37 protein-coding genes, 7 pseudogenes and 2 CRISPR repeat arrays are annotated in these 45926 nt (G+C 67.0%); of the genes and pseudogenes, 18 read left to right on the forward strand and 26 right to left on the reverse strand.

The features are described from left to right. Positions 1-205: 205 nt before the first annotated feature. From ACWC9R_RS28325 to ACWC9R_RS28340, 4 genes and pseudogenes are all read right to left on the reverse strand, one after another. Positions 206-394, reverse strand: a complete 189-nt coding sequence (locus ACWC9R_RS28325; protein ID WP_450735724.1) for a hypothetical protein — start codon at positions 392-394, stop codon at positions 206-208. A 228-nt stretch (positions 395-622) separates the two neighbouring features. After that, the gene (locus tag ACWC9R_RS28330; RefSeq protein ID WP_450735726.1) at positions 623-1063 is read right to left on the reverse strand and encodes a hypothetical protein; all 441 of its coding nucleotides are present in this window, start codon (positions 1061-1063) and stop codon (positions 623-625) included. 275 nt (positions 1064-1338) lie between these two features. Further along, complete coding sequence (locus tag ACWC9R_RS28335) at positions 1339-1863, reverse strand: hypothetical protein (protein ID WP_450735728.1); 525 nt, start codon at positions 1861-1863, stop codon at positions 1339-1341. A gap of 438 nt (positions 1864-2301) precedes the next feature. Beyond that, a pseudogene (locus ACWC9R_RS28340) lies at positions 2302-2454 on the reverse strand (Zn-dependent oxidoreductase); the annotation flags it as partial. A gap of 144 nt (positions 2455-2598) precedes the next feature. Here ACWC9R_RS28340 and ACWC9R_RS28345 point away from each other — a divergent pair. The 4 genes from ACWC9R_RS28345 (at position 2599) to ACWC9R_RS28360 (ending at position 6461) form a co-directional block, all read left to right on the forward strand. Continuing rightward, entirely contained in the window at positions 2599-3720 is a 1122-nt protein-coding gene (locus tag ACWC9R_RS28345; protein WP_450735730.1) for a hypothetical protein, read from the forward strand. 490 nt (positions 3721-4210) lie between these two features. Beyond that, entirely contained in the window at positions 4211-4375 is a 165-nt protein-coding gene (locus tag ACWC9R_RS28350; protein ID WP_167538004.1) for a hypothetical protein, read from the forward strand. A gap of 74 nt (positions 4376-4449) precedes the next feature. Continuing rightward, a complete protein-coding gene (locus ACWC9R_RS28355) occupies positions 4450-5664 on the forward strand; it encodes a JmjC domain-containing protein (RefSeq protein WP_450735732.1) in 1215 nt (404 codons plus the stop codon). Beyond that, positions 5598-6461 (forward strand): aldo/keto reductase, encoded by an 864-nt coding sequence (locus tag ACWC9R_RS28360; RefSeq protein ID WP_450735734.1) that lies wholly within the window; start codon positions 5598-5600, stop codon positions 6459-6461. The genes ACWC9R_RS28355 and ACWC9R_RS28360 overlap by 67 nt, the downstream gene beginning before the upstream one ends. Here ACWC9R_RS28360 and ACWC9R_RS28365 read toward each other — a convergent pair. Then, on the reverse strand, positions 6449-7306 hold the full coding sequence (locus ACWC9R_RS28365) for a hypothetical protein (protein ID WP_450735787.1): 858 nt from the start codon (positions 7304-7306) through the stop codon (positions 6449-6451). The two genes, ACWC9R_RS28360 and ACWC9R_RS28365, sit on opposite strands and share 13 nt — an antisense overlap. Positions 7307-7553: 247 nt before the next feature. Between ACWC9R_RS28365 and ACWC9R_RS28370 the strand changes: the two genes are divergently transcribed. The 3 genes from ACWC9R_RS28370 (at position 7554) to ACWC9R_RS28380 (ending at position 9538) form a co-directional block, all read left to right on the forward strand. Continuing rightward, complete coding sequence (locus ACWC9R_RS28370; RefSeq protein WP_450735736.1) at positions 7554-8048, forward strand: transposase; 495 nt, start codon at positions 7554-7556, stop codon at positions 8046-8048. A gap of 232 nt (positions 8049-8280) precedes the next feature. Beyond that, positions 8281-8514 (forward strand): DUF397 domain-containing protein, encoded by a 234-nt coding sequence (locus tag ACWC9R_RS28375; protein ID WP_450735737.1) that lies wholly within the window; start codon positions 8281-8283, stop codon positions 8512-8514. A 100-nt stretch (positions 8515-8614) separates the two neighbouring features. Next, on the forward strand, positions 8615-9538 hold the full coding sequence (locus tag ACWC9R_RS28380) for a helix-turn-helix domain-containing protein (RefSeq protein ID WP_450735739.1): 924 nt from the start codon (positions 8615-8617) through the stop codon (positions 9536-9538). A gap of 49 nt (positions 9539-9587) precedes the next feature. On the opposite strand, the gene ACWC9R_RS28385 is transcribed toward ACWC9R_RS28380, so the two are convergent. The 8 genes from ACWC9R_RS28385 to ACWC9R_RS28420 all read right to left on the reverse strand — a co-directional run bounded on the left by ACWC9R_RS28385 (position 9588) and on the right by ACWC9R_RS28420 (position 20461). Next, positions 9588-10409: an SAM-dependent methyltransferase gene (locus ACWC9R_RS28385; protein ID WP_450735741.1), complete on the reverse strand. Its 822-nt coding sequence runs from the start codon at positions 10407-10409 to the stop codon at positions 9588-9590. 192 nt (positions 10410-10601) lie between these two features. Then, positions 10602-11045 (reverse strand): hypothetical protein, encoded by a 444-nt coding sequence (locus tag ACWC9R_RS28390; RefSeq protein ID WP_450735743.1) that lies wholly within the window; start codon positions 11043-11045, stop codon positions 10602-10604. 650 nt (positions 11046-11695) lie between these two features. Then, positions 11696-11995, reverse strand: coding sequence for a hypothetical protein (locus ACWC9R_RS28395; RefSeq protein ID WP_450735745.1), 300 nt, complete (start codon positions 11993-11995; stop codon positions 11696-11698). 718 nt (positions 11996-12713) lie between these two features. Beyond that, positions 12714-14079: a CRISPR direct-repeat array (repeat unit 30 nt; unit sequence GTTGGTACCCCTCCCAGGGGCGATGAGGAC). 55 nt (positions 14080-14134) lie between these two features. Then, a complete protein-coding gene (gene cas3 / locus ACWC9R_RS28400) occupies positions 14135-16540 on the reverse strand; it encodes a CRISPR-associated helicase Cas3' (protein WP_450735747.1) in 2406 nt (801 codons plus the stop codon). Positions 16541-16567: 27 nt separating this feature from the next. Further along, a complete protein-coding gene (cas5, locus tag ACWC9R_RS28405; RefSeq protein ID WP_450735749.1) occupies positions 16568-17257 on the reverse strand; it encodes a CRISPR-associated protein Cas5 in 690 nt (229 codons plus the stop codon). Next, positions 17254-18279: a type I-B CRISPR-associated protein Cas7/Cst2/DevR gene (cas7i, locus tag ACWC9R_RS28410; RefSeq protein WP_380932719.1), complete on the reverse strand. Its 1026-nt coding sequence runs from the start codon at positions 18277-18279 to the stop codon at positions 17254-17256. The genes cas5 and cas7i overlap by 4 nt, the downstream gene beginning before the upstream one ends. Beyond that, positions 18276-19736 (reverse strand): hypothetical protein, encoded by a 1461-nt coding sequence (locus tag ACWC9R_RS28415; protein ID WP_450735751.1) that lies wholly within the window; start codon positions 19734-19736, stop codon positions 18276-18278. The genes cas7i and ACWC9R_RS28415 overlap by 4 nt, the downstream gene beginning before the upstream one ends. After that, a complete protein-coding gene (locus ACWC9R_RS28420; RefSeq protein ID WP_450735753.1) occupies positions 19733-20461 on the reverse strand; it encodes a CRISPR-associated endoribonuclease Cas6 in 729 nt (242 codons plus the stop codon). Before ACWC9R_RS28420 ends, ACWC9R_RS28415 begins: the two co-directional genes overlap by 4 nt. A 1612-nt stretch (positions 20462-22073) precedes the next feature. Between ACWC9R_RS28420 and ACWC9R_RS28425 the strand changes: the two genes are divergently transcribed. From ACWC9R_RS28425 to ACWC9R_RS28440, 4 genes and pseudogenes are all read left to right on the forward strand, one after another. After that, entirely contained in the window at positions 22074-23567 is a 1494-nt protein-coding gene (locus ACWC9R_RS28425; RefSeq protein WP_450735755.1) for a hypothetical protein, read from the forward strand. Continuing rightward, the gene (locus ACWC9R_RS28430; RefSeq protein ID WP_450735757.1) at positions 23564-24376 is read left to right on the forward strand and encodes a hypothetical protein; all 813 of its coding nucleotides are present in this window, start codon (positions 23564-23566) and stop codon (positions 24374-24376) included. Before ACWC9R_RS28425 ends, ACWC9R_RS28430 begins: the two co-directional genes overlap by 4 nt. Before the next feature lie 111 nt (positions 24377-24487). After that, a pseudogene (locus tag ACWC9R_RS28435) lies at positions 24488-24601 on the forward strand (ACR3 family arsenite efflux transporter); the annotation flags it as partial. Next, positions 24594-24674: pseudogene (locus ACWC9R_RS28440) on the forward strand (phosphotyrosine protein phosphatase); the annotation flags it as partial. The pseudogenes ACWC9R_RS28435 and ACWC9R_RS28440, both read left to right, overlap by 8 nt. 213 nt (positions 24675-24887) lie before the next feature. Here ACWC9R_RS28440 and ACWC9R_RS28445 read toward each other — a convergent pair. The 3 genes from ACWC9R_RS28445 to ACWC9R_RS28455 form a co-directional block, all read right to left on the reverse strand. Beyond that, complete coding sequence (locus tag ACWC9R_RS28445; protein WP_450735759.1) at positions 24888-25559, reverse strand: trypsin-like serine protease; 672 nt, start codon at positions 25557-25559, stop codon at positions 24888-24890. Positions 25560-25713: 154 nt separating this feature from the next. Next, positions 25714-25839, reverse strand: coding sequence for a hypothetical protein (locus ACWC9R_RS28450; RefSeq protein ID WP_450735761.1), 126 nt, complete (start codon positions 25837-25839; stop codon positions 25714-25716). Between the two features lie 55 nt (positions 25840-25894). Beyond that, on the reverse strand, positions 25895-26278 hold the full coding sequence (locus tag ACWC9R_RS28455; RefSeq protein ID WP_450735763.1) for a hypothetical protein: 384 nt from the start codon (positions 26276-26278) through the stop codon (positions 25895-25897). Between the two features lie 2310 nt (positions 26279-28588). On the opposite strand from ACWC9R_RS28455, the gene ACWC9R_RS28460 reads away from it, so the two are divergent. Next, complete coding sequence (locus ACWC9R_RS28460) at positions 28589-29494, forward strand: RICIN domain-containing protein (protein ID WP_450735765.1); 906 nt, start codon at positions 28589-28591, stop codon at positions 29492-29494. A gap of 468 nt (positions 29495-29962) precedes the next feature. On the opposite strand, the pseudogene ACWC9R_RS28465 reads toward ACWC9R_RS28460, so the two are convergent. Next, a pseudogene (locus ACWC9R_RS28465) lies at positions 29963-30148 on the reverse strand (IS110 family transposase); the annotation flags it as partial. Positions 30149-30608: 460 nt separating this feature from the next. Here ACWC9R_RS28465 and ACWC9R_RS28470 point away from each other — a divergent pair. Then, positions 30609-32975, forward strand: coding sequence for an ATP-binding protein (locus ACWC9R_RS28470; RefSeq protein WP_450735766.1), 2367 nt, complete (start codon positions 30609-30611; stop codon positions 32973-32975). A gap of 101 nt (positions 32976-33076) precedes the next feature. Here ACWC9R_RS28470 and ACWC9R_RS28475 read toward each other — a convergent pair whose 3' ends face one another. Then, positions 33077-33301 carry a hypothetical protein gene (locus ACWC9R_RS28475; protein WP_450735768.1) on the reverse strand — a complete coding sequence of 75 codons (225 nt, stop codon included), beginning with the start codon at positions 33299-33301 and terminating at the stop codon, positions 33077-33079. Between the two features lie 146 nt (positions 33302-33447). On the opposite strand from ACWC9R_RS28475, the pseudogene ACWC9R_RS28480 reads away from it, so the two are divergent. The 3 genes and pseudogenes from ACWC9R_RS28480 to ACWC9R_RS28490 all read left to right on the forward strand — a co-directional run. After that, positions 33448-34256, forward strand: a pseudogene (locus ACWC9R_RS28480) (transposase); the annotation flags it as partial. 160 nt (positions 34257-34416) lie between these two features. After that, complete coding sequence (locus tag ACWC9R_RS28485) at positions 34417-34638, forward strand: hypothetical protein (protein ID WP_450735770.1); 222 nt, start codon at positions 34417-34419, stop codon at positions 34636-34638. 717 nt (positions 34639-35355) lie between these two features. Further along, the gene (locus tag ACWC9R_RS28490) at positions 35356-36546 is read left to right on the forward strand and encodes a protein kinase domain-containing protein (protein ID WP_450735772.1); all 1191 of its coding nucleotides are present in this window, start codon (positions 35356-35358) and stop codon (positions 36544-36546) included. A 7-nt stretch (positions 36547-36553) separates the two neighbouring features. Here ACWC9R_RS28490 and ACWC9R_RS28495 read toward each other — a convergent pair whose 3' ends face one another. The 4 genes from ACWC9R_RS28495 to ACWC9R_RS28510 form a co-directional block, all read right to left on the reverse strand. After that, the gene (locus ACWC9R_RS28495) at positions 36554-37219 is read right to left on the reverse strand and encodes a hypothetical protein (RefSeq protein ID WP_450735774.1); all 666 of its coding nucleotides are present in this window, start codon (positions 37217-37219) and stop codon (positions 36554-36556) included. 833 nt (positions 37220-38052) lie between these two features. Then, positions 38053-38646 (reverse strand): hypothetical protein, encoded by a 594-nt coding sequence (locus ACWC9R_RS28500; protein ID WP_450735776.1) that lies wholly within the window; start codon positions 38644-38646, stop codon positions 38053-38055. 89 nt (positions 38647-38735) lie between these two features. Beyond that, positions 38736-39764, reverse strand: a complete 1029-nt coding sequence (locus ACWC9R_RS28505) for a NucA/NucB deoxyribonuclease domain-containing protein (RefSeq protein ID WP_450735778.1) — start codon at positions 39762-39764, stop codon at positions 38736-38738. 522 nt (positions 39765-40286) lie between these two features. Further along, positions 40287-40997 (reverse strand): HNH endonuclease family protein, encoded by a 711-nt coding sequence (locus ACWC9R_RS28510; protein WP_450735779.1) that lies wholly within the window; start codon positions 40995-40997, stop codon positions 40287-40289. Between the two features lie 214 nt (positions 40998-41211). On the opposite strand from ACWC9R_RS28510, the gene ACWC9R_RS28515 reads away from it, so the two are divergent. Continuing rightward, positions 41212-41424, forward strand: a complete 213-nt coding sequence (locus ACWC9R_RS28515; protein WP_450735789.1) for a DUF6207 family protein — start codon at positions 41212-41214, stop codon at positions 41422-41424. A 268-nt stretch (positions 41425-41692) separates the two neighbouring features. Continuing rightward, a CRISPR array of direct repeats spans positions 41693-42208; the repeat unit is 28 nt; unit sequence GTGCTCTCCGCGCGAGCGGAGGTGATCC. A gap of 268 nt (positions 42209-42476) precedes the next feature. On the opposite strand, the gene ACWC9R_RS28520 is transcribed toward ACWC9R_RS28515, so the two are convergent. Beyond that, a complete protein-coding gene (locus tag ACWC9R_RS28520) occupies positions 42477-42680 on the reverse strand; it encodes a hypothetical protein (RefSeq protein WP_450735781.1) in 204 nt (67 codons plus the stop codon). A gap of 443 nt (positions 42681-43123) precedes the next feature. Further along, positions 43124-43216: an Lsr2 family DNA-binding protein gene (locus ACWC9R_RS28525; protein WP_450735783.1), complete on the reverse strand. Its 93-nt coding sequence runs from the start codon at positions 43214-43216 to the stop codon at positions 43124-43126. Positions 43217-44530: 1314 nt separating this feature from the next. Between ACWC9R_RS28525 and ACWC9R_RS28530 the strand changes: the two are divergent. After that, positions 44531-44908 (forward strand): annotated as a pseudogene (locus ACWC9R_RS28530) (pentapeptide repeat-containing protein); the annotation flags it as partial. Between the two features lie 305 nt (positions 44909-45213). On the opposite strand, the gene ACWC9R_RS28535 reads toward ACWC9R_RS28530, so the two are convergent. Both ACWC9R_RS28535 and ACWC9R_RS28540 read right to left on the reverse strand, forming a co-directional pair. Continuing rightward, positions 45214-45609, reverse strand: coding sequence for a hypothetical protein (locus ACWC9R_RS28535; protein ID WP_450735785.1), 396 nt, complete (start codon positions 45607-45609; stop codon positions 45214-45216). Next, positions 45606-45926: pseudogene (locus tag ACWC9R_RS28540) on the reverse strand (hypothetical protein); the annotation flags it as partial. The pseudogene ACWC9R_RS28540 and the gene ACWC9R_RS28535, both read right to left, overlap by 4 nt.

Below are 45926 nucleotides of genomic sequence, written 5' to 3' on the forward strand. Positions count from 1 at the left end.
CCGAGGAAGACGACGTGGTCGCCGGCGTCGAGACGTTGGACGGTGCGGCACTGGAAGCGGGCGACCGCCAAAGCTTCACGAGCACAAGGCCTCCCACCCCAGGCGTGTGTTGCCGGATGCGGCCTGGTCGTGGTGCGCGGCCTGGGTCACCAGGCCGGTGAATTCCGTACCCACTTCGCGCGTCAGCGATCCGCTGACGCGCGCGTCAGGCGCCTCCCGCTGTCTGTGCGAGCAGCCATTCGAAGGCAGCAAGCCCGGCAGCCATGCCCGCCGGGAGGAGCGCCACCCCGAAGGGGACTGTGGCGCTGGCAACGCGTCGCGCGACGACAATGGCAAGCAGGGTCAGGACTGTCATTGCCGCTCCGACGGTCAAGATGGCCGACCAGGTGGGCATGGAGTGAGTTCCTCTGCGTCAGGGGGCGTGGTGAGTGCTCGGAGAGTGGGCGGTGGGTCCGGCCGCGCTCTTGGGTCCGGATGGCCGTCGACTCTCCACGGTAGGGCACACCGGTGACAGCTGAGCCAGCGGCGCGGAGCCGGTCGGCGCTGCCGGAGGTCCTGGCCGAACTTGCGGCAGCGCGGGCGGACGCGATGGACGCCGACACCGTCAACCGGGAACTGTCGGTCAGTCGCTCTTGACCACGCACACCGTGTCCAGGAACGGCTTGTCGGCCGGGCCCTTCGGGTAGTCCAGGACGGTGATGTCCTGGTGGGTGCACCCGCCGCTGCTGTGTGCGGCGGGGTTCATGCAGTGGTCGCGGGTGTGCTCGTGGGCCATCCACCGGCCCCGGTCGTAGCGGCGGGCTGGTCCTGCCCCGTCCGTCTCCCGGCGCGAGCGCGGCACCGACTCCTGCCGGCCGCGGATGGGCACCAGCCGCACCGTGCCTTCGTCGGTGATCCCCCGGCGCCGGTCCGCGCGGACCTTGACCGGCTTGCGCTTCTCCTGGGCGACGTCGACCACTCCCTTGCCCACCCGCTCCTGGGTGATCAGGTCCCAGCACGCGACGATCGCACGGGAGGCGAAGTCGGCCTCGCCCTCCTCGGCCTTGTCCTTCCTGGCGAGCACGTCCCCCGGCCGTCAGCCGCTCGATACCACCACCTCAACCATCCTGAAGTTATATGCGGTCAACAGATCTTCGCGGCGTAGGGGTGTGTGGTGCGGTATTGCTTGCCGCTCCCCTGAGTTGGCCACCGCCGCGTTCCCGGGCGATGCTTCACGCCGTGGTGCTACCAACGGATCTTGTTCGAGGCGACTGTCCGCGCCTCCTCCGCAGCCGCGGCCTTCGCGCTGCTGCCGCTGGCCACGGCACCCGCGCTCACGCCGCCAAGCCCCGAAAGCTTCTACATCCGCTGCAAAGCAGTTTGTGCGGTTTGAACAAAGCTCAAGACGGACTGCCAGAATGGCTCGTAGCACTTGTTGAACGTCTCGACGGCGCCCGGGCTTCCCTCGATCGCAGCCAAGAGCGCATCGTACGGAGGTGCGGTTGACCGTCGAAGCCCGTCCGCGGCGTCAGCTACTTCAATCGGCCCTTCCAACGTGACGATCCACACCGAGTGTCGCAATTTGCCGTACTCATTGCGAATCTGGAAGCGGAGGTCTCGCAGAGCGGGCATTTGCTCCTCCTGGCAGCCGGTCCGTTGAACATCGGACACCTGCCAGTACAGCTCGCCCATTCGCTGAGCGTGCTCGACGAGGTTGGCGTAAGCGGTGCGGCGCGTCTCGCGGAGCTTTTCGGTCCGCTGAGTATTCGCAGCGGAATCAGCTTGTATTCGGGCGGCCCGAGCCGTGCCTCGGCTTGTCACCCAACTGGCAAGAACGGCAGTGCCGCCGGTTAAGGACGCTATCCAGAGTGCGAGGTCAGCCATGTTCCTCAGTATCGTGGTTCACAAGGTACTGAGGAACATGGCAATGAAACTCCAGCCCGGTCGAAGCCTACGACCGATACAAGCAGGCAGGTCTGTTCCTGCGAAGCGGGGATGAGCCCCGTAAGGAACCGGGCGAGGTCGGCTGGGACATCTCGGTGGGCTCCACCATCGTGCGGCCCAACAACACGCGGCCAGCGCCCGGACCAAGCCTCCGTCGGCACCTGCATCAAAGGGGGCCGAGACGGCAGAACATCAGGGCGAAACGCCGTGCAGAGCCTGCTCACCCGGCAGGTGGAGGTGCAGGAGCTGGGGGACTGGGCCGCCCGCGGGGCGGTGCGTGCTGCGCCCATCGTCCCGGCCTGCCCTCGCAGGCCGGCGGCCCCTGAGTTGCAACCGAGCTCCATGGGCACGCCAGCCGGCCGTCCGTCCGTCACCGACGGCGATGACCCACCGGCCGCCTTCGCGTAGCAGCTGCAGACCCTCACTCACCAAGCCCCCGGCGACGACGTCGAGTGCGACGTCGGTGCCCCTCGGAGCGGTAGCGCGCATCTGTTCGGCGACGTCTCGTGCCCGATCGACGAGAACACCAGCAGGCCCTGGGGGGCGGCGCGTGCGTTCGGATGTCCGGTTGGTGGCCGACATCACGCGCTGGCTGTGCCGTGTACTCCTGGCCGGTGCAACCAGCTGCTCTCTCCTGGTGTGTTCCTCAAGTACCCAGGAGAGAGGACAACAGCCTTGACCACGCCCCCTGCCCCGGCCCCACCGACCGCCGCGCCGCGGCCCGGCTACCGAGACCGGTTACGGGCCCGCTATGCCACCGCCGCCGAGGAGCGCATCGACAAGGCGAGAGCCGCCGCTGTCGAACTCGGGCACACCGGCCCGGTGCCGTGGGACGACCTCCGCGCCGCCTACACTCGGCCGTCTCGTACCCCGTGGAAGTCATGCCGGATGCTCCTGGCCGGATCCTTCGGCGCGGCCCTGATGATGGCGCTCGTGGTGGGCTTTCTCGCCATGGTCACGCTGGCCCTGGAAGCCGAGCAGAAGAGGGAGGCCACCGCGGCAGCCAAGAAGGCACAGGTAGCGCCGTTGGCGAGCGAGGAGAAGAAGAAGGCCGACCGGGCCCTGGCAAAGGGTGGGGGGAAGGCCGCGGCGGTGGGGTTCGTTGTGACCTTCGCCTGTTCCTCCTGTCGCCGAATGTCGGAGAAGCGGGAGGGGCTGCGCAAGGGGTACGTCAAGGACGGCGATCAGGTGGTGACCGAAGCCCTGGACGCGCTCCCATCCCTTGCTGCTCTCGCCTCCGCTCCAGCGGGCCGTACGCGGACCGAAGCGTTGACCGACGTGCACGAGAAGGTCTCGGAACTGATGATTGCGGTGAGGAACAGCGCGGAAGCCGCTGCGGGGCTGCGGGCCAAATACGCGGCTGACCAAAGGCGTCTGCGTGAGCACGGGCAGAAGGTCCGCACCGCGTTCGCCGACAAGCTCAGCGAACTTGTCGAGGACCGGGAGCGGGCGGCCCGCGAGCTCGGCGCAATGGCGCTCACCGTGGCGGCCCGTCAGGCTCAAGCGGCATTCGGGGCGCTCCTCGATGCGGAGGCTCTGCCCGCCGAGCCGGGCCCGGAGGTAGAGGACGTGAAGGGGCTCGGCGGGGTGTTCGCAATCGCCGGTGTTGCAACTGCGGCCTCCCTCGTCATCGCGCCAGCAGCCGGGGCGGAGGGGGCAGGGCTGCTGTTCATCCCCCTCACGGTGTTCACTCTGGCCGCCTTCCTGTCGGCGGCCTACACGCGCAAGCTCCACCAGCTGGGACGGGTGGTCGCGTTGTTCAGCCGCAGGGGCCCCGGCGCCGGCGGGGCCTTGTAGCCCTGCGACGCAGCCGGCTGACGTACGAGCGCTGCGGCGGGCACGGTGCCCAGGACCGATGGCCGCCGCCTCGGACGCCTGTCGTCGGCTTCCCCCACGCGGACGGCAGCTCCCTCCGCCGCCACCATGGGCGGACTCCCGCACCAGGCCGCCCGAGGCCCTGGTCGGAGGTGGGCGGTCGCTCGTCCGCCCACTTCTGCAACCCCACAAGGGCGGTCCCCGCAGAGCCACGCGCCCTTGGCCACGCCCCCACGCCCCTCCCCTGCCGCCATCGACCAACTCGCCGCGCCGGGCGCCGTCGAGGCACGCCAGGCAGGGCCGCCGGACGTTCCTCAAAAGCTGGTCGGTCCCCGTGCTCTCGCCGGAACACCCACAGAGGCCACGGAGCCCACAACGGGTCTCCAGCGCCCGTGCTTGGCGTCTTTTTGCTCTTGCCTCCGTGAGGCATGGGCGGCCACTGTGTATGGCTCGCATCGGAGGGAGCGAACGCATGAGCAATCAGCGAAGGCTCGAAGGGCGCAGTGAACTGCTTGTGGCGGTCGAGGTGCTGTCCGGCGTCCACGATCGCAACGACGCGAGCATGTCCGACCCGCCACCGGACGCCACAGGCGACACCCAGCCCGACGGTGACGGCCTCAACCACCCCGCCGGTTAACCGCCCAGCCGCGGGCCGTTCGGCAACCGCCGCACGGCCCGTCGCTCGTGACCCGGCACACATAGAGGAGCGCTGTGGAGCACCGGCTTATCCGTGAGGTCGAGGAAGCGCTGGGGTGGAGCGGCCCCGAGCCGCTGGGCGAGCAGTTCGCCCGCGGGAGTATCGCTCACCCGGATGTGCTGGAGCGGTTGCTCACACCCAACCGGCTGCTCGACATGGTGATGCGCCGGAGCCTGACGAATCCGCAGTTCCGCTGTTTCCGCGGGGGTGAGGAACTGCATCCTCGCGCGTATTTCAGCCAGGACGTCAACCGCAGAGGCCAGAGCATCCGCATGGTCAACATGCGCCGCCTGGGGCACCTCCTGGCGGGCGGCGCCACGCTGGTACTCGACCAGGCAAACGTCTTCGACCCGACCATGGAGGTCGCCTGCCGGGCCATGCAGTGGTGGTCTCGCGAACGGGTCCAGGTCAACGTCTACCTCACTACCAATGACGCCTCGGGCTTCGACCTTCACTGGGATGACCACGACGTCCTGGTGATCCAGCTCGCCGGTGAAAAGGAGTGGGAGGTGCGCGGAGCCTCCCGGCCGGTGCCGATGTTCCGTGACGCCGCCCGCAACGACGAGCCCAGCCAGGAGAGCATCTGGGCCGGCATCATGAAGACCGGGGACGTCATGCACATCCCCCGCGGCTACTGGCACCAGGCCACCCGCAACGGACGCGGCACCGGCCAGAGCATGCACATGACGCTCGGGTTCGAGAAGCGGACCGGCGTCAACTGGCTGACCTGGCTGGCGGACTGGTCCCGCGAGGTCGAGGTCTTCCGCCGAGACCTCGACCGCTGGAGCGGCCGTCCCACCGACCAGCACGCCCAGCAGCAGGAGCTGGCCGAAGCCGCCCGTACCCTGATCGACTCCCGCGACCCCGCAGACTTCCTTGCGGCCCGCGAACACGCCGCCGCACCGGGCCGCCACGTTCCGTTTCTGGACATCTTCGGCCCACTACAGGCAGCGGTGTGCATCACCGAATTCCCGCCGCAGATCACCGAGCACGACGGGAGCGTCAACGTGCTGGCCGGCGGAAAGAAGCTCACCTTCACCGCCAAGGCCCTGCCCGCCCTCCGGCTCCTGCTGAGCGGTCATCCCGTACACCTGGCCCAGGCAGCCACTGCGGTCGGCGCCGAGGTCGAAGAACTGGCAACGATCTCGACGGATGAGGAGCTGTGCGCGCCCCTGACCACCGAAGTGTCCTCGGGCTACACCGATCTCGTCACAAATGCGGCCTGCTGACCGCCGCCCTCGACCTAGGCATCACCCGGATCGACACCAGCTTCAACTACCGGAATTTCACTTCCCATTCCGCCCTGTCGCGACTCGGCAACGGTCTCCTGGACCCGTATTCCCTCTCCACGAAGATCGGCTTCTTCCCCCGCCACGACGGCACCGCAGAACACTCGCTCGATGCCGCCCGCCTGCGGCAGGCGCTGGAGCAGACCAACCGGGATCTGCGCCGGGCTCCGGATCTGGTCTTCCTGCACAACCCCGAGCGCTCCCTCCCCGGCACCCCGAGGGACGCGCGGGAGAAGCTGGGGGCGGCGTGCGCCGTACTGGAGGACGCCGTGGCGCGGGGTCTGTGCGGGGCGTGGGGCATCGCGTCGTGGGATCCGGCGCCGCTGGCCGCCGTCGTGGACGGTGCGCTGCCCGCCCCGTCCGTCCTCATGGTCCCCGCCGGCCTGCTGGCCGGCATCGCCACACTGGATGCCGCGCAGACTCTGGCCGAGCGGTGGCAGTTGGGCATGGAGGCGCGATGGGGCATGAGCCCCTTCGGCGGCAGTACGGACAGTGCGGTGTGGGAGGCGGTGGACGCCCGTATGTTCCTGCAGCCTGAGCACCGCGGAGCCTCGCGGGTGCAGGCCGCGTTCCGCGCCGCCTACCTCCTGCCCCCTGTCGCCACGGTCGCGGTGGGCTCAGACGACGCAGAACACCTGCGTGAGCTGGTCGACGCACTGCACCTCAATGCCAACGAGGCGACCGTGCACCAGTACCGGAAGCTGCTGCGCGACCACTCGCGTCATCAACGGGCCTGAAGTTCGCCCACGATCCGTTCAGCCGCGATCCGGGCTGGCACAAGCTTGGGATCAGCCTCGTCGGCCCAGCGGCCAACGACCTTCGTGCAGTAGAACAGCGCCATCAGCAGCCCGTCCCTACTTTCCAAGTCCTCTCGGCGCTCCCGCCACACCCGCTCCGCAAGGCCCGGGGCCGCCAGAGAATTCCCCCACAGCGAGGCAGCGTCCAAGCCCCTGGGCGCCATGCCCCAGTCCTCCCAGTCAAACAGGCAAAACGTCGGGCCCGTCACGTTCGCCCAGTTCAGATCCGCGTGGGCCGGCCTCCAGTCCGCCAGAGTGGTGTCGAGGTCCCCGAAGGTCGAAGTGATCTCCTGTGTCACCCGGGCCTGCGTGATGGTGACCGTGTCCGGCGTCGCGATGCGGGTGGTGGTCTGCCTGGCCAGGGCATCCAGGGACCTGTTCAGCTGCCCCCACCAGGCGCCGGAAAGCTGCGGATCGACGGTGAGGGTTCCCCCGGGCTTTACCGGGGCACCGGGAAGCAGGGTCGTCTCATCCGCCCGCCACATAGCCTCGCCTGACGCGTCCCTCCACGCGACGCCGGCCAGCCACCGCGGTATAGCGACGCCCTCCAGCGCTGCCGCGGCCTCCGTGCCGTTCCACCCCTGGCCATCGATCCGCGCCAAGGGCCGGCGCTCCAACCGCACCCAGGTCCCGCGGTCCGTGCGCGCGCCGACCGAGCGACGCTTGCGCACCACACTCCCCCGCTCCAACCGAACATCCAAAGACCGCTCGACCCGGTCGAGCACCTCGTCGACCGGGTCGGCACGCAGATCGACAACAGAAGGGGAAGAAGCCATAGCCACAATGTGCCATGTTGCGGAGCGGAGCGGCCCCGGTTCCCGTGGAGGAGCGCGCCTAGCGTGCCCCGCGACAGATAGCGCGTCGAACGCGCTGCTCAGTCTTGAGGACTTGCCCTTCCGCAGTCATCTGGCCTTCGGCCTTCGCTTCGGGGACGCATGATGCGTTATCGGATCGCCCCCACGTCAGCGGAGGTGGGCCGGACACGATCCACGACCCCGACCTCATCTATCCGTACTCTCCGCGCGAGCGGAGGTGAACCGCGTCGTTACCGACACGAGGCGGGGTGATCTGACAGATGCCGAGTGGGAACGGCCGCGGCCGTTCCTGCCGGTCACTAACCGGCGTTGTGGACTGCGCCGGGATCACCGGCAGGTGATCGACCGGATTCTCCACCGGGTGGCAACTGGTGTGCAGTGGCGTGACCTGCCCGAACGGTTCGGCCCGTGGATCACGACCGTGGCCAACGTCAACGACGTCACCCAGACCCTCGCCCTGCTCGACGGCATCCCACCCAGCGGGGCTGCAGGCGTCCGGCCGGCGACGGATGCGACGGTCTCAAGGCCGAGGAGGTCGCTGCCGAAGTACCGCTGCCGCGCCAATGGGCCCTCGACTCGCGGCTGGCCGACTCCGCCGACCGACGGACATAAGGGTGGCTCCGCAGACGGGGGTTGCCGCGGAGCCACTCTCGCACCGTACCGTCCGTCTGCCCCCTCCACCGGGACCTTGCGCCGGACGACCATCCCCTGAGTGATCTCCAACGGCTGGTTCGGGCACTCGACGGTTCCGCAGTGCGATTGAGCAGCCTCACACCACCAGGCAATCAGTCATCTAATCGGAACCAGGGACGTGAACTGCACTCTTTCAGGGACATGTTCAGCCGGAGGCATCCACCTATTCTTGCACGAGCGATGCATGCGTTTCCCATATGGGAAACGCATGCACGCGTTCGATCAGCGCGACCAGCAAAGCGAGGGTGTCAATGTCGATCACCAACGGCGTCCCGGCGGAAGAGATCACAGGCGTTACCTGGCTGAAGGCACAAGCGAGCGTGGGGGCGGGTGAGTGCGTCGAAGTGGCAAGCCTGCCCGACGGCGATGTCGCCGTCCGGAACTCGCGACACCCCGAAGGGCCGGCGCTGATCTTCACCCGGGCAGAAATGCGGGCCTTCCTCGACGGCGCGAAGGGCTCGGAGTTCGACGAGCTGGCCGCCTAGAAGCAAAACTCACGGCCATGCTTTGGCCATAATTTGGAGCGGCGGGCACACGCACGGCATTCTGAGGGCCATTTTGTATGCCCTAAGATTCGGAGTGCGTATGCCCGCCGCTCGCAAGAACCAACCGGAGCCCAGCGCACCCGTCCTGCGCCTCCAGGCTTCTGACGAGCAGCGGCCCGCCGGAAGGCTGCTCGGCGACGAACTGCGGTTCCACCGCGAGCGCCTCGGCTACACCCTTGACGACGCCGCCCGCGTGATCAGGGGCTCCTCATCGAAGGTGAGCCGTGTGGAGCGCGGGGAGAGCCCAGCCAAACCCCGAGACGTCCACGACCTTGCGTTGTTCTACGGCCTCTCGCGGGAACAGCAGGGCCAGCTGGACCAGCTTCTGGCCCAGGCCGGGAACGGCGACCTCTACGCACGCTTCGCTGACGTGACGCCCAACTTCCTCAAACGCCTCATCCGACTGGAGCGAACCGCACAGAAGATCTTCGTCTTCGAACCGCGCGTTGTGCCGGGACTGCTGCAGACTGAGGCGTACGCACGGGCGCTCGTCCGCATGATGGAGATCGGCACCCCGGACTCTGACATCGAACGCATCATTGCCCTCCGGATGCAGCGGCAGGTCATGCTCGACCACGACGTCCCCACCTTGGCGGTCCTCATCTGCGAGGAAGTTCTCTACCGGCTATACGGCGACGCCGGCGTGATGGCCGAGCAGATAGGACTCCTCCTGAAGGCCACGCTGACGGATCGGGTCAACGTCCGTATCGTCCGCAAGGGTGCAATGGTGCCGCCGTATCCGATTTTCCACCTGACGTTCCCCGACGGCGACTCTCAGGAGTTGGCCTACGTGGAGCACCTCGATGGGGCGAACTACGTCACGCAAAAGCGCCAGCTCGACAAATACCGCAGGATCCTGGTCAACGTGCGGGATGATGCATACGAGCGCGTGCAGAGCACAGCGGCGCTGAAACGTGCCCTCCAGCACTGGGAGCAGCTGGCCGCCACGGAACAGTCGGACTGAGGACCCTGGGGCCAGGTCAGCCATTCCGTGGCGGCTTCGTACCGCAAGTTCATCTCGGGATTTTGCCGACCCCGCCCCATTCGACCCAGTCCGTGGCGCGCAGATGCGCCGGAGGCGGAGGTGAATCCGGGCGCCAGTCGATCACGTCGACCAACCCGGGGTCTTCGATCTCCAGCGGGGTGAAGTACCGGCGCACCTCGTGGGTTTCTCGGACTCGCCCCCAATTGCCGCCCGTGACCGTGGCCATCAGCTGGGTGACGTCCCGGCGCACCGTGGGATCGTCACTGACGAGCTGGCAGATGACCATGTAGCTGCCGGGTGCCAGCTGGTCCGCGAGAGCCCCGATGACGGCGGACGGGTCGTGCTGGTCATCGGTGTCGGGCAGGCAATGCAGCACGGAGACGAAAAGGACCGCGATGGGCTGACTCCAGTCGAGCAAAGCCTCAGAGGCCCGCCTGATGTCGTGTGTGTGTCTCATGTCGTAGTCGAGAACCATGGTGTTCTCGTTGTCGTCCAGGGATGTGCGGGCGTGGGCGAGGACCATGGGGTCGTTGTCGACGTAGACGACTTTGGCACCTGGGCGAGCCCGCTGCGCTACCTCGTGCACGTTGTCCTGTGTGGGCAGGCCGGAACCATGGTCGAGGAATTGGGTGATCCCCTTCTCGGCCAGAATTCGCACCACACGTCTAAGGAAGTCCCTGTTGGTGCGTGCAAGTTGCTGGGTGCTGGGCGCAATTTTCAGTAGGTCGCTGCATGCATCGCGGTCGACCTCATAGTTTTCCGTCCCCCCTAAGAGCCAGTCGTACATGCGTGCGGCACTGGCTTTGCTGGTGTCGATATGGCGAGTTTGGGGTTTCTCCCCGTTGGCCATGCGCACTCCCGTGAGCCCGGTTCGGGCTGGGCATCCTGGATGTAAGCGTTCATCCTAGGAGTACGCGCGTTGGTCGGCTAGTCGCTCAATCGGCCTTATAAGACACGCCGTTACCTTGCTCGGCGACTGCGATTGATCCGTTGGCGCACACCCGTTCACGCTGGTGTGCGCCAACTCGCGTCGGCTGCTGCCTCAGAGATTCAGCAGGCTGCCGAGGTCCCGCTCGGCACCACGCAACAGGGCGTGGGCATCGTGGTCCGTGAGGCCCATAAGGTTGGCGGCATGTCCGACGGGCAGTCTGAGGCGATGGTGCAGGAGCATGATGTCGGCCTGGTCATCACGTAAGACGGCGTGAAACTTCCCCTCTCGTCCTACTGCACCGGTCGTACGGTGATCAGTCTCGGCGCGCAGGTCCCTCCAGACCCGGGCAGCCGGGCATGCGCTGGCCAGAACGGCGATCCAGCTGGCTTCCAGGGCGGCCAGTACGGTGTTGACGCAGTGCATCGCTTCCGCCTGGTCCTCGATGCGGACCAAGGCGTACCGGAAGTAGGCGTCCCGGTTCGCGTCACAGAAGGCCACGTACTCCAGCCGGAAGACGGTTGGGTGGCGGCCAGCGCGTTGACTGTCCCTGATCACGTCCACTCCCCTTCCGCGGTGGCGGGGGCATGAGCAGAGCCGTCCGCCGTGTGTGCCGAGTCCTGCGGGTCGCACTCGGCGTCGGCCGGCGGCTTCGGGCCCTCGTACGTCAGCCGAGCTCGTGCGGACAGCAGGCGGGAGACACGCGCCCCACCCCACTGGGCCCGGACAGATGCTTCGCGCCGTCCCGTTTCTGACGCGACCTCCGCCCAGACCCACCCAGCCTGACGCGCAGCGTCAACCGCCAGGGCAGCCAGGCATTCCGCATCCTCACGAAGACGTTCAGTCACCTCCAGCACTGTCGCCAGCGGCAGTTGATCAGTGCCGGCAGCATGCAGCTGCTGGGCACGGACGTACAGGTCTCGGCTGATGACTCGCCAAGATGTCTGGGCCGGCCTCGATGCACGCCGTTCACGGTCACGCTGGCGCTGCGCCCGGCTCCGGCATGTGGAGTTGCAGTAGTCCCTTGGGCGTCCGCCGCTTTTCGATTGCTCGATACCCCTGCCGCAGAAGGCGCATCGCGTGGGTGATGGCACCGCCATCAGAGATTCCCTTCGCCAACCCCGGACGCGATCGTGGGCCTTCCGGGGGCTTCAACAGTCGCGGTGCTGGGTGGGCGCCGTCAGACGGCGCCCACCCAGCAGTGGGGCTCAGCGCCGGCGGAAGCGGACGATGCGGAGGTAACTGTGGCAGGACAGGCCCACCAGGCTCACCACCGCGCATACGACAAACGGCCAGGGGATGGGGAGCTTCACCACGGCAGGCCAGGCCCCAGGCAGCAGGACGATGGCGGCCACCAGGATGATGACGATCGGCAGGCTCGCGCACAGGCGCAGGTCGACCAGTGCGGCGCTTCGGGTTTCACCACCACTCAGGGCAGGGATAATCCCAGGAGGGAATTCCGGGGGAGCCATAGCCAGCTCCCGGTTTTCTCCGGAGGTCACGTTCAAGCCTTTCTTTGGTTGTCGATGGCCTGTCAGGTGGCCTCGGGGTGCATCCCGGGGCCATCGCCATTACAGCCCGCCATCGGTCGGCTGCATGCGGTCGCGCCACCATATCGTCAGATCAAGCCGTTGCATTGTGCGATCTACGACATTCCAATATGCAAGCCCCTCCGCCCTGCAAGTCCGCCAGGCGACGATCATTTTCCCAGTCCATTCCTGCACATTGCCGACCAGTTCTCTCTGTTCAACTTACGGATGCGATCAGAATTGACCATCAGGTCACCTTTTAAAGTTCGGATTTGACAAGCCACCTGGTGAGGCGGCAGGCCCGTCCGGCCCGCAGGCTCCCCACGGCGGCACGTAAGACGAATCGTCACACCCACCACCACGGGGTCTTGCAGATGGGAAAATTGCAAAGATGCAAATGCAATCGCACGCCCTGGGGCCGCAACATGGAGACCGAATCTTCCCGAAGAGTCCTGATGCGGGGAGGGGCACACGACTGCGGTATGCAAGGAAAGCGACTTCGCTTGGCAAAGATCCTGATTGCGCGATGAAAGGCGAACACTCAGGACTCAGCAGTGACGCGGCGCCCATTTCGGTCACTTGATCGACTCATAGCTCGACTGCAGGTCGTCGCACCAAGGGCTACCGCTTCCCCAGCGCGACCTGATCGTCCCCGCTGGCAAGCGCAAGGGGCAGAACCACCAGCCGCTCAGGTGCTGTTGATACCCCTCCCAGGGGCGATGAGGACTCCGGGGTGCTGGCCTGTCCGGTCTCGTCCACGATGAGTTGGTACCCCTCCCAGGGGCGATGAGGACGACCGCCGCCCAGGCCGGGTTCACGCTCACCATGCCGTTGGTATCCCTACCAGGGGCGATGAGGACCCCAGCTCGGCGGCGACATCACGCTCATGGCGATGGTGTTGGTGCCCCTCTCAGGGGCGATGAGGACCCGAGGCCCCGCAGCTCGGGGGGCAGCATCCCGGACTGTTGGTACCCCTCCCAGGGGCGATGAGGACCCGGACGCCGCCGCTCCCGGTGCGCGAGGACGTCCTGTTGGTACCCCTCCCAGGGGCGATGAGGACGGCTCGGGATCCAGCCTCGCTCAGCCCTGCGCTACATGTTGGTACCCCTCCCAGGGGCGATGAGGACCAGCGTCATCCCGGCCCGCGGCCACATCCAGTACGGGTTGGTACCCCTCCCAGGGGCGATGAGGACCGTACCGGCTGATCGGTGCCAACGCGGTGGCCGGCTGGTTGGTGCCCCTCCCAGGGGCGATGAGGACCTGGGTGGGGGGCTCTGTGCGCTCCACGCGGCTGATCGTGTTGGTACCCCTCCCAGGGGCGATGAGGACGGCCCGGTTCGTCTGGCCCAGACCGGACGAGCAACACGTTGGTACCCCTCCCAGGGGCGATGAGGACCAGCGACGGAGCCACGGTCACGCCCCCTGGTGCTGGTGTTGGTACCCCTCCCAGGGGCGATGAGGACCACACACCCGCCGCTGGCCGGACCGATCACCGGCATGTTGGTACCCCTCCCAGGGGCGATGAGGACCGGCGACGGTCGCCTCGTCGCCACAGATCCGTACGTCAGGTTGGTACCCCTCCCAGGGGCGATGAGGACCAGTCGGCTGGCTGCTGATTCGGGCTTCACCTTCGCGTTGGTACCCCTCCCAGGGGCGAAGAGGACAACTCGCCTCGGGCAGGACACAACTCCCACCCGCCTGTTGGTACCCCTCCCAGGGGCGATGAGGACGCGTCGGCATCATCATCGCCGCGCAGGCCGGCCACCTGTTGGTACCCCTCCCAGGGGCGATGAGGACGCCGGCCGCAAGCGTGGCGCCCAGCTGGTGCATGTAGTTGGTACCCCTCCCAGGGGCGATGAGGACCGCATACGGGTGCCGCCCAGGCGCAGGAACCGGTTGCGTTGGTACCCCTCCCAGGGGCGATGAGGACGTCCGAGGTGGCCAACCGGTTCGGCGTCGGCCTCACGTTGGTACCCCTCCCAGGGGCGATGAGGACGCGGCGTCCACGCGACGGCCGCCACCCTCATCCCCGCGTTGGTACCCCTCCCAGGGTCGATGAGGACCGGGGACAGTGGTGAAGGTACTTGATGTGGACGCCGCCGACGTCGGGTGCGGTGATCACAGGACCTCTCCGGGCTGGTAGGTCTGATGGGGTAATGCGCGGACGGCGAGAAGTCCGCGGTCGGAGGTGTAGTCGCCGTCGATGATCCGGACGTTGAGCCGGCGCTCGTAGGCAGTGAGGCGGCCGGCCCAGTGAGGCATGGGGATGAGGTAGTTGTCGGCGAGGAGGCGGCCTGCGGTGCCGGGGGCTTCGTCGAGTGCGGCTTCGTACTTTGCTTGGTCTGTGGCGAGGATGGCTTCGGTGCCGTCGAAGAGCTTGTCGAAGGTATCGGTGAGCCGGTCGCGGTCGTCGTAGGGGTGCTCGAAGCGCAGGAAGGCGCGCTCGAAGTCGTCACGGTGCTGGAGGACGTCTGATCGCCACTGGTCTCCCCAACCGCTGGCGTAGATGGTGTCGAGCCATCCGGTGGCGTCTGCTTCGTCGATGACGTGGCCATCGTGCTCGGTCAGGATCTGCCAGCCCGTCTCGACTGGTTCGCGGCGGTAGATGCCATCGGCGTACTCACCGCTCTGGCCGCGGCGGGTGGTCCAGGTGGGGGCATGGACGATGACGTCGGCAGGTGGGCGGGCCGCGATGCGGTTGATGCGGCCGAAGCGCTGTAGGAGGGCTTCGAGGGGGGCTGCGGCGGTGAACAGGACGTCGAAGTCCACGTCGAGGGAGACTTCCACGACCTGGGTGGCCACCACGAGGCCGGGGCAGCGTGCGGAGCGGGTGCCGAATCGTTCGGTGATCTTCTTTTCAATGGTCGTCCGGTCGCCCCGCTTGAAGCGGGAGTGCAGCAGCAGCGCGGCGTCGGGGCCGTGGAGATCGACGACGGCGGGGGCGAGTGCTTCGAAGAGTTCGAGGGCGTGGGCGACGTTGTTGGCAACGACGAGGACGCTGGCGCGCTCTTCGAGGCGCTGTCGGATCTCGGCAACGGCTTGGGGGGCGGTGAGGTGGTGGTGGCGGGTGCGCAGCCGGTGTCGGGCGGGGAGTTGCAAGTCGGGGCTGAGGATTTCGGTGTGGTTGGTGAGGCTGTCAGTGAACAGTCCGGCCAGGGCGGTGGGCAGGGTGGCGGAGAGTACGGCGATGCGGCCGCCGAGGCGTTCCCATAGGCGAGCGCTGGCCAGGAGGTAGCCCAGGCGCTGTTCGTCGTAGGCGTGGAGTTCGTCGAGGACGAAGACGGAGTTGGCGGCGTCGATGAGGATGCCGGAGTGGGCCGGCCCGGCGAGGGCCGCGCGCAGCAGTTGGTAGGGGGTGCCGACGCGGAGGGTTTCGCGGAAGAGTTTGGTGGCGGCGGCGCGGGAGACGGCCTTGGTGGCGGCGTCGGCCCGGCAGGGTGTGCCGTCGTGGTCCTGGTCGGGTCCGTCTTCGGGGGTGATGGCGCGAGCGAGGTGGTAGGAGGCGGCGCGGGAGTGCGCGACGCCGACCGCTTCCCGGTCTTCGAGCAGGTTTTCGAGGCGGGTGGTCATGGCGTTGATGGAGGCAAGGTAGGGCAGGGTGTAGAAGACGCGGGGCACTCCCCCGGTGCGCTCGGCCAGGTCGATGACTTGCCTTGCGGCCCATAGGAGGGAGGCTTCGGTCTTGCCGCTGCCGGTCGGGGCCCGCATCAGCAGGTGTCCTGCCACCTCGGCCGCCTCGGTCTGGTGCCGGCGCAGGATGCCGTTGCGCTCAGCTAGGTATTTCTCTACCCGTGGGCGGAAGGAGGCGTCCAGGGGTTGGGTACCGGCCAGTTGTTGGTGGGCTGAGGAGAGGTGGTCGGAGAGGGTGACGGCGCCTTGCAGCAGAACGGCCGCTAGTCCTTCGTCCGGCGGAGCCGCTCGGTATTCCCAGCGGTTGAAGAGCTGCCCCAGTAGCTGGTGGGTGGTCTGCAGGAGCACATCGACGGCCAGGTCGGCCCGGGTGGCGGAATGTTGGACGGGCAGGCCGTTGGCAGCTGCGGTGGTGCGCAACCATTCCAGGAGGGCGGGTGCCGCGGTCGGCAGGATGGGGGTGAAGCGACTGTGGATCTCGTCCGGGTCGCTGGGGCCATAGAGGGTTGCCAGGTCCCGGCCACTGTCGCCGGTCAGTGGGCGGTGATGGGTGGCAACGGCGCTGGCCACCCAGATCAGGAGGTCGGGGTGGTGGATGAGATGAGGGAGGAAGCCGAGGGAGAGGACTTCGTGGCGTTCGCCCCAGCTGCGGGTACGTCCGCGAAGCATGTTCTGGAAGCCGTCCGGGAGTTTGCCCGCGTCATGGGTGAGGGCAGCCAGGGCGGTGGCAGTCCAGAACTGTCCGTCCAGGACCGTCTCGGCAACTTCCAGGCGGCCCACCCGCCGCTGCAGTCCGCCGGTGGCGGCGAGCGTGGCGGACAGGTGGGCGGTCAGCAGTTCCGCCGGGCGTCTCTTGGAGGCGCTCTTCGCCAGGAATGCATTCAGAGGGTCCATGGCGACGGGCGCCTCTCTCGTACAGGGTCAGGTGGGCTGGGGACTGGGGAGGAGGGTGTCGGGGTGGGGAGAGTCGAGTGGTACGAGTGCTTGGCCGTTGGTGGTTGACCAGCTGCCTGGTACGGGTGCTTGCGCACGGCCGGTGGGATCGAAGCGGAAGGAGCCCCAGCGGGTTCGCTTCCGGTCCACGCTGATGGCGGCCGGCAGCCGCAGTGGTGTGCCGAACGCGCCCTTGGCAGGCTCGGGCACCAGGGCAGAGCCCTGGTGCCCGGGGCGTTCGAGGACCGGGACCTGCCGCAGGGTGATGCCGACCAGGTCCTGGCTGCGTCCCAGGCGAAGCGGCCAGCGAGGCCGGCGTAGCCGGGTCTGCCACTGTTCGAGGTCGGTGAAGAGCCACAGGCGCAAGGTGACGTCTGCGAGGAATTCCCGTTGGCGCGGGGCTAGGTTGGGTTTATTTTCGGTCGGGTCCAAAGGGTGGTAGGTCTCCAGGTCGGTGCCGTGGCCGCGGGCGTGGAAGGCCATGGCGAACGACAGGCCGGAATCTACGTGGTCCCAGCCGCCTGCGGCTGCGGCGAGCATTCCGCCGACCGTGGTCGGGGACGGGCAGGGCAGCGTGACCTGGATCCCGGAGTAGAGCGGGTTGCGGAAGGAGACGACCGGCGCGGTGACGGTCACCTCCAGCGCCTCTCGCTCCCCTGGGCTGTCATGGGTGGTCATGACTGCGGGTCCTCGAACCATCCGTCGCGGGTACCGGCTTCGATCTCCTTGGCCAACTCGGTCAGTACGTTGCGGGGGTGGCCCAGGATGACCTTGTCCGCCTTGATGAGATCCTCCACCTCACGGCACGCCCGTTCGCGCTGATCGCCGAGGAATCCGGGGGCCCATCCGACCCTAACCGGTCCGTCCAACTCGTCGCTCCACGCTTCGAGTTCCTCCCGCAGCACGTCGGTGGAGAACTCCGGCTTGCCGTCCCTGGCGGCGAGTACGCGGGTGAAGGGGTTGACTCCGCCCTTGAGCGGGGCCAGCAGGATCAGAGCCGGGGTGCGGTCGCCATAGTGGAGGGACTGCTTCGCGCCACCGCGCAGTGCTGCCAGCGTCCGCAGCAACAGGGCGATGCGGCGCCGGCGTTCGGCGAGCGGCAGCCGTACCGCCGTAGTCCCGCGGAAGTCGACCTGCTCGGCCCCCGCGGCCAGCGCCGCGTCGGCGGAAGCTTGGCTGAGGGCTACCCGCAAGCCGCTCCCGTCGGTCTCGAACACGCCCGCACGCGGCAGGTCCAGCAGGACATCGCCGGCCAGGACGGAGGAGTAGAGCTGGTGCTGGTGGATGACCGGATGCTCGCCGGCCGGGAAGTCACGGCTCATGGTGCCGAAGTCCAGCTCGGGGCGCTGCGGCACCACCGAGACCAGGGTGCCGGTGGCCAGCACCGTGTCACGCTGGTAGGACTCCTTCTTCACCGCCACCATGTAGCCGAACAAGTCGTCGTCCAGGTACTGATCGGGGCGGCCTGCGGTATACGCCTGCTGGCTCTGGCCCTTTCCCGAGCGGATCACCTGCGAGCGGGGCTCCGACGCCGGCAGCGAGTCGCGCAGCCAGCGGCGGAACGCCTGCGCGGAGACATAGGGGTAGGTGTCGCGGCCTACGCGCAGGGATTTGACCTTGCCGATGTTGTCCTCGCCTTCCCCGTTGTTCGGGGCCCCGGCCACGACGTCCTGCACGATCTTTCCGACCAGAAAGCTCACTGGCCCTCCTCCTCATCCTCGTTCAAGAACTTCCGGTCCGACGCGTCCAGTTCGGACAGGACCTCATCCGATGTCTTGCCGTCATCCGCGACCCAGCCCAGCCGGGACAGCTCCTCCAGCACCGTCACCAGCAGCAGATCCCGGTGCAGCCACGCCGGGTTGTCCGCACCCGGATCGAACAGCAGCACATAAGCCCGCTCACTGACCAGGAGCGGCCCCTGCCGGTCAGCCTGTTCACGGCCGGCCCAGGCCACGGCCTGTTTAGTCAGCCAGCTGCGCAGCTTCCGTGAGTCGCGCAGATAGCGCCGCAGATCACCCAGCGGGCTCCGGCTTCCCTGCTCGGCCACCTGGCTCGCGATCTTGTGCCCGGTGCTCCGGATCTCGGCCAGGTCCTTCTCGTTCACCTGCATCACCTCGGTTACGAATGTCTTCAGCAGTTCAGCCGTCTTGGCTGCTGCATCCAGGTCTGGATCCGGCCCCGTCATCAACGTGGCCAGGCCGCCCACGCCGGTCGACACGACGCGGGCCGGCTCACGAAAGGCATTCCGTGCCAGACCCACCAGCCCCGGCACGTTCGACGTCACATGCGCCCGCGCCACAACACTGAACCCAAGACGCAGGTCCGGCAGGCGACAGGTGCGGCGCAGCCACTCCGCCAGCGGCTGGGAGAGGCTGTAGGTGTCCAGGAGCTGGCCGCGGTTGTTGTTGTTGAAGACCAGCAGCTCCACCCCCTCGGGCAGACGTCCGCTGAAAGCGCGCAGCGCTCGCAGCGCCACCAGCTCGCGCGGCTCGGCCTGCTTCCGCGTTTCATCGCCCGTTTCCGCGAGGCGGCGATTGCGGTCGGTCTGCCGACCCACGACCTGCGCGAGGAACGGCTCGTTCCAGCTGTGCAGGGCCACCGACGAACCACCGGTGAGTTGGCACCCGTACGGCAACGCATAGAAACAGGCGAGGCACGGCCAGCACAAAGCCATTCCGTCGTGACCGCGGGGCGTGGTGTTCCGGTACGCCTCGCTCTCGGCCAGCACCACATCCCGCTTGCCGTAAAATCCGGCAGCCGCCCGCCCACACAGCACGCAGTCAGCCGACGGCCGGTCAGCTTCATCAGGCGCCCGCAGCCAGACCCGGACCGCTTCGCGGACATCCTCATCGGTCTTCGGACGACCGTCCACGGTCTTGCCCTTGCGGCGTCCGGGATGGTTCATCGGGGCGTTGGGGAAGTACGACAGACTCACCTTCTGCCAGAACCCGTCCACCGCCTTGCTGTCCCGCACAGCCGCCTGCGCCGAATGCCGGGCCAGATCCGACACCGCCCGCTCGAAGCCCTCCGGACCCAGCCGCTGCGGATCCCGCTCTCCGGCAAGGGCCGCGAGAGCGTACGCACCGACCCGCTGCAACGGATGCGGAGTCAGCACCACCCTCCACTGGCAGGCGAGTTCCTCCTCTTCGACCGTCATGCGCTCACCCATCCAAAGCCGGCGGAATTCGCCTGCCCCAGCCCCCAACTCCACAACGCCCGAAGCGTCTCCGGCGGACCCGACAACTCCACCTCCACCGCAGCACCGGGCTTCAACCCGCCCCCCACCGCGAAGGACCGCTTCGGCCCGACCCAGCTCACCGACTCCAGCTCCACACCCGGATCCAGCCCCAGCGTCTCGGCCTTCCGCCGCAAATTCCCCTGCATGTAGGCAGGCCACTCCGGCTCCGAAGGCAGCACCCACGCCTGCCGCGTAGTGCGCCTACCCTCCTCGTCGCGGCCAGAGCCCTTCATCACCACCGGCGTCTCCGTACGCCACCGCGCGCGTCCCCCGGCGAACTCCGGCTGCTCCACGGCCTTCACACCCGTGATGCGAAACGCCACACCGCCCCAGTCCAGCAGCTCCCGCTGCACAAGTCCGCGGGCCAGAGCTTCGACGACCTCGGGGAGGGGGCTGCCGAACTCCACCACCCCAGGCCCGCCAGCCGCGTACCGGCCTCGTCTGCGTCGTGTCGTAGGAAAGACCGGCGCCCCATGGCCGAACGGCACCAGCCCGTGAACACCCCAGCCCTTCTCGTGCAGTTGCTGCCCCAGCTCCGGAGCAGTACGGCCGAGCACGTCGTAGACCACCCCCCGCCCCGGCGACAACACACTCGCCCACGGCAGCTCCGACGCCGCCGTCGTCACCGCCACCTGTAGCCGCATCCCGCTCCTCCACCTCACAACTGAACGAATAACCGGCCGCCGCCGCTAGAAGGGCGAACCACACGGAACGCTAAGGGCCACCACTGACAACGCCCCCGGACAGCACAAACCGCCCAGCAGAAGCGGCAGTTAGCGCCCGACCCGGCCCGTGCCCCAAGCATTCGCCACGAGCATCCTGAGCGGGCGTGCCCCTGGCGCGATATCCAGCCAACAAGACAGCCACCCGCGAGCTCAGCGCCTGGCGCGCCCATCAGAGCCGATGAGAATGCGGCCATCAAGCTGTCAGCGAGTTCGTCGCCATCGCCCTCTGCCCTCCCCAGCTGCAGGAATGGCTCCACGCGGCATGCGCCCCCTCGGCAGCAACGCGAGCACCACCGCAGCGATGACCGAGGGCCTGTCCTAGCCACACATCGGAGGGCGACCACGGCTCTCAATACGCGCAATAGGAAATCAGCCTGACGGACACGCTCGGCCTCTCCTCAGCACATACACAATGGCGCCCGCTCACGCCACTGCCGCGTCCGCCGACAAACGGGCCGAGATTCGCCATCACCACACCGTCTGCAGACTGCATTGTCAGTGCCACGTGCCACCCTGGGCGCCACCCCGGCGAACGTGCCGTCTAGCCATGAACGCTTGAGCCGGCCTTCGGACAGTCTGAAGCGGCCCCACCAGGGAGCGCCCCGCCCCCTCCACCGGCCGTCACCAGCCGATGGCAGCTCCGCCAAGAAGCGATGAAGATGCCGCGCTAGGTGCTGCTGGCCTTGAGAGCGCGACCCTCCTCTCGGTCGGCGCCAGTTGGCACGTGAGAAGGACCTGCGCGAGTCACAGTTCTCGACCGGCGGGATGTGAGTTCGCTGCTTCCCCTCTCGACGCATGCCCCGCCTCACGGATGCGCTCAAGTCACTGGAGAGTGGCCGGGCCGCAGACTACGGGAGCGATGCGTGGGGGCGGGATCAATGCCAATGACGTCGATGCGGGGAGGATCTGATCGGCATTGCCACCTCGGAGAACGCCACGGATGACCCTGCAAGTTCAGCAGTATCCAGCCTCGTCGCCCGGCGGTTTCCGCCATTACTAATCGCTATCGACACCCTCGCTGGGAGCGGGTACGTCAATCGAGATGCGCACGTAAGCCCCTCCGTCAACGTGAGGCTTCTGTTGCGCCACCCCAGCACATCACCCTCAGCCATCGCGCCTCCGACCATATTTCCTGGTGCCCGAACCACCGGCACTGTCGCCTGGACCGGGCTGGAGGCCAACGAAGCCACAGCACCCACCAGCGAGTTCGAGCGAGGACAAAGTCGGCTGTGTCGGCATGACGAGCCGGCGCCGGGGGTTGGCACGGGAACCCCGCCGCTCTCGCATCGGGCCGAGCAGAACATCGACGAGGCATCGGAACATCGACTCCACCTGACACAAGCACGACCCCTCACTCGACGCAGCCCCACCGGAATCGGCCCTGCATTCGATTTCCTGATGTGTTGTCAGACCCGTCCCTTAACGTGAAATCACTAAGGCGTCATCGTCACTGGAGGGGAGCTAGTGAGTGGTATTTGAGGATCCTTCGGGGGTCTACGAGAGCGTGAACTTACGGATGAAGGCGTTAGCTGTGGCGCGTCCTTTGCTCGCGCTCGACAGCAGCAAGGCGAAGACGGAGAGGGGCTGGGGCGGCTACCTGTTGAGTGAGCTGGGCCTCGTGGCGATCGATGTGGTGATGCTGCGGACCGATATGCGGACCGCAGTGCGGCAGGAAGCCGTGGTAGATGAAGTCGCGGGCTGCGCCTCGCTGCAGGTTCCCGGCCGGCCACCTGGCGAGTACGAGGAGGTTGGGCGGTGGGTGGTCGAACGCCTGATCAACATCGAGCAGCGCGACCGGTCCTTCCGGCACGTGGTGGGCTCCATGGCGGAGAGCATTTTTGAGGCACGGGAGTTCCCTTTTCAGATCCTCAAGGAAGTTCCGGATGAGGCCGGGCAAGCGGCTCTGATCGTCACTGATGCCGCGATCAACGTGCTGGTGCATGCCATCGATGTGGACATCGCATCGGAACAGATCGCGGCCGAGGCGAAATTGGAAGCGTTGCTGAAACGCGCTCGGATCACCGATGCCGCTCGGGTCGCCCGGAATGCCCGAATCCAGAGCATCCGCTACGCAAAGGACATCAGGGACCGGATGGAGGCGATGAAGCGCAACGTTCGCGCCATCGACTGGGACGGTCAGCTCAAGGAGACGGTGGATACGGCCATCGCCCATGTGGCAGCCCGCTCCGAAGCGGAGGCCCAGATGCAGGGCCGCGTCAGCGATCTGCTGGAGGTCACCAACGATGAGCACAAACGACAACAGCTCGAAGAATTATACGTGTTGATCGGAGACTGTCAGCAGCGCCATTCGACCCTCGTCGAAATGCTCTTCAGGGTCGGCCCGGAGTTCCGTCTTCAGCAGGACCGGCAGGTCTTCGTGGCACCGGCCCTTCATGCTCGGGTCCATCTGGAAGACCAACTCCTGCTGCCGGTACTGGAACTACCTCGCGAGGAGGCACTGGTGCCTCTGGGCACGTTCACTCGCGCTGCGCTCGGACCGGTCCGCCCGCACGTGATGTACCTCCCTGACTTCTTCACGGCGCTGGCCAAGGTCACGGAGCAGCAGCAAATCGAGCCGGCTGCGGTGCAGACCGATCACGAGTGGGAGCAGCCTGAAGGGCCAACCCGCTTCTCTGCTGCCCAGCACACAGCGGTGCGCCTGCTGCTGAACTGCGCCTCGGAGCAGGGCATTCGGCTGTCCGAACTGCTCCGGCAGATCCGCATCCCCGGCGCGGGGGGCACCGGTCCGGGTACGGACGAGCTGCTGGTCCTACGTGTCCAGGATCTGTTCCGCCAGGTGCCCGTAGCGCAACTGGCCGCTGGAGAAGTAACCGTCGTTGCCATCGATGACGGTACTGAACTCGACGACGAGGTCTTTGGCGGATGCGACTTCCTGCTGCTGCGCACACAGTCAGGCCCCACGCCCGAACCGCCACCAGGGACTGAGCAACTGACGCCCTTCCCCGCACCTCGCCGGCCTGCCGACGGCGCCGCCGCCGAATCCATGGACCAGGAGAACTCGTGAACAGCTGCGAAGACATCGCTGAAGCTGCCCGGATGGTCGCCTTCGCCATGGGGCGCGGCAAGACACCGTCGCGCTCCGGTGACTACGCCAGGTACATCCAGCGCTTCGACACCGAAGCGGAGTTCGCCCAAATGGTGCGGATGGTCGCCAAGGGCTTCGATCTGACGGTCCTGGAGGTCGAACGGCGCGCGGGGCTGGTTCTGGGCACCACTCCGGAAACTGACTTCGCCGTGTCGGTGTCCGACCTTGCGCGCGATCCGGACGACCGGCCCTTGTACCTGCTAGCCCAGTTGACTATCGCGGCGCTGGCGTTTCCCCGTCCGGAAGACCTCGACGACGAGGAGTATGTGGGGCGGGTCTCGGTGGCCATGGTCGACGAGCAGGTGCGTGCGCACGCCAGCGACATCGAGCGTCGGATCGTCCAGACGGGCGAAGACATCGATCCTCCTGCCGGGCGGCCCGGGCTGGAGGCCCTTTGGAGGGCATACCTGCGACGCAACGCAACGGGGAAAACCAAGGGCGACAAGACCCCGCAGGCCGCGACTCGCCGCCTGGTCGACAAGGCACTCAGGCACCTGGCGGAGTACGGGTTCCTGCGCAAAATCAGCGACGAGGCCGACGGAACCTACGCGACACACGTGAAGTACCGCCTGCAGATCCGCGACCTTGCCGCCGGCGAAATGCTTCAGGAACTCGCCTCCATGGGCATCGCCGTCATGCCCAGAGACAGCTTCCCCTCCCAGCCCGACATCGCGGCCAAGGACAACGTGGTGTCTGACGCCACCTTGTCCGCAGACCAGACCCTCTGAACGTCGAAGAAGAGGACATCGAGCATGTACGAGCTGAACCGTATTCTGATGCGCAATTTCGGGCCGAGGGATGCCCGGTATGAGGACATCGAGTGATGACCGACGAGAGGCCCCGTCCTCATCGGCCTCGTGTACGTGATCTCCGCCGCCCGCCGCCACTTCCCCAACTCCCTTGCCCCGGCAGCCTCGCCAGCCGCCGCCCCAGAAGGCTCTGCCCGTGCCTGAAGCCGCCAAGAGCTCGGTCCTGTTCGTCTGCGCGCACAACGCCGGACGCTCCCAGATGGCCGCCGCCTTCCTCGCCCGCCCCTCTGACCTGCGCGGATACTGCGGTCCCACATGTTCCGGTGACCGCAGATACGGCATCAAGCCACATACCGCCCTCTGAAGGGCGTCCGTCATGGGCAGGCTCTCCGGTCCATGAGGTCTAGCAGAATCGCCATCTGATCGAGTTCGTCACGTCCACGGAGTTCAACAACGCCACCAAGCAATGGGACGAGCGCATCCTGAACCATCAGATCCCGGTCGTGTTCTTGATCCAGTCGCGGTTGAGAGCTCCATTGCCGGCAGTGCTCCAGAGGGTGGGGCCACCTGAGAAACACGTGATCGAGCCGCCTTCCGCAATGACGGTGCCACCACTCACGACGCCGATGAGCGTCAAAACGCCCTTGTCGTCTGAGCGGAGGACCGGTCCGCCCGCGTCGCCCACGAAAGCGACGGCTCCGCCGAGGGCAGATGCCGAACCAGTCATGCCGTAACTGCCGTCGGGCCCGTACGATGTGATGTGCTGTTCGGCGATTCCCCGCCCTCCGCTGCCGTAGCCCATGGCATACACGACGTCGCCGGCTTGAGGCCGCCGGTCGGTGCTGGCGGCCAGCGGAATGTATCCGCCACCGACAGCGCCCCATATCCGTGCTCCGCCCAGAGGCGCGGCAAGGTGAAGCAGCGCCATGTCGCCGACCGGAGCCCTGTACTGCTGGTCGACCCGGACTCTCTTCCCGTCACCCCGATCCACGCTGTACCCCGTGTCCCCAAGACAGTGGTTGGCGGTCAGTGCCCAGCGCGCGCCGATCAGGGTTCCCGAGAACGTGAAGCCATCGGCGGCTCCGATGGCGACGACAGAACAAGGGATGGTCAGCGAGTTAAGGCCACCGTCGAGCGCATGCGCAGTCTCGGCGGAAGCCATCGGGACGGCGTCGGCCCCTACCGCTGCCAGCGCAGTTCCTCGTGGCGCTCGTCTTGCTCTTCGTGCTGAGGGTGCCATGATCTGTTCCTTCCAACGTGCTCTCCCGCTCCTTGAGTCGAGCGGAACTGGCGGAGCTAGGGTGTGTCTTCAAATGTCATGCCCGCATCGGGAGCGATGCGAGGGTGCCGGCTGCTGCTTGGTAGGAGGTCTTGTGGTAGTGGGTGGCGATGCCACGCCACTGCTTGAGGCGGGGGAACATCAAGGCAGGACTGTCAGCCATCGCCTTGCGATCTCTGGTGGGGTCCTCGCCAGTTGGCCGTGGCAACACATCCCGTTCATCGTGGCCCGTGCAGAGTGGCGGCTTCCCTCAAGTGACGTACACCGCGCGATATCGCGCGGAGGGAGTCTTCTCCGCCCTCGGGTGCGGGGCGGGGAATACTTCGGAGTCGGGGAATGCGTCCGCCGCCCGGCGCAGACGCCCTGAGGGCGGGCGGCGCAGGGAGCGCGCGAGGGGCCAGCTCCATGCCCCACGTGGACTGGTAGTAGTGAGCCGCCTGGGTGGCGTTGCCGACGACGAACACGATCGCGTCCCACCCGTTCACGGGGAACATGTCGGTGCTCTCGTCGTACTCGACCAGGCCCATCAGCTGGTGGAACTGGTCAAGGTCGAGGTCGAGACCGGCCTGCTGCTCCTGGTCGGTCAGGGGGTCCCTGCTCATGGTGTTGACTACTCCGTTTCGAGAGGGGGTTGCGGATGTGCGGTGGGCGGGAGGTGGACAGCGGTTCGGCGAGCCACGAGGCGAGCCACACGACGCTGTCGCAGCGGGCTCATGTCACCCGCGCGACTGTCGCTGCAGTCGATGGTCAGGAGGCGTAACCCTCGCGCCTCACCCTGCTGGCTTCCCGACAACTCGGTCATGAGAGGTGCTCACTTTCTTGGTAGCTCGTGGGCGCCGCCGGGCGCTTACACAGAGTCCCGGGCTCCGGAGGCGGCTCAGTTGAGGGCAATGTCCTTCGTCTCCGGCATCCGTCCAGACAGCGAACGCGCAGATCAGCAGGAGGACGGTGCCGAATGCGAGGAAGGGCGCCCCATGACCGGAGGAGTTGAGCCAGGTCTGCAGATACGGGTGGTGCCGCCAAAGAGGGCTGCGGCGACGGCGGCCGGAAGTCCGGCCCCCGCGGTGGGTGCACGCCGACAAGGAATCTCCGCGTATACGACGGGGGAGACTGCCGCCCCGGGGCGATGAAGACCCTCGCCCTGATCAGGGCGAGGGCTAGGGTGTGTCTTCAAAAGTCACGCCCGTATCAGGAGCGATGCGAGGGCGACGGCTGCTTGGCAGGCGGTCTTGTCGCAGTGGGTGGCGATGCCACGCCACTGCTTGAGGCAAGGGAGCCTCAAGGCAGGACTGTCAGCCATACCCTTGCGGTGGTCACGGGAAGGAGCTCCTGTCGGACGTGGGACATGAGGACGCAGGCCGCTAAGGCCCCGGGGGGCGACGGACCCCTCCGTCGCGGGGGCGAATCGAGCCGTCCGGCCATACCCGATAGGGAGATGAACCCTGACGCCGTGTCGGTTCGGGCCAGTGGTCACCGGCCCCCTACCGGCACATCCAACTCATGGAGCGGGCCCGACCGGCTTCGGCACCTGTCCGGTGCTCCACGTCAGTCCACGGCTTCACCACAGACGCCCGCATGTGTGGTCCGCGACCGTCACGCGCCGCCTGTTCCGCGCGCAGTGCCGGATGTGCACCACCAAGAGTGCTCTACGCTCTGAGATCCGGGGAGCGTATGACTACTCGCTTCTGTACGCTTCTTGCGCCAGACCGTGGATCGGCGTTCTACAGCGCTTGAGGGAGCTGGGCCATGGCCCAGGTGGCGGCCTGTGTGCGGGGGGGGAGACGCCGAGTTTGGCCAGGGTGCTGTGGACGTGTCCTTCGGCGGTGCACGGGGAGATCTCCACCTTGGCGGCGATTTCCACGTCGGTCAGGCCGCGGGTGAGCAGAGCGGCGATTCGCACGCCCTCGCGCACAGCGGCGGTGCGCAGGCGGGAAGTGACGCGGGCCGTGTCCCGGTCGGCGCCGAGACGGGCGTGGACCTCCAGCGCTTGATCGAGCAGGCCACGGGACTCGGTCGGGCATCGATTGCGGTCCAAGCTGTCCGCAGCGTCGACACACGCACGTGCCTCGGCAGTTGGCCAAGGCGATTTGCCACTCGATCCGTTGGGCCGGGTGGCTTATTCCAGCGCGAACCGAGATGCCTGCCGCGCCAGTTCCAGCGCCTTGGTATCGGGAGATTTCAGGAGCCGCCTGGCCAGCAGGGGGCGTCGCCGACGCCGTATGCCTGGGCTGCGTGCCGGGAGATCGTCGCGACAGATCCGGCCTCCGGCAGCTCGCCCAGGTCGAACGGCACACCGGGCTGGATGAGAGATGCCCGATCGCTCGGTGCAGCTGCAGGTGGGGGCAGCGCCGTTCACCGGGGCAGACGAACTCCAGCGCCTTGTCAAGCAGGCGCAGGGCCGCCGTCGCTGCTCGCTCGGCAAGCTGCGGAGCGTAGCGGCCTCTGTGCTGTCGCACCGCACGGTGCTGCCTCAAGCTCTTCCATGCATGGCGCGTGAATGGTCGAGATCCATTTCCGTGCGGGGGAAGAGGTAGCAACCCAAGTAATTCTACGGTTGTGCGCGGAGCGCTGCAGCTCTACGTTTCCAGTCATCCGACCAGCGGAATTGTCGATGCCCGGAGATCCGGGAAAGACCCTACGCCCACCGGCGCAGCAGCACCTCCGCAGCGCCTAGGACGGAAATGTCTCAGTCGACTTCCGCATCAGCCCATTCTTCCACCTCACGAGACAGGGGATGGAACATGCCCGCACTCAGCCAACACAGCCTTCCGGCGCGTACAGCAGCCAGAATACTGGCCGCACTTGTCGCCGCTCTAGGGGTCGTCATCGCCCCGCTCCCTGCTACATCCGCTCACGCGGACAGTGGAACGAGTAAGCCCAATGCCATCATCAGCGCAAGGGACAATGGCGACTTGAGCTACGATCCCATGCATGGAGACTGGTCCAAGCTCGCCCCTACATGGATGATTAAGGATGAGCCGAATCTATCCATTGATTCGACCCCCGACGGATTGTTCAACTTGCGAAGCAAATTCGGCGGCTGTCTTGCCGAACAGTCTGATACGCACGTCTCCCTTCCCTCTACATGCCCCACGTCCGGAACATGGACTCTGCAGCCGGCGAACGACGGATCAAACTACTTCCTGATCCGCCACGCCGGAGACAACAAGTGCCTCACTCAATTCGACCTGAAAAACACGGGCGCGGTGGAACTGAGCACATGCGACGGTGGCAACACGAAGCAGCAATGGTCCATCACCACTTCTGACGGTTCCCCGCCGCCCGCGCCCAGCAATGGTGCTGCGATCAACTTGGGCGAAAACAAGATCCAGGTGTGCAACTGGGGAGGCTACTCCGCCAGGGCAACCATCGACTACAAGGTCAAGGCGGATGCTTCGAGCGACACAGAGACTTCGGGCCATTACGCCATCGAATCGTTCCCAGTCGATCAGTGCCGGACGGCGACACTGCCAGCGGGGAAGATCTCGGCAACGGTAACCCTCCGCCGACTCACGCTCTACAACAAGGCTGATTACAAGTTCGACGATTCCCTCGGTAGTTCATTTGCCGGCTCCGGTGATAACGACAAGATCACGGCAGTCTGGATCCTTGGCGGGCCACACGTGAACGCTAAGTATCACATGTACGGCACGACGTGTAATTCATCTTCGAGCTTCGAGCAGGAGAGTGACAGTCAGGTGTTTTCAACAAAGCAGAGCGACCAGCAGAGCTGCACATCCAACATCTCTGCCTCCGATGTGGGCACAATTGTCAGTACTGCTTGGACAGCCCTGACATCGCTCTTTCGATTCTTCTAGACGGAATGTGCACGCCCAGTACGCCCACGACGCGATCCCTGATATTCGGTAGCCTTCGACAGGGGATGCTTGGAGACCAGGAATTCCCTCGTGAGCCCGAAAGCTAGCCTGATCAAGCGAGGATTATTGGCCCGGCAGGACTCCCTGCCGGGCCTTTCCTGCACATCGGCTTGCCGATGGAGCCGGGCCGGTCCGTGCCTGGGGTGAAGCACAACGCGGGGGAGGTCTCCGAGAGCCCGTATCCCTCACCCCAGGTCGCCGCGAAGCGATGACGCTACGAGTCGGAAACTTCACCCTGCCCCACCTCTTCAGGCCGAAGGTCAGACCTGAGGATGACGGCCGGGATGCGGGTGCGACTAGCGGCAGGTCCGGTTATGGGTCTACCGGACGACGACTGGCCCGATCCGGCGCTTTAAGAATGAGTCGTATCTTCCGTCTCGTTCCCCGGGAGTCTCCATGACGAAGCCAAGCCGCCTGCGCGACCGGCGGGGCGGAGGTGAACGTCCTGCTGTCGCGCAGAAGCGCCCACAGAACGCCGGCCCGCCGACGGGCCGGGGAGAGAACGGCCTGGACATGCTTGCAGCCCTCGCCGCGCTTCTTGAGGTAGAAGTCCCGGTTCGGGCCCTCGCGGATGACACTGGTCCGGGCGGACATGGACACGCCTTGGGAGCCACTGAAGGCACGCACCCATAAGCCACCTCCGGTCCTCCCGAGCCACCCAACAAACTACGGAGTCCCATGTCACACGCGGCTGCCGCGCCGGAGCGGCCCGGCTCGCCCGCGGGCCCCAGTGCGTCCGACAGCCGCACCCGCCAGGACAACCGCACCCGCACCCACGCGTTCAGGGAGCACGCCGTCCATCGCCGCGCATGCGTCGCCGGCCGACGGACAGCGGTCCGGTTCTCCTTGACGGTCCCCAGCGGAATCGTGGCTCCGACACCCACCGCAACAGGGGAAGTAAGGAAAGCCCTCCGCAGGCTCGCTGGTCCCCGTACGCCGGCACTTGGCTGGGACTTACGCGGCGCGCTCCTGTCCGACGGCGGTGGTCCAGCGTGGAACTCGTCGTAAGTCCGATTGTCGCTACGAGTTCATTGAGGAAGACGGGGCGAGTCCCATGGCAGGTTCAAGACGGGATGCTGGATGGATACCAGCGGAAGTCAACACCTTCGTCGGGCGACAACGCGAGGTGTCGCAGGCACGGACATTGCTCACTCGAAGCAGACTGTTGACGTTGACGGGTGCGGGAGGAATCGGCAAGACCCGCCTGGCGCTACGGGTGGCTCGCGACGTTCGACGCTCCTTTCCCGACGGAGCATGGGTGGTGGACCTGGGGCCGGTGAAGGACGACGCACTGCTCGCACAGACGGTGCTGGCTGCGCTGGGCCTCGACCACAAATCGGCCTTGCCGGCAATCACGATGCTGGTCGACCACCTCGCGGACAAGCAGCTGCTGCTGGTGCTGGACAACTGCGAACACCTGCTCAACGCCAGTGCAGTCCTCGTCCGCACGCTGCTTGCCGCAGCGCCCGGCCTGAAGGTGCTGGTGACCAGCCGACAGTCACTCGGAATCGACGCTGAGTCCCTGCTGACCGTACCGCCGCTGTCGACACCGAATCCTGACCAGCCACCGCCGCCGAAGGCCATGATGCGGTATGCGGCGGTGCAGCTGTTCGTGGAGCGGGCCTCGGCCGTCCTCGGCGAATTCACACTCAGTGAGGACGATCGCCGGGCCGTCGCCGGTATCTGCCACCGCCTGGACGGCCTCCCGCTCGCCATCGAGCTGGCGGCAGCCCGGCTGCGGGTGCTGCGTCCTCAGCAGCTCCTCACCGTTCTGGGTGACCGTCTGGCCTTGCTGAACCAGGGAAGTCGTGCCGCCCCGGCGCGTCAGCAAACGCTGCGCGCGGCGATCGACTGCAGCTTCGACCTGTGCACCCCCCAAGAGCAGTGGGGGTGGGCACGCCTTTCCGTCTTCTGTGGCGGCTTCGACCTGGAAGCGGCCGAAGCGGTCTGTGCGGGCGAGGAGCTCGCCCGTGAGCAAGTCATCGGTGTCATTTCGGAGTTGCTGGACAAGTCAGTGCTGACCATGGAGATTCAGCCCGGCCTGGGGCGCTACCGGATGCTGGAGACGATCCGTGAATACGGCCGCGATCTCCTGCGACTGGGCGGGGAGGAGGCAGTCGTACAGCGTCGACACCGCGATCACTACCGGGAGTTCGCCGCCAGGGCGGAAGCCGACTGGTTCAGCGCACGCCAAGAGACCTGGTCCACCCGTCTGTACCTGGAGCGCGCCAACATCCGCGCGGCCCTGGAGTTCTGCCTGAACACACCGCACGAGGTGGACGCCGGGCTCGTCCTGGCCACTTCCTTGTGGGGCAACGCGCTGGGCGCGGGCAATCTGGATGAACAGCGCCGTTGGTTCGGCCAGGCCCTCGCACGGGATACCGAACCGACCCCGGCCAGAGCCAGAGCACTGTGGGTCGACGGCTGGCTGGCCCTACTGCTTGGCGATGTCTCCACCGCGCAGGCCCGGTTGGATGCATGCCAGGACCTTGCGGAACGGCTGGGCGATGCGGAATCCCTGGCCCACGCCGTGCAGTTCGCTGGACTGACAGCACTCTTCCGAGAAGACTTCCCCGCAGCGGTGCGCCTGCTGGAGGAGGCTTTCGACCGCCACCGCGCCACCGCGGACCTCTGGGCTGAGTGGACAGCCCTGTTCCTCCTCGCCATTGCCTGCTGGCTGACCGGCGACCCGCGCGCCTCCGCGATGGCGGAACAGTGCCTGGCCCTGTGCGACGCCCACGATGCGCGGTGGTCCCGCTCCAACGCGCTGTGGCTTCTCGGGCTCCAGCACTGGCTCTGTGGGGACACCCAGCGCGCGATCTCCCTGCTCCAGGACGGGCTGCGCATCGTCCGATCCGGCCGTAATCTCCTCGGCGCGGCCCAGTGCCTTGAGGCCCTGGCCTGGGCCACAGCGCAGGACGGACGTGGTGAACAGGCCGCTGCCCTCCTGGGTGCCGCCCAAACGGCCTGGCTGTCGGTCGGCATCGCACTGCCCGGCCTCGGCCGCCTCCTCCAGTACCACAGCGAATGCGAAGCCCGGCTGCGCGGCTCCCTCGGCGATACCGCCTATGCCGCCGCCGTGAAGAGGGGAACCAAGCTCACACTGGACCAGGCAACCGACTACGCACTCGGCGAGCCCCCCACCCCGCCGACCCCCCTGAGGCCCGAGCACCCACCAACGGCCCTGACCCGACGACAACGGCAGGTGATCGAGCTGCTTGCCCAAGGTATGACCGACAAGCAGATCGCCGCCAAGCTGGTGTTGTCCCCACGCACGGTGGAAGGACACGTCTATCGCCTGCTCGCCGTACTCGGCTTCAACTCACGCACCCAGATCGCCACCTGGGCAGTGGAGAACTTCGCACCGCGCCAGGCGGAGCATGATGAATCAGGCTCTGTCCGACCCGGCGCAGCATGGTGAAGGCGTAAGTCATGGTCAGACAGATCAGGCCCAGCAGCACGATCGGTATCGTGCCCGGAAGACTTCTTCTCGAAGCTCTGCCGACGTTCGGAGCTCCTCCGTCAGGTCCACGCGGCGGTGGCGATCACGAGCACTGCGGATCCGTAGGCCCATGCCTGGAGGGGGAATACGGGGAGGAGCCGGCCGGCCAGGTAGACGGCGGTGCCGGCGAGGGTGATGGTCAGCCACTCCCAACGGCCACCCATGACTACGAGGGCGACCAGGAGCAGGAAGTACCAGGGAGAATTCGGGGAGAACAGGAGCAGGGCCGCCCCAGTGAGCAGCAAGGCGCCGTGCCAGGGGCGTGCCGGGTCACCGCGCCACCACACGGACAGGACAGCCCGATCAGCGCGAGCAGTACGGCCGCGGGCACGCCGGCGGCGTCCGGCAGCACCAGTCGCAGCAGGGCGAAGCGGTGTACGTGCCCGGGTTCGTAGCCGCTGAACTGACCGTGCTGGTGGGCTTCGACCAGGACCTGGCGGCCGAGGCCACCCGCACCTCCAACCGGATACGCGGCCTGCTCACCCAGTTCCACCCCAGCCTGGAGCGCGTCCTCGGGCCGCGCCTGGACCACCAGGCCGTGACCTGGCTGCTGGAACGCTACGGATCTCCAGCCGCCCTGCGCCAAGCCGGACGCCGCAAACTCGTTGAGGTGATCCGGCCCAAGGCCCCGCGCATGGCCGCCCGGCTGATCGACGAGATCTTCGACGCGCTCGACGAGCAGACCGTCGTGGTCCCGGGAACCGGCACCCTCGACGTCGTGATCCTGTCCCTGGCCCGCTCGCTCGCCGCCGTCCACGAACAGCGACGAGCCCTGGAAGCACAGATCGGGCAGCTGCTGGAGGCCCACCCTCTTTCCCCGGTCCTGACCTCGATGCCGGGGTCGCGGTCAGGACCGCCGCAGTGCTGCTGGTCACCGTCGGCGACGGCACCAGCTTCCCCACCGCCGCCCACCTGGCCTCCTACGCCGGCCTCGCCCCGACGACGAAAACGTCGGGGACCTCGATCCACGGCGAACACGCACCCCGAGGCGGCAACCGGCAGCTCAAACGGGCGATGTTCCTGTCCGCGTTCGCCGCCCTCCACGATCCCCCCTCCCGCACCTACTACGACAAGTGCCAGGCCCGCGGGAAGACCCACACGCAGGCTCTTCTCCGCCTGGCCCGCCACCGCATCAGCGTCCTGTTCGCCATGCTCCGCGACAGCACCTTCTACCAACCCAGAACCCCACGCCTTGCTTGACGAAAGACATAGAGGCACCCCGGCGCCCCGGGGTGGATCACTCGGGCGGGCCGCCTTCGTCGTGGGCCCTGTGCCGAACGTTAGTGATCATTTAGTGATCCATTAGCGGGGCCGGGCAGCGTGGCGATCGTCCACGGAAATACTTCGGAAGAGCGAAAATATGCGCAAGAAGCTCAGCAAGGCAGCTGTCGTCCTGGCTGGTATAGCGGCGGCCACCACGATCAGCATGGGGGCGGCGCAGGCAGCGGATGAATACCGTGGCTTCCCCACCCAGAAGGCGTGCATGGACAAGGGGGCAGCGCTGACGGACAACGGTCACAAGGCCGGCTACATGTGCACCGAGGAGAGCGATGGCTGGCTGCTCGAGGTGGGCAACGACTGAAAGCGGCTCGTGATGAGTGCCCCTGCGCTCTTCTTGGAGCCCATCGGGCCCGAATGTTCCGCATCGCATTGCGGCGGGCTCTGAAGCGACACGAACATATTCCCCGGGCCGCCGCGGAGGCCCGGGGAATATGTTTTCGTCAGCCACTGCATGCCGGGTACCAAGACCCAAGTGGCGACACACCACGTGCGCAGCGTCCGGACGATCAGATGCGCACCGTCCGCAGCCGGGCCCCGACCAGGGCCTCGGAGCGTCAGCTCGCCGAGACCGACGGTGTCCCGCTCGGCGGGATCGCCGGCCAAGTCTCCTCGACCGCGGGGCCGTCCCAGACCGCCGCGCACTCGTCGCCCACCAGGAGGTCGCGCCGTCGCGCCGGGTGGACCCGGGTATCGCGGAGGCGGTGGAGCGGCAGAACCGTGCGATGCGGGAACTCAGCCGTCGCGCATTCCCGGAGACCGACGTCGTCGTGCCGGACGATGCGCCGACTCCGTTCGATGCCGCCCGGTCCGAGCGGCGCCGCCAGGCTGAGGTGTCCCGCCGCCGCGCTGCGCCGGGCCGGCAAGAGCGGGCGGCCCGGGGGTCGGGGACGGCGATGAGCGTCCCGAAGTCGGCTGGACTACGGACCACGGCCCGAGCCAACTGATAGATCAGATCCCGCTGTTACTGGTGGTTGTCCCGGCGTAGCGTTACGGGTACACGTCTGGTACACCGCGCGTTATGTCGCGCACCGAAGGGGGAGTCGTGCAGGCAGGGACCGTGCTGGACGGCCGCTACCGGCTGATCGAGCCAGTCGGTGCGGGCGGGTTCGGGCAGGTCTGGCAAGCACACGATCCGAAGGTCGACCGGCTGGTGGCGGTCAAGGTCCTCACCGGTGACGGCAGCGCCGACCACGACCGGCAGGCGGCCCGGTTCGCCCGCGAGGCTGCGGTCGCCGGCGGCCTGTCCCATCCCCGCATCGTCACCGTGCACGACTTCGGCTCCGCGATGCACCACGGACGGCCGTACGCCTACCTGGTGATGCAGCTGCTCCCCGGCAAGTCCCTCAGCGCCGTCCTGGAAGCCGGCCGACTGCCCCTGCCAAAGGCCCTGTACACGGCGTCCTGCGTCGCCGATGCCCTGGACGCCGCGCACGAGGCGGGCCTCACCCACCGGGACATCAAACCGTCCAACATCATGGTTCGGGACAACGGCGAGGCCACCGTCGTCGACTTCGGCATCACCAAGGGAAGCGACGCCCGGCACGACATCACCACCACCGGCGTCCTGATCGGCACCCCGGCCTACATGGCCCCCGAAGCGCTGTCCGGCACCTTCGACCACCGCTCCGACCTGTACTCGCTCGGCTGTGTGCTCTACGAGGCGGCCACCGGCCGCCGGCCCTTCACCGGCACCTCCTGGCACCTGATCAACCAGCACCTCAACGAACCACCCACCCCGCTGCGCACCCTGCGCCCGGACGCTCCGGTAGAGCTGGAGGAGCTGGTCGCCCGGCTCCTGGCCAAGGACCCCGCCCATCGGCCGGACAGCGCAGATGAGGTCTATGACCTCCTCGAAGAGATCAACGACCGCTACTTCGGTGACACCCCACCGCCCAGCCGCGGGGCCGACGTCACTTCCGAGGTCTGGCTCCACCCGGACGAAGCCACCGGCGGTGCGGTCATCCCGATGCGCATGACCGCCCACGAAAACTGCCCTGCGTGCGCCACCACGGGAGACGAGACGAGAGTGTTGGACTGCGCCATCTGCAGAGGGGAGGGCAGGGTCGCCAGCAAGCGGCGCACCTTCAAGATCCGCATTCCCGCTGGTGTCCGGAACGGGCAGAAAATCCGGCTCAGGGAATTCGGCGCACCGGGGAAACACGGCGGCGAGCCCGGAGACCTGTACGTCACCGTGCAGGTGACCGGTTGATCGTCACTCAGGCGCTGGTCTCCGGCCGCACGGTGTCGTTGTCGACCTCTGGCACGGCCTGGCCGTCGTCGGTGCCCCAGAGCGCGCGGCCGAGGAAGTACAGGGCGACCATCCCGGCGTAGATGAACGCCCCCCATCCGAAGACCAGCAGGAAGACGTTCGCGTCGCCGCGCGGGGCGCTGTAGGCGACGCCCTGCCCGGTGGTGAACAGCCACGGGAACCAGGCGGAGCGGACGAAGCCCGGGTCGGCGTACCGGCCGCCGCCCCGGCGCCACGACATCAGCGGGACCGACGCGAAGCCGACACTGGCCAGGCAGTACATGAAGGCGAAGAAATCGTTGTCGATGAACTCGCGGCCGTTGGCAATCCCGAGGTAGGCGACCCCGGGCAGGAAGAGCACGGCCGCCAGGCCGAAGCCCAGCACCTCGCCACGGTCTCGAACCTTCGCCACGCTCTCCCCCTTGCTGCTGTCGACGTCGTAGTGGGCACCGTACCGGCCGCGCCCGGCCGGACCGCTGCGGGCAGCACCTCGTCGACCGGGCCGTCCCAGACGCGGACCACGCTCCTGTGCTCCCACACCGCGATTGCCCGTGCGCGGCGCGAGCAGGTCGACGGTGTAGCTCTCGTCGAAGCCGTCGGTGACCCTGCCGTAGGCGCCCCAGCGCTCGCTCACGGCGACGTGCTGGACGATCGTTCCGTTGGAACACGCGGAGCTCCCGGGACGTGTCGACGCGGGCTTACGCGGCGGCGAGGAGTTTGCCGGCCGCGGTGACGAGCTCCTCGGCGGCGTTCCGTCCGCTCCGAATCCGCGCGGCGTTCCCGGGCTCGCCCTCGCTCATCCTCGGATTCGTGACCGCCAGGCCGTGTGGTCGAGGTGGCCAGGAGAAACTGAGCCAGGGTCAGAGCCCGGCCGGTTCCCGGGAGCCTGAGGCGGCGGCACGACCTGATGCGCTCTCACCAGTCGTCGGGCGCGCTGCCCACCCACGCGATCGGCTCTCCCTCGCTGTTGTGGCCCCAGATCCTGTCCTCTCCGCGCAGGCGGCCGTGCGCGGTCGCGTGGGCCGGTCAGTGCCTGCGAGAGGCCGTGCGCCCCCGGTAGATTCAGGCGGGTGCATGACCGGCATTCCTTGAATCACGAATCGGCAAAGCGCTCCTAACGCCGCAGGTCGCGAAGGGTGGTCTCCGCGCGAGCGGAGGTGAGCCGGCGCCGTTCATGCCGTGGTCGGCGAGCTTGAAGTGGTCTCCGCGCGAGCGGAGGTGAGCCCAGCGGGGGCCGGGGCCCCTGCTGGAGAGGGGCGTGGTCTCCGCGCGAGCGGAGGTGAGCCGGTCGTGCTTGCTAACGTGACGGTGCCCTGCTGGTGCTCTCCGTGCAGGCGGAGGTGAACTGCCATCCAGATCAATGCGCCAGTCGCTCGGGCAGGGTCCTCCTAGAGGACGTGCCGTTGGCGGTTGCCTGCAGTGGACGGCCGATTGGTCGTCCTGCCGAAGGGCGATATTGCTGTGGGTTCAGTCGTTCTGGCCCATGACCTCGTAGGGGTAGGTGGTGGTGTAGTCCTCTACGGGCATGGCGGCGTGCCTGGCGTAGTCGGCACGGTCGCGTTGGTGTGCTTCGGTGAGGGGCGGGTGCTGGGGCGGGCTCTGAGGCGCAGGCCAGAGCTGGATGAGGTGGCGCTCGCCCCGGTCACCGAGGCCAGGCTCGCGATTGTCTGTGTAGCAGTGCAGACGCAGACGTACCCAGGCGCCGCTGTCGGGGGCTGCCGTGATATGGAGGGGCGGCTGGTCGGCGGGCCAGGCGTCGAGGATGTCGCCAGCCTCAAGCGTCGACAGCTGCAGGGGCGAGGTCGTGGCCTGGAGGCTGAGTTCCTCAGCGGGGTCCCAAGCGGGATCGGTCTCGGGCGCCGGTGGTCCATCGTGCACCTGGAGAGCGATGCGGACGGGGCCGGTGTCGGTGGCGGTCAGGACGATCGCACTGCATTTGCCTGCGGGTCCGCAGTGCCAGCCATAGGGCATCTCGTCGGGGTAGTCGTCGTGCTCGGTGAAGCCGATGAGGTAGCCGCTCTCCCCCACCTCGAAGGTGAAGGACGCTTCACGGACCAGCATGGGTTTGACTCCTTCTTTGAGCAGGGTGTCTGCCGCCCGGCGACGGAGGGAGGCAGACACCCTGGTCTAGCGCAGCGCGGGGCCGGTCGTCAGGCGATCACGTAGAAGGGGTCGTGGTCCATGACGTGGAACTGACGCCGCCAGTTGGTGATGCCCGCGCCCTGAGCGTCGTTCTCGTTCTTCTTCACCCAGGTGATGGTGCGCTGGCTGGCAGCCAGGTGGGTGCCGCCTTCGTAGGTGGAGGCGAAGGGGTACTCGTCGCAGGAGGTCCGTCCGGCACGGCGCATGTCCGGGGGGACGGGGTGGTTGCAGACTGCCTGGCGGTTCTTGCGCTGCTGGGTGGCGTTGATCATCCAGTGCAGGGGTTTGCCGCCGTTGGGGTCGCCGTAGTGGCCCCCGTGGGAGCGGAGTTTGCGGATGCCTTCGGAAATGCGGGGCAGGGTGATCAGATTGATGGCGGTGGGGGCCTCGGTCATGGCGCAGCCGGTGGTGCCGTAGTAGTTGTCGCACCGGTAGACGGCGGAGGCGTAGGAGGTCTTGCCGGAGCTGTAGCCGGGCTTGGTGAAGGTGTAGCCGTAGGTGGTCTTCGCCTTGGGGTTGATCTTCTTCCTGGCGATGGTGCCCGTGGTGTAGTTGACGGTGCCGGAGGCGGCGCTGTCGAGGCTGTGGCCCTGTGGGAAGTGGATGCCGGCCTTGGTGCCGCCGCCGGAGGAGGCGGCGATGTTCAGGTGGACGCCCTTGCCGGCGCGGGTGGTTTTCGCTTTGGAGACGGTGAACTTCTCGCTCCAGTTCGCGGAGCTCGCCTTCAGGGTCATCTGGTGCTTGACGTTGAAGTCGGCGGTGCCTTCGATGACGGGTCGGCCGTTGATGACCTTGATGACGTCGACGTGGACGGCGACCCATTCGCACTCGCTGAACCGGTTGATCGTGATCCGGTTGATGGTGCACGAGGCGGCGGCGATGGCGCTGCGGCCCGCAGTGTCTGTCTGGTGGGTGGTCGGGCGGATGGTGACCCGCAGCTGGCCGGCCTTGGGCTGAGCAGCCGTGGCGGCAGGTGCAGCTGTTCCCAGCACGCTCAGGACCACGGCTCCCGTGGTGAGCAGCTTCGCCAGTTTCAAGTTGTACCCCCTGTGGTGGTCACGGCCGACCAAGGGACCACAGGTCAACTCCGCGTTCCCCCGATCGCGTTGACGGCATCAAAGCACAGCCTCGACACGCACTGCTCACCTTTTGGTGGACTTTGCTGGAAGGACACGAGAATCAGCCAAACTATCCGGTTCCCGCTGACTGTGCTCAGCTTCGACGCGCCCCGCATCGCATGGCTGAGTACGCGAACAGGCAACAAGCCCGAGCGGCAAGAGGAGCCTCAGGCAGCTCTGCGCGCCCGGGCCCTGGTGGCCGGATGGCGGGTCCGGTCCGACCAGCCCAGAGAGCCGCTCGGGCTCGGTCGCTGAGTGACGAGCCGGGACGATAGAGGGCGCCGGGCAGGAACGGTCCGGGGCGGATACCAAACGGGGCAGAACACGGATCGGCAGGCGACGGGCACAGCGTCTCGGGCCAGGCTGCCGACCGGAGGGGAGATCCTGTCACCGGCCCGCCCGGGGGCACGTCCGGAGGGAGCTGCCCGTGCCGCGCCGACCTCATGGGGCCGGCGCCAAGGTGGTGTTCGTACCTGGACAGCCAGCTGCCACCTTCTGCAATTTGGTCCGCTCGGCGCGGTCGACCGTCAGCTTCCAGCGGAGCTTCGCGGATACCCAGTCGGCGACGTAGGTGCACGTCGCATCCTCGGCCGGCGGCATCCATTCAGCCGGGTCCTTGTCTCCCTTGGTGCGGTTGGGCCCCAGGCTCACTGCGACGAGGCTGCGTTCGGCACCCAGGTCGTTGGCGTACTGTTCACGGCGCTGGGCGGTCCACTTCGAGGCGCCGGAGTCCCATGCCTCAGCCAGCGGCACCACGTGGTCGATGTCGAGTTTGCGGGCATCGGTGACGGTCTTGTCGTCGTAGTACGAGCGCCAGCTACCGCCGGTCAGCTTGCAGCCTTTTCCCTGGCGCGGCTTGGTTACTGCCTCGGCGAGGAGAACTTCCCTGCGGGTGTCACAGCCGTCCTGGTCCTCGTCGGTCCACAGCCGGAACTTGTCCCGCTCGTATCCGCTACGGGATTCGCGGGCCACCTTCAGCTGGCGTATCGCGTCCGACAGGCGCAGGGTGCTGTCCTTGTCGTCGGAGGAAGCACTCGGTTTCGCCGAGGTCGGCTTCGGGCCCTGGTGGGGTGTGCCGGGAGTGCACGCGGCTGCGGAGAGCGTCAGCAGCGGGCAGGCCAGGGCGGAGGCCAGGCGGCGCGCGGAGAACATAGGGCTCCCGGGTCAGGTGAGGTGGAGTCAGCGTCATGGGTCTACCCACCGCACCTGGTCACGTCAACCAATGGGCCAATGGTCGGGTGGCCCGCGTCCCGCCTCAGGCATCCGAGGAGCGGCGGGTGCCAGGTCCGGGTGACTTCCACGGTTGTAGCGAACTGTCCGGCGGGCGAAGGGCATCTGGCTGACCATAGAGACCTCCGAAGAGCACCTGTGCGAGCCGGGCCTGGTCGTTTGCGACATCACCGCAGTCGACGAAGCGACCGCTACCGAGGCCGCGACCGCGCTCGGCGGGCTGTGGCTCTCCTCGGGGCCCTCCACACCTTGGCGCACGCCAGGGGAACCCGGCGTAACGGTCCGCACCTACGCAGATCTTCGCCGCGGTCCTTTGCCCCGCGGCGGTCATGGCCCCGGCACCCGCTGAACACTCCGCCACCAGCCCTCAGCAACGGACGGCCACCACTTCGGCTCCGGCTTGACGCAGCTTGCGGGCCAGGCGCGTCACCTCGGGCAAGGCCCCGAGTGGGCGCGAGGTCGCCAAGTACCGGTTGCCCGGCCCAAGACGCGCAGACGGAGGTGCCCGCAGTGGGCATGCCCCTGGTGTGCCAGCGCAGTACATTCAAGGAATGCGCCACCAGCATTCACAGGATCACGAATTGGCAAAGGACTTCTAACGTTGCAGGTCGCGAAGGGTGCTCTCCGCGCGAGCGGAGGTGATCCGGGCGCCACCGACGAGCAGCTGGTCAAGTACACGTGCTCTCCGCGCGAGCGGAGGTGATCCGGTGCCGGGCAAGGCCACCGGCGGCGACACCGGGTGCTCTCCGCGCGAGCGGAGGTGATCCGTTTCGGGACGGCAGGACGAACGCGGTTCTCCCGTGCTCTCCGCGCGAGCGGAGGTGATCCAGGCGTTCGGCGTCGACGGGGCGGAACTCGCCCGTGCTCTCCGCGCGAGCGGAGGTGATCCGCCCGGTACAGAACACACCCAGGCATTCCTGATGTGCTCTCCGCGCGAGCGGAGGTGATCCGGACTTGCGCTGGGCACAGCTGCACCCGGTGCTGTGCTCTCCGCGCGAGCGGAGGTGATCCGGACTTGCGCTGGGCACAGCTGCACCCGGTGCTGTGCTCTCCGCGCGAGCGGAGGTGATCCATCATCTCGATGTGCGCCGGCTCCGACGACGTCGTGCTCTCCGCGCGAGCGGAGGTGATCCGCCATGCCTGTGGTGTGTCGGACCGGAGGAGCTGCTGTAGATGCGGGCGAGGACTGGTGCGTGTTTCGGGCCAGGGCGTGAGGGTCACCCTGCGGCGGCCAGTTACTTCAAGCTCGGGTTGGCAGCGCGTCACGGTCCAATACGAGCAGGAAGCCCCCGACCAGTTTCCGATCGAAGGCTGGGACATGAATGTGCCCTACCTGCTTGTTCACCACGCTCGAGACTGCGTTCACAGTGGACACGGCGACAGGACTTATCGTGCCGTTACTCACCATCTGACTCTGATCACCTGGCGCAGATACACATCGCGCGGGGCCGAGTGGTGGAGACGGACGTTGAAACGGTTGATACTGATCTCCGAGACCTCGCTTTTGAAAGGCAGCTTTCCACGCTCCATGCCGCCATTTTGCGCGTCCGGCTTGCCAGCGTCTTGGCCGTCGACGCAGCGAGCAGTGGTGAAGACCTTGTTCACCTAGAGCCGGAAGTAAACGCTGACGGGCGACTTGCCGACCCACACACTGTTCAAGGATAGCCACCTGATAGGACGCGGTCGGCAATGTGACATCCGATCCACCGACTATGGCGGAGTCCGGAGTAGTGCCGGCGATGCAAGGCAAACGAGGCGCGTGATGCGGTGGCGATTTCGCTCGGCGGGATCACCTTCCGCTTTGGTAGCTAACAGTGATGCACAGCGACGCCCCGATCCATTCCAGATAGACGGGCGGCCACTACGTCGGCACGGTGAACAAGTGACTGCGCATACTGGCATCAGACCTGTTCTACCCCACACGCCCACTGTCACGGCGACACCCCTACGGTCGCCTGCAACTCGTACAGAACAAGCACACGGGCGCCGCACCTCGCACCCCAGTAGACTTGGCGAAGAGACCCCTGACCCTGGGGGCTCCAAGCTCTTCACGTCTGCCGGTGCGCCTTGTGGAAGGCGTCGCGGATTTCAGCAGGCACTCGGCCGCGGTCGTTGACCTCGTAGCCATTTCCCTCGCCCACGCACAGATCCTTGCAGCACCCTCTCCAGCCTTGGCCAAGCGCTCAGCTGCCTACCCTTTGACCTCCCAGCCTTCCGGGCCGCCTTAGCGGAAGGGCCGAAAGCCCCGAGCGTCCGCCCGTAGGGTTCCGGGTTCGAGGACGATCTCATACGACACACCCTGAGAGCGAAGGTGTGGGTAGCAGCGTCATACGCCTCTTCGCCCGTGAGGTCGTCCGTGAAAATGGCGACAATCCTCTGCACCATGAGGCAATCCTAGGGCCGCAGGGAAGCGGCGGATACAAAGCTCACGAAGGTGCACTGCAGATAAGCCATCCCGCTTCTAGCGCCCCTCAAAATGTCAGCCAGCCCATTCCCAAGAAAGACGTTAAATGGCGAGCCAACTCCGAAAATCGAGCCTGCAGAGCCGCTCGCTGCCCGAGGCCACCCGTTCCCCAATCCAGGTCAGACGAAGGACGCCGTGACGCACCATCAGATAGATCTGACGTATCGTCAGGAAAGTCAGCATTGAGTCAGCATGCGTCCTGCCAGAGGTGGTGACAGGTGGCGACACATGCACATGTACCAATCCGACCTGCACCGCCTCTGAGCTGCAAAGATGCTGGCCAACCCGCTACACCCGCAACACGGCCACCAACCTGATGCCAATGGAAGCCGAAGAGGCACGGCAAGGCATCGTTGCAGGTCAGAGGGCTTTTCCAGGTCAGCAAGTCAGCACAAAGTCAGCATCGGCGACGCTGCGCCGGGAAACACGCCGACTCCCGGGAGCCATGCGACACATCGTGGTCCAGACCTCTACGGCGTCCGGGGTTCAGAACCGATGCCAGTTGTCGCACAAGGGTACAGCTGCGCCCCAAGCTTCAAACAACCCCTTGAATCAACGGCGTTGGCACAGGAACTTCTGTCCGAGTGACAGTCAGCCGAGGTCCACCTCAAGTACGGGATGAAGCAGTCGAGTTCGAGGAACCTAGACAACGCCGCTGATCGCCATGCCGATGACGGCCAGGCAGGTGCCGAGGGAGCCCAGGAGGCTGGGCAGCCGAACCGTTCGCCATGGTGCAGGGCGATGCCTTGCTCAACGAGCTTGGGCAGGAAGCCGTACTGGGGCCAGCCGTAGGAGGCGAGCACCTTGCCGGAGTACTGGTCGAGGAAGAGGGTGCGCTGCTGGGCGGGGTCGGCCTCGGACGATGGACAGACTGCTCGGTGCGGCGCCGTCTACGCCATGACTGTCAGTAGCGCACGATTCATTTCAGTGCGTCTTTCAGTACCGCACCGAAGGTTTCAGTGATGTCCTCCGAGACGCGCGGTGACGGCAACTATCCGGCCGTGCTCTGCGCGCCTCCCGCGCCCTGGGTTGGCTCGTTGCCGCGATGGTCGTCACCATCGTGCTGCTGATGGGCTTCGGGCTCCCAAAGGACGACCCGAAGCAGCAAGCGACCGGCACTGTGCCGCCCGGTGGAGGCAAGGTCACCTTCGAGATCGAAAAGGCGGACCCCCAGATCCCCACCAAAGACAGGTTCACTGGCAAGTGCTTCGAGAATGCCCTGAACGTCACACTCAACTCGGTGGTGTTCCGCTCTTCCAACAATGACCTGACCACGGCCGGCACCTACATCGAGATGGCATCCCGCGTAACCGAGCCCGTTTTGCTCGGCCTCGCGGTCCTGGCTGTCCGCAATCGCGTCAAGCGCTGACCCACCGCACCCGCGGAATGGGCGGCAGAGAGCCGCAGCTCCCCCCTGAACCAACCGGTGCACCCGCTCGGTCGCGGACCGCCGCACGGAAGATTTCAGTGCCCAGGCCACAACCTCGCCCACTGAAATCCTCCGTGCGCTCCGTCAGCGGCCGCAACCGGGCCCGCTCCGCGTCGGTCAAGCTCCCCGGCCCCTGGGGGCAGGACAACGAGCCAGGCATCAGCCACATGAGACCGGCCGGACGAAATCTGACCGTCGGCCGCCTCCTGGCCCGAGAGCCCCAACGTCTTTCACGCAGGTGAGGATTACAGGTCGGCGCACAGGTGGAGTGGTGCTCGAGCTCCGGTGATGCGGGTCACGGTGACGACGACGGTGACGCTTGCTGGTCTGCCGCGGGCCTTCAACTGTGAGCTGACGGCCGTTTGGACGCTTTCACGGACGTCGCGTGCGGTGTCGAGGGCGCGGCGGTGGTCGTTGACTGCACAGCGGACTTCGAGGTGCCATGCATCGGTTTCGGACGTGTGCCTGGCATGGATGCCGGCTTCGGGGAACGGTGTGCGTGAGCCGAAGGTCCGCCGGAGGTGGGTTGCGGCGTCGGCCAGGGAGTGGCGCAGGCTGGGGTGTAGTTCCTGCACGCCGGGGACTGCCAGCGCGGCCCGGGCCGCGGTCTGCTCAATGCTGGCCGTGTCGACGGTGATCATGGCCCGGTTCCGTTCCGTGGGGTGGGTTCGGTGGGTTCGGCGGACGTCAAGGGCTCCAGTTCGGACACGATGCTCAGGTCGATGCTGCTGACGGCGAGGCCGATCTCGTGTGCCGAGGCGTCGGCGACGGCCCGGCGCACTTGGGCGGCTCGGCCGGGCAGGGGTTGGTCGAGGGTGGCGGCGAGGGTCATGGTGATCGTCACGGTGGTGCCGGCCTCGTTGGGGGTCAGGCGGCAGCTGGCGGCGCGTACTCCGGGGATGCGGTCGGCGGCGCGGCGCAGGATCTTGGCCACGGTGTTTTCCGCGATGCGCAGTTC

Source organism: Streptomyces sp. NPDC001219 (assembly GCF_053597915.1).

Coding starts and splice junctions, on each gene's coding strand:
- ACWC9R_RS28325 (WP_450735724.1), bottom strand. CDS start 394: ATGCCCACCTGGTCGGCCATCTTGACCGTCGGAGCGGCAATGACAGTC.
- ACWC9R_RS28335 (WP_450735728.1), bottom strand. CDS start 1,863: ATGGCTGACCTCGCACTCTGGATAGCGTCCTTAACCGGCGGCACTGCC.
- ACWC9R_RS28350 (WP_167538004.1), top strand. CDS start 4,211: ATGAGCAATCAGCGAAGGCTCGAAGGGCGCAGTGAACTGCTTGTGGCG.
- ACWC9R_RS28375 (WP_450735737.1), top strand. CDS start 8,281: ATGTCGATCACCAACGGCGTCCCGGCGGAAGAGATCACAGGCGTTACC.
- ACWC9R_RS28380 (WP_450735739.1), top strand. CDS start 8,615: ATGCCCGCCGCTCGCAAGAACCAACCGGAGCCCAGCGCACCCGTCCTG.
- ACWC9R_RS28385 (WP_450735741.1), bottom strand. CDS start 10,409: ATGGCCAACGGGGAGAAACCCCAAACTCGCCATATCGACACCAGCAAA.
- cas3 (WP_450735747.1), bottom strand. CDS start 16,540: ATGGACCCTCTGAATGCATTCCTGGCGAAGAGCGCCTCCAAGAGACGC.
- cas5 (WP_450735749.1), bottom strand. CDS start 17,257: ATGACCACCCATGACAGCCCAGGGGAGCGAGAGGCGCTGGAGGTGACC.
- ACWC9R_RS28415 (WP_450735751.1), bottom strand. CDS start 19,736: ATGACGGTCGAAGAGGAGGAACTCGCCTGCCAGTGGAGGGTGGTGCTG.
- ACWC9R_RS28420 (WP_450735753.1), bottom strand. CDS start 20,461: ATGCGGCTACAGGTGGCGGTGACGACGGCGGCGTCGGAGCTGCCGTGG.
- ACWC9R_RS28445 (WP_450735759.1), bottom strand. CDS start 25,559: ATGGCTTCCGCCGAGACTGCGCATGCGCTCGACGGTGGCCTTAACTCG.
- ACWC9R_RS28450 (WP_450735761.1), bottom strand. CDS start 25,839: ATGGCTGACAGTCCTGCCTTGATGTTCCCCCGCCTCAAGCAGTGGCGT.
- ACWC9R_RS28455 (WP_450735763.1), bottom strand. CDS start 26,278: ATGAGCAGGGACCCCCTGACCGACCAGGAGCAGCAGGCCGGTCTCGAC.
- ACWC9R_RS28470 (WP_450735766.1), top strand. CDS start 30,609: ATGGCAGGTTCAAGACGGGATGCTGGATGGATACCAGCGGAAGTCAAC.
- ACWC9R_RS28485 (WP_450735770.1), top strand. CDS start 34,417: ATGCGCAAGAAGCTCAGCAAGGCAGCTGTCGTCCTGGCTGGTATAGCG.
- ACWC9R_RS28490 (WP_450735772.1), top strand. CDS start 35,356: ATGTCGCGCACCGAAGGGGGAGTCGTGCAGGCAGGGACCGTGCTGGAC.
- ACWC9R_RS28500 (WP_450735776.1), bottom strand. CDS start 38,646: ATGCTGGTCCGTGAAGCGTCCTTCACCTTCGAGGTGGGGGAGAGCGGC.
- ACWC9R_RS28510 (WP_450735779.1), bottom strand. CDS start 40,997: ATGTTCTCCGCGCGCCGCCTGGCCTCCGCCCTGGCCTGCCCGCTGCTG.
- ACWC9R_RS28535 (WP_450735785.1), bottom strand. CDS start 45,609: ATGATCACCGTCGACACGGCCAGCATTGAGCAGACCGCGGCCCGGGCC.